Origin of the sequence: Bradyrhizobium sp. JYMT SZCCT0428 (assembly GCF_018131075.1) — a bacterium.
In the GTDB taxonomy this organism is placed as follows: Bacteria; Pseudomonadota; Alphaproteobacteria; order Rhizobiales; family Xanthobacteraceae; genus Bradyrhizobium.
The window spans coordinates 1-55,513 of the sequence record NZ_JAFCLS010000039.1; the positions used below are offsets into that span (position 1 = coordinate 1).

Here is a 55,513-nt window from a genome sequence, read left to right on the forward strand (position 1 = left end):
CCGGCCTTCCCTGCGCAATGGCTTTACGGCTTATGCCGTGATCTCCCCGGAGACGAGTTCTTGGTTGACTCCGTCGCTGCCGGTTCCGCTTGCGCTTCTCCGGCAACTTGACACCTGCAACGGGTGCCAGGACCACACGGTTTTGCCGTACGCTAATCCGCGCCATCGTCTCAGCGCAAACCAGCGTCCACCGCAACCCGTCCAACGTCCGTGACGACGGCCGACGCCCTCTGAGTAGGACGGGATGGGCAAAGATATGCACCTGATTTGCCATTCTGGTAAACAGAAATATTTTTTACTTCAGGGCTTGACACGACTTCCGTAAATCAGAACTGATTTGCCCGTCGGGTCGTTTTGTCGCGGCTTTTGTGTTCAGCGAGAAGCGAACCGCGCGAAAGGTCGGCTCCCTCCCCCCTTGCGGGGTCGAGACGAGCGAAGCTCGCTCTTAGGGCTGGGGAGAGGGGTAAGCCACGGGCGCTGCCGTTGCCGCCACCCCTCTCCCTAACCCTCCCCCGCAAGGGGGGAGGGAACGCACTTGCTGCGCGGAAGCAGAGTCGTACTCAGGAGTTACGCCACCAGCGCCGTATCCCCGCCGGCTTCCTCGCCGCGCTGCGCCTTCAGCAGGCTGACGATCTCGGCATTGGGGCGGGCGCGGCTGAACAGGAAACCCTGGCCTTCGTGGCAGCCTTCATTGCGCAGGCAGCTCAGTTCGGCTTCGGTCTCGACGCCTTCGGCGGTGATGGTGACGCCGAGGCCCTTACCGAGGCTGATGATCGAACGCACGATCGCCTGGGCGTCGCGGTTGGAGCCGACATCGCGCACGAACGACTGGTCGATCTTGATCTTGTCGAACGGAAAGCTGCGGAGATAGCTGAGGCTGGAATAGCCGGTGCCGAAATCGTCCATCGAGATGCGGACGCCAAGCGAGCGCAGCGCATGCAGCGTCGCCAGCACCTGGCTGCTCTTTTCCAGCACCAGCGTCTCGGTGATCTCGAGTTCGAGCCGCGTGGCGGCGAGACCCGTCTGCTTCAGCGTTTCCATCACGATCGACAGCAGATTGCCGACGCGGAACTGCAGCGGCGACAGGTTGACCGCGACGCGGACGTCGTCGGGCCATTGCGCCGCATCCATGCAGGCGCGGCGCAGCATCAAGCCGCCGACGGCGTTGATCAGGCCGGTCTCTTCGGCAACGGGGATGAACTCGCCGGGCGAGACCATGCCGCGTTCGGGATGCGGCCAGCGCACCAGCGCCTCGAAGCCGGTGACGCGCCCGGTCGAAAGGTCGACCAGCGGCTGATAATGCGGCCGCAGCAGATCGTTCTCGATCGCGTGGCGCAGTTCGATCTCGATCTTGCGGCGGGACTGGGCGCGGGCGTCCATTTCGGCCTCGAAGAAGCTGAACGTGCCGCGGAACTCGTTCTTGGCGCGCGCCAGCGCCATGTCGGCGTTCTTCAGCAATCTCTCGGACTCGTCGCCGTCGCCCGGCGACATCGCGATGCCGATGCTGGCGCCGATCACCACCGAATGGCCGTCGAGCAGATAGGGGTCGCCGATCGCCTCCAGCAGGCGCCTGGCCAGCAGCACGGCGTCTTCGGGGCGCGTCACCCCGCTCTGGACGATCGCGAACTCGTCGGAGTTGAGCCGCGCCAGCACGTCTTCCTCGCGCAGCGTCGATCGCAGACGCTTGGCGACGCCGCGCAGCAGCTTGTCACCGATGCCATGGCCGAGCGTGTCGTTGACCGCCTTGAAATTGTCGAGGCCGAGCACCAGCACCGCCACCTTCTCGGCGCTGCGCCGCGTATGCAACATCAGATCGTCCATCTGCTGACGCAGCAGGGTGCGGTTCGGCAATCCGGTCAGACCGTCGTGCTGGGCCATGAAGGCCAGCCGCGCTTCGGCACGTTTTCGTTCGGTGATGTCCATCAGCGCCAGCAGGATGGCTGGCTGGCCGCCGTAGACGAGCTGGCGCGAGTAGATCGCCAGATCAATCAGCGCGCCGTCGGCCCTGACATGCTTCCAGGTCCGGGCCGCCTGTTCGTCGCTGCTGCGGTCGCCCGCCCATGGCAATTCCGGATCGAACGCCTGCAGACTGCGGATCGTCAGTCGTTCGAACTCGCTGCGGCTATAGCCATAGTGCTGGAGCGCGGCGTCGTTGACGCCGAGAATGCGCTCGCCATCCAGCGAACAAACGATCATCGGCACCGGGTTGCTGTCGAACAGCAGGCGGAATGACGCCTCGCGCTGTTTCAACTCGGTAATGTCGACACGCAGACCGATGACGCCGCCGTCTTCGGTCAAACGCTCGTCGATCAGGATCACGCGGCCATCGGCCAGCGTCTGCTCGTGACGATCGCCGGGCTGGTAAAGCCTGGTCAGACGCTCGGCGAGCCATTCCTCCTCGCGGCCAATCGCTTCCGGATAATCGCCGCGCTCGACGCCGACGCGGATGGTGTCCGCCAGCCGCGCGCCCGGTTTGAACAGATCCGAGCTGCGGTCGTATATCTCCGCATATTTCTTGTTCCAGAGAATGTAGCGGCCTTCGGCGTCGAGGAACACGATGCCCTGGGGCAGGATGTCGATCGCCTCGCGCAGCCGCTCATGCGACTTGCGCGCGTCCGCAATCGCGGCCTCCGCCTCGGCGCGCGTGCGCAGGATTTCGTTCCGCTCGGCGGGACCATGGCGGCGATTACCTGAAAGCTTTGGGCTGGGTTTTACCGGTCGACCGAACAGGCGAGCAATCGAGGTCCGCTTTGGTTTCTTGATTGTCTTTGGCCTTATCTTCGGCATTGCTGCGTCTCACCCGCCTTCTGCGTGCAATGTTCTCCGATAAGTGTCTGAAAAAATGGTATCTCTTGCCGGTTCGAAGCGCCCCGCGCCCGGCTCTCCGGTGCCCGCTAAAAAGGCTGCTTCACGCTATGCGTGTGTTGCTGCAACAGGCGCGCGCCACCAAACGCAAATGCACACGCGGAATCTCATCCAGCGCACGAAGAACAAGCAACACGCATTCGGATTGTACACGGAATGCGAGAAATCTCGCGCCGGCGCATCAATATGCGCCAATGGTCGACAGGGTTATTGAAGCGTTAAGCCGGCGCTGGTCGCCGCACCGTGCAAGCCGTCCAAAAAGCTTTAGGCCGCGCGCACCGTGTCGAGGAATTTGCCGACTTCCAGCCGGAGGCGGTTGCTTTCGCCGGACAACGACTGAGCCGAGGAAAGCACCTGCGCGGAAGCGGAGCCGGTCCGGCGGGCGCCCTGGTTCACATCGACGATGTTGGTGGCGACATCGGAGGTGCCCACTGCAGCCTGCTCGACATTGCGCGCGATCTCCTGCGTGGCGCCGCCTTGCTGTTCCACGGAGGTCGAGATCGTCGCCGCGATCTGCGAGATCCGGCCGATGGTGGCGCCGATCTGCTTGATCGCCAGCACCGATTCCTGGGTCGCCACCTGCATCCCGGCAATCTGGCTGCTGATTTCCTTTGTTGCATTGGCGGTCTGCGCGGCGAGCGCTTTCACTTCCTGGGCGACCACCGCAAAGCCCCGTCCCGAATCGCCCGCGCGTGCCGCCTCGATGGTGGCGTTCAGCGCCAGGAGATTGGTCTGTTCGGCGATGGTGGTGATCAGATTGACGACGTCGCCGATCCGCAAGGCTGCCTTCGACAGCTCGTTGATGCGGGCGTCGGTCATCTCAGCCTGATTGACGGCTTCGCCGGCGATCCGGTTCGACTCCTGGACCTGCCGGCTGATTTCGGCAACCGAGGCGGTCATTTCTTCCGTCGCGGCGGCGACCGATCTGACGTTTGAGGAGGCCTCCTCGGACGCCGCCTCTACCCTGCCGGAGAGCTGCTGCGTCTCTTCGGCGGTCCGGCTCAGACTGGTCGCCGAGGCTTCCAGTTCCGTTGAGGCCGAGGATACGGTCTGCACGATCTCGCCGACCGCGGCCTCGAACTCGGCCGCGAGTTTCTGCATCTCCGCCTTGCGCTGGGCATGCGCTTGCTTTTCGGTTTCCGAACGTTCCGCGCGCAGCCGGTTCGATTCCAGCATGTTGTCCTTGAAGACCTGCAGCGCGCCCGCCATGTCGGCGATTTCGTCCGAGCCGCCGGTCGAGATGTTGGTCGCCAGATCACCCGCGGCAATCGACTTCATGCTGTTCTGCAGATGCACCAGACGGCGCACGACGCCGCGTCCGACATAGTACCAGCCGATGACCAGCGCCGTTAAGAGGCTGACGAGCGCAAGACTGATCAGGATGATGCGTCCCTGCCCGATCTCCGATTCCGATTCACGGACCGCGGTGGCTGCGCCCGCTTCGCTGCGCTTTCGCAGGCTGGCGACTTCCTTCTCGAACTCCTGGGCGAGCGTGCGGTTCTCCGTCACCACATTGGCGCCGGCCTTCGCGGCCACCAGTTCGCGTTGCTTGAGCTCGAAAATGTTGCCGGCGTCCTTGCCGGTCTTGACCAGCTCGTCGACCAGTTTCGACGCCTCGGGATTCTTGAAGGCCGCGGCTGCCTTGCCAAGGCGGCCCGCGGTCGCCGTGAAGCGGTCCTTGACCGGCGGCAGCAGGTCGGCGGATGGCAGGTCGGCGGCCTCCACCAGGATTCCCAGTATCAAATTGGATTCCGCGCGCAACTCCAGAATGGCTTGCAGCGACGCCAGTTCATTGTCGGCCAGCGCCGACAGCGTCTTCTGAACGACTTCCAGATCCTTGTTGTCGGCCGCGGTCTGCAGGCCCATCGTCAGGCTGAACCCGGCGTCATCGGCCATCGGCGACAGTTTTTCGGCAAGCTTCTGATGCGATTTGCGCAGGCTCGCGACCAGCGCGTCGCGCGAGGCGGCAATGGTCTGGCGTTCGGTGACGGATTGCACCAGCCGGTCGAGATTGACCAGGATGCGATCGGCGGTCTTGCTGACTTTGGCGACGTCATCGGGAGCGAGCGCGCCGATGCTCTGCTTGAGCTCCTGACGCGCGGCCGTCAAAATCTTGGAGGCGTGATCGCGCTCGGCCTGATCGGCCGCGGCGAGAAGGCGCGGTGCCGCGGCGGCGACATCGCCGGCGGCCCTGGCGACCTCGGAGGCCCGCGTGATCTCGGGCAGGCTCTTCTCGGAGATCGCGCCCAGCGAACGCCCGAGGCTGTCGTAGGAGATGATCGCGCTGCCGCTCGCGAGCACGGTGAGAGCGGCGACGACGCCAAAGGCCATAAACAAGCGACCGCGAAGGCCGAGGCGATACCACGACATGCCAGCGTTCATCGCAAAACTCCAAATAACAAATAACAACGGCAAAATAGCGCCGCGAGCAACGGGGCGTTACCCGGTGCTCGCGGCTTGTTGTGCTTACGATCCGGTCTTCTCAAGCCGATCGACCGCCTTGAAGCTGCCGTCCGCCTGGATCACGGTCAGGAACACTTCATTCGAACCGCGGTTGCTGGTGGGGCTGTAGGAGAGCTTGAAGCCGCCGAGATCGAGGCTGCCGGCTTTTTGCACGGCGTCGATCATGGCCTGGCGGGTGGGCTCGCCATCAACCTTCTCGAGCGCTGCGGCAATCGCACGGCCGACGAGGTAACCCTCGAGCGAAACGAAGCCGGGCTGGGCGTCGGGCGCGCTGGCCTTGAGTGAAGCATGGTAGCGCCCGACCACCGGGATCGCCGCATCCTTCGGGAACGGAACGACCTGCGTGATCACGACGCCGGTGCCGGCGGCGCCAAGTTCCTTTGCCAGCGCATCGGACCCGACAAAGGAGATGTTCACGAACGTGGCGTCGAGCTTGATCTGCTTGGCCAGCTTGATGAACTCAGCCGCGGGCTTGTAGGGGCTGATCATGATCACGGCCTGGGGCTCGGCCTTCTTGATGGCCAGCAGCGCGGCTTTCACGGCCACGGTGTTGCGCTCGAAGGTGCCTTCGCCGGCAAGCTGCATCTGCCGCTTTTCGAGCGCCTTCTTGACGCCGGCAAGGCCGGCCTGACCGAAAGCGTCGTCCTGGTACATGATCGCGATCCTGGTCGCGCCGAGGTCCTTGGTCACGCGTTCGACCATGGCTTCGGTTTCCTGGAAGTAGCTGGCGCGAATGTTCATCACCAGCGGCTTGTGCGGCTCGCGCAGGAATTCAGCGCCGGTGAAGGCACCGATGAAGGGCGCGCCTGCCGCCGTTGCGATCGGCTGGGTGGCGGCGGAGGTCGGGGTGCCAACCGCGCCGACGAGCGCGAACACCTTGTCTTCCTCCAGCAGCTTCTTGGCCGCCTCGATCGACTTGGTCGGCTCATAGCCGTCGTCGACGCTCTTGAGCTCGAGCTTGCGGCCCTTGACGCCGCCGGCCTTGTTGATCTCGGCGAAGGCTGCTTCCAGCCCGATCTTCATGCCCTGACCCAGGGCCGAGGCCGGACCGTCAAGCGCCGCGGCTTGACCGAACACGATCTTGTCAGCCGACACACCGTTTTCGGCGGATGCGGGAATGCTCGTCGCGAGGAGAACAGCCGACGCAGCAAGGAAGGCGTTGAACGGAGTAGCTCGCATATGAATTGTCCTTTGGCGGGTGTAATGGTCGAACGGATCTGCTGGCCCGCGTCATCGTTGGCATGACGACACAGCAACACTGCGTTGCGATTGTGGGCCAGATAGCTTCAGAACAGATTAATGATTTGAGCGGTGCGTATTTGTACGGTTGCTGAATCGAGGCGAGGTTCACGGCCGGGTTGCACCTGTCGCCGCATAAGGCGATCGACCAACTACCCACGAAATACCCAAGGCCGAATCGCCACTTGCGCGGATCGGCGACAAGTGTCCGAAATTCTTGCCGTGACCGGCAAGGTTATCGAAGGGTTAAGATGCCGGTGAGGCGCCAGCGATTGGCGTCAGCGCGCTTGCTGCGGCTTCCGCTTCCGGCACGACATCATGATCGTAGAGCTGCCTGCGAAACGCCGCATGCGCTGTGATCTCGGCGTCGCGTACGCCGAGATCAGCGTAGGAGGAGTTGTAGCGCATGCCGTTCTCGCGTGCGCCGCGCTGCACCGCCGCCACCCGCTCGCGCCGCAGGCGCTCATAGGCCAGCAGCGCCGCCGGGACGTTGATGGGCTCGGCACGCGCCAGAATTGTCGCCAGCGCCATGCCGTCCTCGATCGACTGGTTGGCGCCCTGCCCGAGATGCGGCAGCATCGGGTGCGCGGCGTCGCCGAGCAGCGTCAGCCGCCCCTTGGTCCAGGCCGGCAACGGCTCGCGGTCGTACAGCGCCCAGCGGAATGTCTTTTGAACCTGGCTGAGCAGCGTCCCGATCCGCGGGTCCCAGCCCTCGAACTCGCGGCGGAGCATGTCAGGGTCACCCGGCGCCGACCACGATTCCTTCATCTCCGCGTCGGCCGGCACGAAGCCGACATAGTTGATCAGTTCGCCTGATCGCACCGGAAAGGTGAGAAAGTGTTTTGCCTTGCCGAGCCACATCAACCAGCGATCGGCCGGCCAGTGCGGAATGAGGTGATGTGGAAGCACGCCGCGATAGGCGACGGATCCATGAAACACCGGGCGCGACGGCGGCGCGGCGTAGTGCCGGAGATCGGAGTGGATGCCATCCGCCGCGATGACGATGTCGCCTTCGACAGTTGCGCCGTTGGCGAACGATACACGCGCGACGTCGCCGGCTTGCTCAAGACCGACGCCGCGATGTCCGGTATGCACGATGCCTTGCGGCAGCGCGGCCGCCAGCAGTTCGACCATGTCGGCACGGTGCATGCCGAATGTCGCGTTCCATCCGGAAGAGTCGGTCACCTGAACCGGGGCGATGGGCGCTCCGTCATGACGGAAATAATGCGAACCGGAGCCGACCCTGGCGCCGAACTTCTCCACCGATGGCCCGAGGCCCACCCGTTGCAGCTGGCGCACGCTGTTTGGCGTCAGAAACACGCCTGCCCCGATTTCACCGAGCGCGGACGCCTGCTCGTAGACGGAGACATCGAAGTCGCGGGCGATCAGCGCGTTCGCCGCGAACAATCCGCCAATCCCACCGCCAGCGATGACAACCCTGAGCCGTTTCCGTTGCATCGTGTTATCCTTCGGCTCCGAAACCGAAAAAGCTTCGGAAGCCTGCACGTTCAGGCTATCCTCCCTTGCAGGAAACACCAAGCGCCATCGCCGGCAGCGCAGACCGGCGGAAGAGAAGCGACAGCGGAGCATTTTCAATGCACGGCTTTACGGCTCTCGCCCCGAACGGCCGGCATTTGGCGGTGCTGCCATTGCTGCTGGCCTTGTCCGCGCACTCTCACTCGCCGGCATCGGCTGCAGATTATCCGGATCGCGCTGTGAAGATCGTCGTGCCCTTTCCCGCCGGAGGGACCGCTGACGCCGTTCCCCGGATTGTCGGGGAATGGCTGTCACGAAAATGGGGCCAGCCGGTCGTGATCGAGAACCGAACGGGTGCGGCCGGAAACATCGGCTCCGAAACCGCCTATCGTTCGGCGCCGGATGGCTACACGCTGCTCTCGTCACCACCGCCACCGCTGGTGATCAACCAAAACCTGTACCCGAAACTCGGCTTCGATCCGACCAGGTTCGAGCCTGTCATCGTGATGGCGCAGGTGCCAAACGCACTGATTGTCAATCCGGACAAGGTCAAGGCGTCGAACGTGACCGAGTTGATCGAATATCTGCGCAACAATCCCGACAAACTCACCTGCGCCACGCAAGGCAACGGCACGACCTCGCATCTGACGTCCGAACTGTTTCAACTCATGACCAAGGTGAAATTGCGCCATATTCCCTATCGTGGTTCGGCGCCGGCATTGCAGGGCCTGCTCGCCGGCGACGTCGACGTGATGTTCGACAATCTCGGCGTCTCGCTGCCGCTGGTGCAGGCCGGCAAGCTGAAATTGCTGGCGGTCGCCTCGCCCGCCCGCTTGCCGGCGCTGCCCGACGTGCCGACGATCGCCGAAACGCTGCCCGGTTTCGAGGCGGTCGCCTGGTATGGCATCGTGGCGCCGCCGGACACCCCGAAGAACATCACCGACAAGATCAATGCCGACGTGAACGAGGTATTGCGTCAGCCCGAAGTACAGGAACAGTTGCGGAAATTGTCCGCCGATATTTTCGGCGGATCCATCGACAAGACATCCAAATACATGCGGGAGGAAGTCGATCGATGGGCCGCGGTGATCAAGTCGGCCAACATCCAGCTGCAATAAGACATCAAACGAGTGGCACGCTGGTGGCCCAGGTCACGCCGCTAGTTGATTTGAATCCGAGTATTGCGTTGGCCGTTACGCTGCACCAGCGCGAACAGCGCCGCCGCATGCGACGGGTGCAGCCTGACGCAGCCATGCGAGGCGCGGCCGCCGAGCCGCCTGATGTCCGTGGTGCCGTGAATGGCAAATCCGTGATGGAAGAAGATCGCGTGCGGCATCGGCGAATTATAGTATTTGCGCGAGAAATAACTTCGATGCATCGATTGCGGACGGAATACGCCGCTCGGCGTGCCATAGCCGCTGCGGCCGGTCGAGACCGGCCAGCTGTACCGCGTCGCGCCGTCGATGCTGACGGCCATGCGCTGCGATGATTTATCGATCTGGACCACGACCGCGGCGCGTGCCGGGCTCAGTGCCAATGCCGACATGAAAATCGCGGCCGCAAATGACAGCCGCATACCCAACCGAAATTTCATAATGACGCCCTGCCGCCAAAAACAGCTCTCTAATGGCGGCATGATGTGTTTTGGAAACGCGCCCTTGTAAAGAGCGGCGGCCCCGCCGGGCGCAAGGGGTCCGAAATTAATCTTAACCCGGGGCAACCGGGATAGCGTGGAATTGCCGCGTGCAGATGCTGGGGGAGATCAAACAATTGCGATCAGCGCGGTTGTCCCGCGCTGCCGATTCCATGTTACGTCTTGGGCAGCTAGAGTGATCCGATGACACCCCGCCTGATTCTGATCCCGCTCCTGGTCCTGATCGGTCTTGCCAATGCCACCATGGCATGGGCGCAGGACAAGGGCAGCGTTGACCCCAAGCCGCTGCCGCCGCTGGCCAACCCCAACGACCCCAACATCGCCGCCAAGGAATTGTTCGGCCGCAAGCTGCTGCCGGCGGCGACGCCGACGCGGGTGCTCGGTTTTTACGCCCATGGCTGCATCGCGGGCGCGGAGGGACTGCCGATCAACGGCGACACCTGGCAGGTGATGCGGCTGTCGCGCAACCGCTACTGGGGGCATCCCGACATAGTCGCGCTGGTGAAGCGGCTGGCCAACAAGGCGCACAGGGACGCCGGCTGGCCCGGCATTCTGGTCGGCGACATGTCGCAGCCGCGCGGCGGCCCGATGTTGACAGGCCATGCCAGCCATCAGGTAGGGCTCGATGCCGACATCTGGCTGACGCCGATGCCGAACCGACGGTTGTCGCGCAACGAACGCGAGGAAATATCGGCGGTCATGATGGTGCGCTCCGACCGGCTCGACATCGATCCCAAAGTGTTCACGCCGAGCCATCTGGTGGTGATCCGCGCTGCCGCGCAAGAGCCGACGGTGCAGCGCATCTTCGTCAATGCCGCGATCAAGAAGGCGCTGTGCCGCGAGGCCAAGGGCGATCGCAGCTGGCTGCACAAGGTGCGGCCGATGTACGGCCACGATTATCACTTCCACATCCGCATCAAATGCCCGCCCGGCGCCGGCGAATGCGAGAGCCAGCCCGATCCGACCGAGGGCGAAGGCTGCAGCGCCGGCGACCTCGCCTTCTGGTTCAAGGACTCGGTCCTCCATCCGAAACCGCCGCTCATCCCGCCGAAACCAAAACCGCCGATGACGATGGCGCAGCTCCCCCCGGCCTGCAAGGCGGTGCTGACCGCACCGGATGCAAAGCAATAGCCGGCATTTCATTCTCGTCCGCAATGCGCTAGTGTTGCAGCGCCTCGCGCCGTAAGCGCGGGCAGATTTCCTGGGACGACGGTCCTTCGCTTCACATCTCAACCGATAACTTGTGCGCGGCCTAGCTGCGCGCGGCATCATTTCGTGAGGACCGTCATGCGCATCAGTGCACGCAACCAGATCAAGGGCACCGTCGTCGAAGTCAGGAAAGGCGCGACCACCTCGCATGTCCGCGTCGATATCGGAGGTGGCCAGATCATCACCTCCTCGATCACCAACGAAGCCGTCGATGACCTCGGCATCAAGACGGGCGGCAAGGCCATCGTTGTGATCAAGGCCTCGGACGTCATGATCGCGGTGGACTGACATGCGCGCTATCCTGCTGGTGGCGCTGCTGATCGGCGCCGCGCCCGCTCTTGCCGCCGAAGAGCCGAGCGGCTGCGACAAGTTCAAATGGCCGATCGAGCGCGAACGCGCGATGCTGACCGCGCCGGATCGCGCCAGGTTTGCGTCGGGCGGTGAACTCGGGACATTGCCGTCAACGGGCCTGACACTCGCCATGGTCGCGCCCGCGGAAGCCAGGCTGCCGACGCCGCCGGAGCGCGCGCCCAAGGAAGGCACCTTTGCCGGCTTCGTCAGCGTGAAGGCGCCGCCGAAGGCGGGCCTCTACAGCATCAGCCTGTCCTCGGGCGGCTGGGTCGATGTGGTACAAAACGGCAGCTTCCTGAAACCGAAGGCGCACAGCGGCGCCACCGATTGCGACGGCATCCGCAAGACCATGAAATTCGAGCTGTCGGCGAACCCGTTCGTGGTGCAGGTCAGCGGGACCAGGGAGAACTCGATCTCGATCGCGATCCTGCCGACCGAATAGGCCGAGCTGTGAGACGAGAAGTCCCCTTGGGTCTCTTTACCCGGCCTGCCAGCCTGCTATGTTCCGGTCAGCGATATCCCGACCGACCGTAAGTCATCGGGATTGCCGGAACGGCGCTTCCGCCTGTCGCATCCCTGACCCAACCAATGCCTGATTTGCGCGCGCCAACCGCGCCGCGGACTCGCACGGAGCGCCAACATGTATCGTCCCGCCGGAATTTTTGCCGCCTTTTTCATTCTGTTCGGCGCGATCCATTCGCCCGCTGCCGCACAGGACAAGACCATCACGGTGTTCGCCGCCGCCTCGATGAAGAATGCGCTCGACGACATCGACGCCGCCTATGCTGCCAAAACCGGCGTCAAGGTCACGGTCAGCTATGCCGCGAGCTCGGCACTGGCAAAACAGATCGAACAGGGCGCGCCGGCCGACGTGTTCATCTCCGCCGACACCGACTGGATGGATTACGCGATCGGCAAGAAGACCATCAACGAGCCGACCCGGCTCAATTTGCTCGGCAATTCCATCGTGCTGATCGCGCCGAAGGATTCGAAGATCGACAATGTCAGCATCGGCGCGGGCTTCGACCTCGCCAAGCTCGCGGGTGACGGCAAGATCGCGACCGGCGACGTCAAATCCGTGCCGGTCGGCAAGTACGCCAAGGCGGCGCTGGAGAAACTCGGCTCCTGGCAGGCGGCCGAGCCGAAATTCGCGATGGCCGACAGCGTGCGCGCGGCGCTGACGCTGGTGGCGCGCGGCGAAGCCGTACTTGGCATCGTCTACTCCACCGACGCCAGGGTTGAGCCCGGCGTCAAGGTCGTCGGCACCTTCCCCGGCGATTCCCATCCAGCGATCATCTATCCCGTCGCAGCGACCACGACCGCCAAGCCGGAAACGTCGGACTATCTTGCCTTCCTGCGCTCGACCGCGGCCAAGAACATCCTCGAGAAATACGGTTTCAAGTTCCTGGTCAGCCCCTCGACCTGATGTTCGATATCTCGCCGACGGAATGGACGGCGATCCTGCTCAGCTTGCGGGTCGCCGTCATTGCAACGCTGGTGGCAACGCCGTTCGGCATCGCGCTGGCGTGGCTGCTGGCGCGGCATAATTTCTGGGGCAAGTCGATCCTCGATGCACTGGTCCATCTGCCGCTGGTGCTGCCGCCGGTCGTGACCGGCTATCTGCTGCTGCTCACCTTCGGCCGCCGCGGCATGGTCGGCGCGTGGCTGGCCGACAATCTCGGCATCGTGTTCGCGTTTCGCTGGACCGGCGCTGCGCTGGCCTGCGGCGTGATGTCGTTTCCGCTTCTGGTGCGGCCGATCCGGTTGTCGATCGAGGCGATCGACCGGCGGCTGGAACAGGCATCGAGCACGCTCGGCGCTGCGCCGTGGCAGGTATTTGCGACCGTGACCCTGCCGCTGGCGCTGCCGGGCATCCTGGCCGGCATGGTGCTCGGCTTTGCCAAGGCGATCGGCGAATTCGGCGCCACCATTACGTTCGTCTCGAACATTCCCGGCGAGACCCAGACCATTTCCTCGGCGATCTATTCGCTGATCCAGACGCCCGACGGCGACCGCGCGGCGGGGCGGCTGGTGCTGATCTCCATCGTGATCGCGATGGGCGCGCTGATCGCATCCGAGTGGTTCGCACGGCGCGCCACGCAGCGCCTGCACGGGAACTGACCATGCTGCGCGTCGAGGTCACAAAGCAGCTTGGCGAGTTCTCGCTGGAAGCCTCGTTCACCAGCGAGGGCCGCGTCACCGGCCTGTTCGGCGCGTCCGGCGCCGGCAAGACCTCGCTGATCAACATGATCGCGGGCTTGCTGCGGCCCGACCGCGGCGTCATCACCCTCGATGGCGAAACGCTCGACGACACCACGACGGGCGCGCACGTGCCGCCGCACCGCCGCCGCATCGGCTACGTGTTCCAGGATGCCCGGCTGTTTCCGCATCTCGACGTGCGGCAAAATCTCGACTACGGCCGGCGCATGAACGGCCTCGCCGAGGACCCGGCGCAGCATGCGCGCATCACCGGTCTGCTCGACATCGGCGGCCTGCTGGATCGCCGGCCCGGAAAACTCTCGGGCGGCGAGCGTCAGCGCGTCGCGCTCGGCCGCGCGCTGTTGTCGAAACCGCGATTGCTGCTGCTCGATGAGCCGCTGGGATCGCTCGATGAGGGACGCAAGGTCGAAATCCTGCCCTATCTGATCCGGCTGCGCGACGAAGGCATCCCGATGGTCTATGTCAGCCACGATGCAGCCGAGCTGCGCCAGCTCGCAACGCAGATCGTGATGCTGCGCAATGGACGCGTCACCGCGCTCGGTGGAGTGAAGGTACTGACGGGCAGCACGCCTGCTTGATGTCGTCCGTGATCCAGATCACATCTGAACGGCGAAAAACTCAAAAAAGTCAGTGTTTATAGTCACTTCCTGAACACCCGTTCAGAAAAATCTTTCGAACTATTTTCGCGGGCGGCACGTCTCATAAGCGCATCAGGCAATCACGCCTAGCACAATGGAGACTACAAATATGTTTCGTAAACTCGCTCTTGCAGCCGCTGCCGCGATCGCTCTGACCGCTGCTGCTGTTGCCCCGGCTTCGGCCGGTGGTCACGGTGGCCACGGTCATGGCGGACACGGCCACGGCCATGGTGGCCATCACGGCCATCATCATGGTCATCATCATCACGGTCATGGCCATCATCACCACCACCACGGTCATCATCACCACGGTCACTTCGGATCGTTCTACATCGGCGGAAGCTGCTGGCGGACGGTGTGGACCGACTTCGGACCGCGTCGCGTCTACGTTTGCGGCCGCTATCTGTAAGCTGACGGCCGTCGCAAGAAGGCCTCAGCCGAAGGCTGGGGCCTTCTCCCTTTTGCAGCGTTCGCCGTGACGAAGTCTGGCGAAGCGACGTTTTAGCTCATGCGCTTGCCTGCACGGTGGGTACCCAGCACGTCACGCAACGCCTGGATCTTCGGCGAGCCCGCGCCCTTGCGCCAGATCAGGTAGGTATCCGCCCTGTTCTCGCCCGGCGGCAACCGATGAACCCGCAGGCGCTTGCTCTCTGGAAACGTGGTGAGAACGCTTTTCGGCAACAGCGCAACGCCCATTCCCGCCGCCACACATCCAAGCATCGCATGGTAGGAGCCGAGTTCGATCGTGCGCTCCGGCATCTGGTCGCGAAGCGCGTACCAGTCCTCCAGCCGCTTGCGATGCGGGCAACCGTGCTCGAAGGCAATGATGGTTCTCGGAAAGTATTCTGTCTTGCCTTTGTTCTTGCCTTGACCGATTGCCGGCGTGCCGGCCGCGGAAACGATCACCGGCTCCTCCTCGAACACCGCGACCTTTTCGAACAAAGCGTCCGCTATCGGCAACGTCACCAGCGCAGCATCGAGCTCGCCGGCCAGGATTGCCTTTGACAGCGTCGGCGGATTGCCGGTGCGCAGTTCGAACTCCACCTCCGGATAGAGACGATGATACTCGCTGACCGGTCCCGGCAAGCGAACGGCCGCGGTGCTCTCCATCGCGCCCAGGCGAAAGATTCCCCTCGGCCGCGGATCCTGCACCGCGTTGCGCGCTTCATCGGCCAGCGCGAGCAGACGGTCCGCGTAATCGAGCAGCACCTGACCGGCCGGGGCAAGATGCAGGCGCTTGCCCTCGCGAATAAAGAGCGCAACGCCGATGTCGTCCTCGAGCTGGCGGATCCGCGTCGTGACGTTGGATTGGACGCGATGCAAATGCTCCGCGGCGCGCGTCACGCCGCCCTCGCGTACGACCGCACTAAAGATCTTCAGATCGGACAAATCCATACATCTCTCCACGGTATCATAATCATCATAATTATTCATTTTATGTGATGAATGCTCGGCCGTAAAGAGGTCCCATCGCAGCGCCCCGGAAGACCCGGCGGCGCAAGCCGCGATCGATGGAGGTCACGATGGCAACAGCACATGGAATGCAAGGCGACCCGTCCGACATCCGCCGGGCCTCGCCGGTGAAGCTTCTTTTACTGACGGAGCGGATGGTCCGACAGGCACGAACCGCCAGAGCTGCGGCTATCGGTGACACCGTCGTCCGGGGGTTTGCGGCTGCCGCGCGCGGCGTGCGCCTGCTGTCATCGGTCGCCTGTGACGCGTTCGCCTTGCGCGACACCCTCCTGCCCGCGCGCTGGCGCAGCCGAACGCACCATCTCAATCACCGTCAGTAACAACGAAACGACGGCGTCACCGGCATCACCTTTGAAAGAGAAACGATCATGCTGATCACCATTATGAAACTGGTTCGACTCGACACCGGCTCTCTCGCCCTGAACGCCTTTCGTGCCCTGCGAACGGCCGGCGCGGCACTTTGGCGCTGGCGGCGGCAGCGGCTGGCGGCGGCGGAGCTGCACAGCCTGAGCGACCACTCGCTGAGGGATATCGGCATCGCGCGAAGCTACATCGACGAACAGGTGCGCCTTGCCGCCAAACGCTACGCGCGGCCGCGCAACTCAACCAGATTGACCTGATCTCACATCACCAGACCTGAAACGGAGAAACCATCATGGCCAAAGCATACTGGATCGTACGCGTCAGCGTTCATCAGCCGGCGCAATACCCGGACTACCTCGCCGCGGCGCGCCCGGCCTTCGAAAAGTTCGACGCCAAATTCATCGTGCGCGGCGGCGCGTACGAGCTGATGGAGGGACAGGCACGGGAACGCAACGTCGTGGTCGAGTTCGCGGATTTCGCAACGGCGACCGCCTGCTACCGCAGCGACGAATATCAGAAGGCAAAGGTGATCCGCCAGGCGAACGCGGATGCCGACTTCATCATCATCGAAGGCGCATGACGATGAGATCTGGATACTCATGCCGGTGGTGTTGGCGTCCGCCTCAGGGGTGACTCGCTAAACGACTTCGCGCGCGCGCAAATCCGCGATCGCGCCCGCATCGTAGCCGAGCGAGGCCAGCACCTCGTCGGTATGGGCGCCGAGTTCGGGCGCCATGCGGTCGAGCTTGCCGCCGCCATGGGCGAGCTGAAACCCGCTGCCGGCAAAACGCAGCCGGCCATAGGGCGTGTCGATCTCCTGAATCGCGCCGCGCGCTGCGATCTGCGGATGATCGATCACTTCCTCGACCTTCCAGATGCTGGCGCAGGGCGCGCCGGCCGCTTCCAGGACCGTCTCCCACTCGCGCGGGTCTTTCTTCGACAGCGCGTCCTCGATGATGGCGCGCAAGGCCGGCTCGTTTTCCTGCCTCGCGAACCAGTCGACGAAGCGCGGATCTTCCAGTGCGTCAGTGCGGCCGAGCGCCTTCATCAGCGACTGATACTGCTTCTCGCTGTTGACGGCGAGCAGGAGATAGCCGTCGCCGGCCTTGAACAAATTGGCGGTCGGCCGGCGGCTGACGGCCTGATTGCCGGAGAGTTGCTGGCGATGACCGGCAACCGCGTAATCCGCCACCTGTCCTGAAAGAAACGCCAGCGTCGCCTCCAGCATGGAGACGTCGACCATCTGTCCCTTGCCGGTATGGGTACGTTGGAACAGCGCGCTCGATACGCCAAACGCCGCGGTCGAACCGGACAAGACGTCGCAGACCGCAAAGCCGGCGCGGGTCGGCCCGGTCTCGGCATGGCCCGTAATGGACATGATGCCTGACAGGGCCTGGATCTTGCCGTCATAGCCGGCGCCGAGCCGCGCCGGACCGGTCTGGCCGAAACCCGAGATCGCGCAATAGATCAGCCGCGGGTTGATCGCGGACAGCGCAGCATAACCGATGCCGAGCTTGTCCATCACGCCGGGACGGAAATTCTCCATCACCACGTCGGCCTGCGCCGCGAGCTGCTTGACGATCGCGATCGCTTCCGGCTTTTGCAGGTCGAGCGTCAGGCTGCGCTTGTTGCCATTGATCGCCTGCCAGCCGGGAGCGAGACCGCGCTCGGCCCATTCGCGGGAGAGCGGCGTCCGGCGCATGTCCTCGCCCTCGCGCCGCTCCACCTTGATGACGTCGGCGCCGAGCAGCGCGAGCTGGTAGCTCGCATAGGGGCCGGCCAGCACCTGCGTGAAGTCGAGAATCTTCACGCCTTCGAACGGTCGGGTCAATGGAGGTCCTCCTGAGCGTCTCAGCGCAAGACTATATTTGGCGTCATTGCGAGGAGCTAAGCGACGAAGCAATCCATTCTTTCTTTGTGCGGAGAGACGGATTGCTTCGCTGCGCTCGCAATGACGGCAAAGCGGCCGCGTCACGCCGCGCGGTTGCCGCGCGCGATTTCTTTTTGCTTGTCGAACTCGGCGCGGCGCCGGGCCAGTTCTTCCGGGCTCATCTGCGCGATGTTGTTGTAGTCGAGCTTCCAGGAGGCATCGTCGCTCCAGCGCAGCGGCGATTGCATCGTGGTGCGCGCGCCGGACGCGGTTTCCAACAGGCGCAGCGCCAGTTCGAGCGTCTCTGCCTGCGAGGCCACATCCTGCGGCTTGCCGGCGGAGTTGCCGAGCGGAAAGTCCGAGAACAGGAAACGCGGCACGGCGGCGTGCTCGACGATATCCTTGGCGCAGCCCATCACCACGGTGGCGATGCCATTGGCTTCGAGATGGCGCGCGACCAAAGCCGAGGTCTGGTGGCACACCGGGCAGTTCGGCACCAGCACCGCGACATCGACGTTGTCGGCGAGGCAACGCTCAAGGATTTCCGGCGCGTCGGTATCGATGGTGACGCGATGACTGCGATTGGTCGGCGCGCCGAAGAAGCGCGGCGCCACCTCGCCGATCCGCCCCGCGGCTTGCGCCTTCAGAAGCTGCGGTAGCGGAAACCAGGTGCCGCTGTCGGTTGCCGTCGTGTGCTTGCGGTCATAGCCGATATGCGAGATCCGCAGATCGTGCGCTTTCGAAGTATCGCCGTCATACACCGTGTAGAATTTCGCGCCGCCATTATACGCCGCACCCGGACCCTGATCGCCCTTGGTGGGGTCATATTGCGCGGCGGTCGTAACGATGGTCACCCGCGATTGCGCCAGCGGCTTCTTCAGCGGCTGGAACGGCGCATCGACGTAATGCGCCCAGCGGTAGGGCGTGGTGTAGCCGATCGCGGCATAATAATCGCGGGTCCGCTGCATATAGGGGACCGGAGCATCGTAGTCGGGCGCAAAGCCCAGTTGATCGTCGGACGGACCGGACATTGTTGTGTCTCCTGCGTTTCCCTAAGTTGGACCCAAGCTAATGATAGTCTGCCCGTTCCTCAACAGCGCATATTCGATGCCGCTCCGGCAAAAACGAGGCCTAGACCCCCGCGACCTGCGACCATGTCTCGGCAAGCTTGCGCCTGAGCCGCTGCATGCGCGTCAGGGGCACGGCCATTTCCTCATCCTCGGGCAGCCGCAGGCCGATGACACTGACCCGGCCGCCACTGATGCTGCGCGCGACCAGGACGATGGGATCCAGCACCAGTTCCGCGCCTTCCTTTGGCGCGTGGTCAAGGTGGATGTCGAAATAATCCGCCAGCGTCAGCTTGGCCTGGTCTTCACCGACCGCAACGCCGTAGATCTCGGCAAGTTCACCCAGCGTGTGCTCGCCCGACACCGTGAAATCGCCGAGCAGATGCGGATCGGGCGCCGAACTCGGCGCCATGTCGACAAAGAATCGATCCAGCGCTTCGGCCTTTTCCGGCGGCGCCAGCAGGTAGATGTAATCGCCGGGTGCGATCGGATCGGCCTCGACGGGCGAGAGGATCCGCTCGTCGCGGATCACCAGCGTCGGCTTCGACCACGACGGAATCAGCCCGCGCCGGAAATAAAGGCTCTTTGAACGCACGGGGTAGCCGACCAGTTGCTGCTCCAGCTGGCCGGGCAGATCGAGCTCGACACGGCGCGGGCCACGGTCCGCGCGTGGTAGCGCCACATGCAGCAGCCGCGCCGCCGGCGCCAGCGTCCAGCCCTGCAGCAGCAGCGAGATGAAGACGACGACAAAGGCGACGTCGAAATAGAGATAGGCTTTCGACAGCCCCACCAGCATCGGGATCGACGCCAGGAAGATCGCGACCGCGCCACGCAGGCCGGTCCAGGCGATGAAGAGCTTTTCCCGCCAGTTGAAGCGAAACGGCGCGAGACATAGAAACACCGCCAGCGGCCGCGCCAGCAGCATCAGCACCAGCGCCACCAGCACGGCCGGACCGATGCTGCTCACCAGCCGCTGCGGCGACACCAGCAGGCCGAGCATCACGAACATCACGATCTGCGCCAGCCAGGTCGCGGCGTCGAGGAACGTCACCACCGAATTATGCGCGCGCGTCGGCCGGTTGCCGATGATGATGCCGGCGAGATAGACCGCGAGAAAGCCGCTGGCGTGCGCGATCTGCGCCGCCCCGAAAATCACCAGCGCCGCGGTGGCGACAAAGGGCGCATGCAGGCCTTGCGGCAGCGCCACGCGATTGAGCCCCACCACCACCAGACGGCCGCCGATCACGCCGACGACGGCGCCGAGCCCGGCTTCACGGATGAATTCCAGCGCGATATGCGCGGCCGAGCTTTGACCGAGCGAAATGTACTGGACCAGCATCAGCGTGAGGAACACCGCGAAGGGGTCGTTGGTGCCGGATTCGGCTTCCAGCGTCGCACCCACCCGGGGGCGCAGCCGCAGGCCCTGCGCATGCACCAGCAGGAACACCGCCGCCGCATCGGTCGAGGCGACCACGGCGCCGACCAGCAGCGACTCGCTCCAGTTCAGATCGAGCACGTATTTGGCGAACGGCGCCGTGACCAGGGCGGTGAGCAACACGCCGACCGTCGCCAGCACGGTGGACGGCGCCAGCACAGCCCGGATGCTTTGAAACCGCGTTTTCAGACCGCCATCGAACAGGATCAGCGCCAGCGCCACCGACCCCACCAGATAGGTCGAGCGCACGTCGTCGAAGCTGAGCTGGCCGGGCCCGGAATCGCCCGCCAGCATGCCGATCAGCAGGAAGACCAGCAACAACGGCGCGCCAAAGCGCAGCGCCAGCAGGCTCGAGAGAATTCCGGCCATTATCAGGACGGCCCCGAGCAAAATCGCCAGACTTACTGAATCGAGAGAAGCCATAAATTTAGGGAAGCCTCGAATCTAGAGAAGATTTGCAGCTCTGCAACGTTGGGCAAATACTTGCAAATGCATCCTTATCGTCGCCACAGTTGAACGCCAACTCATTTTCTCCAGATAGCGGCAATGTGCCCGGTTTATCGGCCTAACTTGCCCTTGCGGACGCCTGGTATCGATGGCATCCGCAGCGGGCTTGTGGGAATCTGCCAGCGCTTCGAATCAATTTTGCATGATGGGGCGGCTTGATAAGCAAGCTGGCCCCGAACGAGATTTTGCCGATGGATCCGAAAGAGATTATCGAGTTGCTGCACACCACCGCGCGGTCGCTCGGCGCGGAGGTCACCTCGCCCTGGTTCTATCTGCAGTTTGGCCTGATCCTCGCCGGCGCAGGCATCGCCTATGCGAGCGACGCGGCCATTCGTTCGCGCGTCGACATGACCTCGTTCGCGATGGGCTTGCCGCTGCCGCTCAGGCACTTCGCCCGCGTGCTGGTCTTCAGCGCCTCCACCGCGGTGTTCGCCGTCCTGATGATCGCCGCCCGCATCACGATGTACCACTCGACCTGGCCGAGCCGCAGCTATCTGCTGGCGGTCTGCGCCAAGCTGGCGCTGGCCTGGCTGGTCATTCGCCTGGTGACGTCAGTCATTCGCAACGAGTTCATCGTCCGCCTGGTATCGCTGTCGGCTTGGCTGGTCGCGGCGCTCAGCGTCGTCGGCCAGCTGCAACCGACCCTGGACTTGCTGGATTCGGATGCGGCCTCGATCGTGCTCGGTGGATTGCGGCTGACGCCGCTGGTCCTGATCAAGCTCGGCGCCCTCCTGATCGTGGCGCTGTGGCTGACCAACATCGCCAGCAACTTCGTCGAAAGCCGCATCACCCGCTCCGCGGACCTGACGCCGTCGATCCAGGTGCTGCTGGTGAAGATGATCCGCATGGGCCTGATGGTGCTGGCGATCATCATCGCGCTCAGCGCCGTCGGCATCAATTTGTCCGCGCTCGCGGTATTCTCCGGTGCGGTCGGCGTCGGTATCGGTATCGGCCTGCAGAAGATCGTCGCCAATTTCATCTCGGGCATCATCCTGCTGGCGGACAAGTCGGTAAAGCCCGGCGATCTCGTCACCATCGGCGACAGTTCGGGGCGGATCAGCGCGATGAAGACGCGCTACATTTCGGTCGCCGCCGGCGACGGCCGCGAATTCCTGATCCCGAACGAGGATCTGGTGACCCAGAAGGTCGTGAACTGGACCTATACCGACAAGAACACGCTGGTGAAGGTGCTGTTCGGCACCAATTACGACGCCGATCCGCGGCTGGTCTGCAAGCTGGCCATCGAGATCGCCGCGGCCGCGCCCCGCGCCATCAAGAACAAGCCGCCGAACTGCATCCTGACCGAATTCGCCGAGGCCGGGATGAAATTCTCCCTGACCTTCTGGATATCAGACCCCGACGGCATGGACACCGTGAAGAGCGACGTGATGCTGGCGCTGTGGGACGCCTTCAAACGCGAGGGCATCCGGGTTCCCTATCCGGTGCGTGAAATCCGGGTCCGGGGCGGGGCGCTGCCGGTCGAATCCGTGGTGGAGGTTTCCAGCTGAAATCAAGCGTTTAGATGCCCCCCAGCCCGCTTGCACTGCTGGCCGCGATCATTAAATTAGGCGGCAAATCAACCTTTGACGCCCTCAATTCCCGAAGCATGACCCGCCCATGAGCTATATCGAAGCAACAGATACCTCCTTGCGAAAGACCGGACAGATCAAGCTGCATGGTGCGAGCGGTTTCGCCGGCATGCGCAAGGCGGGCGCCCTGGTCGCCAAATGCCTCGACGAGCTCACCGACATCATCAAGGAAGGTATTCCCACCTCGCGGATCGACGAATTCGTCCGCGACTTTGCTTTCAGCCACGGCGCCTACCCGGCGACGCTGATGTATCGCGGCTACCGCTATTCGACCTGCACCTCGATCAATCACGTGGTCTGCCACGGCATGCCCGGCGATCGCGCGCTGAAGGAAGGCGACATCGTCAATATCGACGTCACCTTCATCGTCGACGGCTGGTACGGCGATTCCAGCCGCATGTATGTGATCGGCCCGATCGCCCGCAAGGCCGAGCGGCTGATCGAGGTCACCTATGAGGCGATGATGCGCGGCATTGCCGCCGTAAAACCCGGCGCCACCACCGGCGACATCGGCCACGCCATCCAGAGTTTCGTCGAGCCGCAAGGCATGAGCGTAGTGCGCGATTTTTGCGGCCATGGTTTGGGGCGCATGTTCCACGACGAGCCCAACATCATCCATATCGGCCGGCCCGGCGAAGGCGTGGCGCTGAAGCCCGGCATGTTCTTCACCATCGAGCCGATGATCAATCTCGGCAAGCCGCATGTGAAGATCCTGTCCGACGGCTGGACCGCTGTCACGCGCGACCGCTCGCTGTCGGCGCAGTTCGAGCATTCAGTCGGCGTAACCGCTGATGGCGTCGAAATCTTCACGCTGTCGCAGCGCCACGCCGAGAAGCCGCTGGCCAAGGCGTAGTTGGGGTTACGGATTAAATTCCGATCGAGCCCAACTTTCTGCACCATACCGTTGATCCCTGTGCACGACGCGATGCCGTGAGGACGACGGCCAAAGGCCCTAGTTGCAAATCGTTCTCAATACAAATCCCGCCGCCTGCTCTCCTGCGGCAAGATGCCGGTCCCTTAACTTGAATCCCTGCGGAATACGCCGCGCGCGACGGGGTAGAACTCGACGCGGACGCTCTCGGTCGGGGCCTCCGACGGGCGATCAACCAAGGGAGCAAGAACAATGTTCGAGATTTCACGCAGAGATCTGATTCTCGGGAGCACGGGGGCCGCGCTCGTTTTCGGCCTCAAGGGACCGGTTTCGTTCATCGATGCGGCGCACGCGCAGCGCGCCGCGGACAGCCTCAAATACAAGGTCGGGGATATCGAGGTCTTCAGCCTGCATGAGGGATCCGTCGAGCGCACCGTCACTGAAGCGATGGTCAAGAATGCCTCGCTCGACGACGTCAAGAAGGCGCTGAGCGCGGCGGGCATCGGGCCTGACAAGATCGACAATCCCTTTACCGTCACGGCGATCCGGACCGGCGGCAAGGTCGTGCTGTTCGATACCGGCTTTGGCGGCAACGGTCCGGCCACGGTCGGCAAGCTCGCGGACAACATGAAGGCCGCCGGCCTCGATCCCGCGACCGTCTCCACGGTGGTGATCTCGCATTTCCATGGCGACCACATCTCCGGCCTGTGGGTGAAGGAGACGAGCGCGCCGGTGTTCCCGAACGCGGAAATCATGATGCCCGAGGTCGAGTTCAAGTACTGGACCGATCCGGCGCTGGTGGAGAAGGTGCCGGAAGCCAACCGTCCGATGGTCAAGCGCATCCAGGCGACGTTCCCGACCTGGAAGAACGTCAAGCAATACAGCGACGGCGCCGACCTCGCGCCCGGCGTGAAAGCGATCGCCACGCCTGGTCATACGGTCGGACACATGTCCTTCCTGGTGGCCTCGGGCGGACAGCAGCTCTTCATCCAGAGCGACGTCACCGGCATGCACCAGCTGTTCGTCAGGAACCCCGGCTGGTTCTCCAGCTTCGATGCCGATGGGCCGAAAGCGGAAGCCACGCGCCGCGCTTTCTTCGATCGCGTCATTGCCGAGAAGGGCATGATCGCCGGCTATCATTTCGGCTTCCCGAATGTCGGCACGCTGTCGAAGGATGGCAACGGCTATGCATTCGCGGCCGTGAAAGCTTGAGGCGAGGGCTGGTTCGAAACAAGGGGGCGCCGCATTTAGTGCGGCGCCTTTTCTCTACCCGAAATCCACCGCCGCCCCGCACTTCAGAGTTGCAAAAGCTGGCCGGCACGGCATGCTTGATATCGATGCCCGCCAAGAAGAGCGACCCCAATAGCGAACCCGCCGAGACGCCGCATTACCACGGCCATCGCGAGCGGCTGCGCGAGCGCTTCTACAGCGCCGGGCCGGACGCGCTCAGCGATTATGAGCTGCTGGAGATGGCGCTATTCCCGGCCCTGCCCCGGCGCGACACCAAGCCGCTGGCCAAACTGCTGCTGAAGAAGTTCGGCTCCTTTGCCGAAGTCGTCCACGCGCCGGAAGTGCGCCTACGCGAAGTCGACGGGATCGGCGATGCGTCCGTCCACCAGATCAAGCTGCTCGCGGCGGCCGCGAGCCGGGTGGCAAAAGGCGAGATCAAGCGCAGCATCGCGCTGTCGTCCTGGAACGACGTGATCGGCTATTGCCGCAGCGGCATGGCGTTCGCCGACAAGGAACAATTTCGCCTGCTGTTCCTCGACAAGCGCAACCAGCTGATTGCGGACGAGGTGCAGCAGACCGGCACCGTCGACCACACCCCGGTCTATCCGCGCGAGGTGATCAAGCGCGCGCTGGAATTATCCGCGACCGCGCTGATCCTGGTGCACAACCACCCGTCCGGCGATCCGACGCCCTCGCAGGCGGACATCCTGATGACCAAGGCAATCGTCGACATCGCCGCCCCGCTCGGCATCTCCGTCCACGACCACATCATCGTCGGCAAGAACGGGCATGCGAGCTTGAAGGGGCTGCGACTGATCTAGCTCTAGCAATTCGACCTTCAGCCGCGAAGCCAATCAGCTACCTGCTGGCCGGCCTCTGCAGAGAGCCCACGATCTCGCGTGCTGCATTCTGCAGATCGGCAAGGTGCCGGGCTGCAAAATCCTCCACCGTGAATGCCGTCCTGATCCAGCGAAAATTGATCGAGCCATGAACGCGCCTGCCATCGAATAGCGCGACGGCTATCGCGGCTGCTCCATCATCGACCGGCATTTCTCCGTATCGGCCGGCCACGTAGCTTGGGTCGCGTGTTGCGTAACCCCGGTGCCGCACCTCACCGAGAATTCGCTCGAGCTTCCTCGGCTCGCGCGCGAGCCAATCCTCCGGGTTGCCGGATTTCCGGAGTGTGCGCAAAGTCGCCTCCCGTTCCTTTTCCGGACACCAGGCGAGATAGGCGCGCCCGACGCCCGTCATCAGCCACCCCACCCGGTTGCCAATCCGGCCGTCATGCCCCGGGAGCACGAATGGACTGTGCGGCATTGTCGTCTCGCGTCTTTCCAAGCAGTTGCCGGCGGGCACGAACAGATCGGACGGCCATTTCACTTTCTTGCACAGCTGCGCCAGAACGGGCGCCGCAGCCTCGGCAACCCGGTCGTACCGGTCCCGCTTTCGCACCACGTCCGTGAAAACGCTGAGCCGATAGCGGCCGTCGGCCAGACGCCGCGCGACCATGCCCGCCCGCTCCAGCGTGTTGAGAATGCGCAGCAGGCTGGGCTTGGATATCGCCGTTGCGCGATGGATGTCGTGCAGTGACGAAATCGGTTCCGAGTGAAGAAACTTGAGGACCTGCAGTCCTCGCTCCAATCCCCGGATTGTTTCGACCTTCGGCATTGCCGATTCCTCATCGCCCGTCGAGCCCGGCCATTTTTCCCGTTCCGCCCCGCCGAGTCCAGCGTTCCGCAGTCCGGAATCCAGCGTTCCGCTTACCGGAATCCGCTCCGATTTTTGTGGTGTCTTGCACATCTCGGCCCGATCCTTCGCGAGCGAGACATCCGAGGCAGCACGATGCTGCGCATCCCGAGGAGGGTGAGAATGGCAACGCAAACATTCCGGGGAATCCGTTGGCTCTGGCGCCTCCTGCTGGCAGTGAGCCTGGGAGCAATGGCCCAGCCGGCGCTCGCGCAATCCTACCCGTCGGGCATGATCCGCATCTTCGTCGGAAGCAACGCGGGCTCGCCGCCGGACATCATCACGCGCATTGTCGCGAACGAGCTCGGGCGGAGCGAAGGCTGGCGGATTATCGTCGAGAACAAACCCGGGGCCGCCGCGACGCTTGCAGCCGGCGAGGTCCTCAAGCAGCCGGCGGACGGATATTCGATCCTGGCCTTCACGCTGAGCGCCTCGGCGGCTCCCGCACTGCTGCCGAACATAGCCTTTCGGCACGACACTGACTTCGCACCGGTCATCAAGGTCATGACCGCGCATCACGTTCTGGTTGCCAATCCGTCGGTATCTGCCAAGTCGATGGCGGAGCTTGTCGCCTTGCTGAAGAGCCAGCCCGACAAGCTCACATTCTCATCAGGCGGGATGGGCACGCCAGCCCATCTCGCAGGCGAACAGTTCAGGCTTCAGACCGGGGTGCGCGTGACGCACGTCCCCTACCGGGCCCTGCCGCAGGCGATCGGGGATCTCATCAACGGCACCAACCACTATCAGTTCATCACGCCTCTGCCTGTTCTCGAATTGATTGCCTCCGGCAAACTCCGGGCGCTCGCCGTCACGGCACCAACGCGCATGGCGGCCCTGAAGGACGTTCCCACCGTCGTCGAGGCGGGATTCCCCGAGCTCATTATCGCGGACTGGTTTGGTTTCGTCGTCAAGAGCGGCACACCGGACGCCATCATCGGCACACTGAACGAGGCGATCAACAAGGCCTTGTCGCAGGCGAGCGTGCGCGAGGCGTTCTCGAAGATCGCAGCCGAGCCCGCCGGCGGCACGCCCGAAGAGTTCGGTGCGCATATCAAGTCGCAGATCGCGCACTGGGGCACGGTCGTGAAGGACGCCGGGATCAAGATCCGCGAGTGACCTATTGGGCGAGCGCGCCGCGTTGCTCCCAGGGTCCCGGATTGAGCACCGCGCCGCTGACTTTGCCGGCGGCGTCTCTGACGAAGGCGATCCGCGTATGGTCACCGCTCTCGACCTGGAATTCATCCTTCGAGCGGACCGCGACCGGCGTCGTCTTGCCCTTGTCGAAATCAAGGATCGACCAGGCGCCGGTTGCTTCAACCACAAGCCTGCCGTCGGCTGTGCGGACCTGGAGCTCGACACTGTGCGACGGCACCGCTTCCCGGGCAAAGGTGATGACGAGTGGATCGGCCTGGTTCTGTCTGATGATCCTGAGCTTGATCGGCGCGTTGAACGGACCCGAAATCCGTCGAAAGATCGCTTCCAGGCCGAGGCCCTTGATCGACCGGTCGTCGATTGCAGTGATGAGATCTTGGGCCATCACGCCGGCTCTCGCGGCCGGCCCTCCGTTGGTCGGCTTGAGCACCCTCAGGCCATCTGTCTCCGCGACAACGGACTCAAGACCGGTCCAACCGTTACTGTCGACGAGAAGCGCGGTCTGCCTGTCCAGTGAACTGACGGATCCGCCAAAATCGTAGCGTCCGGCAAATTCCGTAAGCTCGCGCGGGTTCAATTGCGTTGACGCGGCGGGCGTCGAAACTTCCGGAACCTTCAACGCCGCATAAGGCAGACGGCGGATTGCGTTGAAATAGAATCCGTTCGCACGGTGCTCCGGTCGCTGCATCATCATGACAAGGATCAGCTTCTGGGCCGGGTCGACCGAGAAGAACGTGCCCCAACTTCCCTGCCAGTTGTAGCTCCCGACCGCGCCCGGAATCCAACTGAAATCCGGATTGGTGCGAACCGCGAAGCCGAGCCCCCACCCCGTCCCAAACGCGGGACCGGCTTCGTGTCCCGCCATGTGCATTTCTGATGGCAGCGAATTTGTCGTCATCAGCCGGACCGTTTCCGGTTTCAGGATGCGCGCACCGTCGAGCTCGCCGCCGTTGAGCAGCATCTGGCAGAAGCGCAGGAAGTCCGGCGCCGTCGAAACGATCCCGCCACCACCCGAAAAGAACGTTTGTGGCTTGGCGACGTCGCCAACCGTCAGCGGTGCGGGCTGCGCGCCCGGCACGGCGACGAGACGGGCGAGCTTGTCCTCCGGCACGTGGAAACCGGTATCGATCATCCGCAGTGGCGCGAACAGGCGGCTTTGCAGAAATTTGTCGAAGGTCTGGCCCGAGACGACTTCAATGACGCGGCCGAGCACGTCGTAACCGACCGAATATTCCCAGACTTCGCCGGGCTGGTGCAGAAGCGGGAGCGTACCAAGACCAGTGATCAGGGAAGCTATGGTCTTGTCGCGCCGGAACGGCGCCCTGACGCCATAAAGCGCATGGATCGCCGCATTGCCAAATCCGGGATCGGCATAGTCGGGGCTTGCATAGACAAGGCCGGACGTGTTGCGCAGGAGATCGCGGATCGTCATCGCACGCCTGGCAGGCTCGAGCTCGATCAGTGTTGCATCCCCGGTCGCCGGATCCTTCTTGACGACCTGCATGTCCCTCAACTCCGGCAGATATTGTGCGACGGGGGCATCGAGTTCGAGCTTGCCGTCATCGACCAGGATCATGGTGGCGACGCTGGTGATCTGCTTGGTCATCGAGCCGATGCGGAAGATCGAATCCGGCCGCATCGGAATCTTCCTGTCCGGGTCCGCAAAGCCGGTCGGCTGCAAATAAGCGAGCTTTCCGCCCCGGGCGATCGCCACGACGAAACCGGAGGGGTCGCCCTTCTTGGTCTGCGCCTCGAACCAGGCGGTCATGCGCGCCAGGCGCCGCGCCGAAAAGCCTGTAATGTCGGGATCACCGACGGCCTGCAAATCGTCGGCAAGCGCCGTACCCACCAGACAGAGTGCGAGCGCGGCCACGCATGATGCCTGGATGATTTTCATTGGGGAGCCTTTCAGACGATCCCAAACCGGGATTCCCATACTTCGCCCGGAGAGCCTGCCCGATCGTTTTGGTTCCATCTCGCCAAATCCTGAAATGCGGTTAGCCGATTCCTCAGTCCGGCTTGCCGATTGCTGAACTGGCGCCCGCTTTCAACGGGATCAATGCATTCCTCGCCATGGCAAGCTGCCGGAATTCGGTTGGGGTCAGATCGGTGGCGGCCTTGAAGGCGCGGTTGAACGGCCCGATCGACTGGAAGCCGGTGTCCATCGCGATCGTCAGGACCGGTACGTCCTTTTGTCCGGGGTCGGCCAGCGCCGCCTTGGCTTCCTCGATCCGGTAGCGGTTGAGAAAGGCATTGAAATTGCGGCGACCCAGGCCTTCGTTGATGAGCTGCCGCAGCCGGTATTCCGGCACATCAAGCTCGGCGGACAGCACGCCGATGGTCAGCCCCTCGCGCCGATAGGCGCGATCGACGATCATCAGGTGCTGCAGCCGGCGCAACAAGGCCGGCTCGATGACGGGAGGCTTGTCCTCCGCTTCCGATGCGACCGCGCTGATATCGCCGAGGATGTCTGTCGCCGGGAGAGGCCGGGGGCCTTCGGGCATTCCGACCGCCTGCAACAGACTCCAGCCATAGAGGCCCATCAGCACGCAGAGGCCGAAAGCCTTGGCGGCGCTCGCGATCGACGCCCCGGAAGGCGATAGCGGCGGAAAAAAGTTCAGCAATGTCACAATGGCGGTGTAGACCGACGCTCCGATCAGAATGACCAGCCGCTGCCGCCGTCGTCCCTCCACCATGTCCGCTCGCCATGTCACGAGCACCTGCACCACGGCCAAGAGAGTCAGGCCAAGAGATGCGATCTGCACCGCACGGTCGAGCACCTGTCCGGGCATCGGCCAATCGATGGCCCCGCCGGCGATGAGCACTTCGGTGCCGGCCAACACGACCCACAGGGCGCCATGCCAGCGCTGCAGCACGAAGTCGTCATCGAAGGCCGCACGCGCCCAAAGCCAGAACAGGACCCCGCCGCCGGCCGCCAATGCCAGCAGAATCAGACCCCACCATTGCCAGGGCCGCGGAAAATTCGGCGCCGAACAGATTGCGGAAGCGGCTGCGCTGATCGCGACCGCCGCGCCGAGGCGTGCGACCGTGCTGTCACGGAGATCCCGCAGCCCCACAGCCGCGATCAGCAACGCTAACCCTGCCGCCGCGCCACGAAGACCGAGGTCGATCGACAAGAGACCGCTGCTGCCCACGACCGAAAACGCTCCGGATGATTTTCTCGATGCAACGCCTTATGCGTCTCGCCCGCTACTCAAGCTGCGCTGACGGAACATTTGCACATCATCGTTCAATCCGCCAAGCGGGCGCCAAACGCAGAATCGTGATCGAACATGAGTCTCGAACGGCCACCATCTCATTTCCAGCATCCAGCCAAATTGTGACGTGGTCCCTTGCCAGCTGTCTTGCAGGCTCTAAGCTTTGGTCCGATTGCGACCGCCGGCATGGCGGCACGGGGGGCCGATGAACCAGGACGAGTTGCTCGCCCTGATCGACCAGATCTATGGCGCGGCGGCGGATATCGACCGCTGGCCCGTGGTGCTGCAGACCATCGCCGATGCGTTTGGCGCCGGCGATGCCTCGCTGAGTGCGGTCTCGCAGCGGGACGTCCCGTGGCTGGTGGCGCCCCGCACCGACCCGGCGTTCCTGCAAAGCTATGGCGCGTACTACCACCCGCTCAATCTGTTCTGGCAGCGGGCGGCGAGCCTGCCGGTCGGGACGGTCGTGACCGACCGCATGGTGCTGCCCAAGGAGACGCTGCATTCCAGCCCGTTCTTCAACGAATGGTCGCGGCCGCAAGGGTATCTCTCGGTGATGGGAGCAACGCTGCTGGCCGACGACGACTGGCGCGTCGAGTTCGTCGTTCCCGGCAAACACGAGTTCGGGCCGGAGCACCTGAAGCTTTATGAGGCGATTGCGCCGCATTTGAAACGGGCGGTGCAGCTCAACCATCGCCTGCAAACCCTTGCGCTCGATCGCCATTATTCCTTCGCCGCGCTCGACAGCATCGGTCAGGGCGTGCTCGTCGTCGATTTCAGGGCGCGCGTCCTGTTTGCCAACCGGGCCTGCGACAGCGCGTTCGCCGATGGCCTGCGGCTCGACGACGGCGTGCTTTGCGGCGCCTCTGCGGCAGAGACGGCCCGTTTACATCTGGCGATTGCGGCCAGCGCGCAGGCGGACGAAAGCGACATGCGCGACTCGGTTGGCATCTCGCGCGGTGCGTTCAAGAGTGCGCTTTCGCTGCTCGCGCGTCAGGCCGAGCTCATGCGCCTGATGTTGACAAGGGAGCATTGGGCCCGGCCCGGCAGGAACTAATTCACCAGCAGAACGTCGCCGACGCGGTCGATGTCGTAGCCGGCTAGTTCTGTCGCATGCTCGCGGAACGCCGCCGATCGCAGGAAGCCGAACAGGCGCTGCGGCCCGGGCAGGAAGTAATCGCGCTGCCGCAGCACCAGATCGAAATTTTCCCACGTCAGTGGCAGGAATTCGAGCGCGGCGGCGAGCGCGACCGACCGTGTCGCGATCCCGCAATCGGCGCGGCCGGAACGCACCGCCTGCGCGATGTCGGTTCCGGTCGGGCAAGCCGGCTTCAACAAAGTGAGATCATGCGCTGCGAGGCCGGCGCGGGCCAGCAGCGCGAACAGCAGCAGTTGCGCGCCGGCGCCAAGCGGCCGCTGCGCCATGCGCGCGCCGGTCCGCGCGACCGAGGCGATATCGCTCAGCCCGAGTGGATTGCCCGGCGCGACCAGGATGCCTTGCTCGCGGCGCGCAAACGAGATCACGACGGCATCGTGCAACCCCGGTGCGCCAGCAACGGTTGCGATATTGACCTGCGCGTCATCTCCATCACCTCCTTGGGCGTGCAAATGGATCGCCGTGGCCATTACCTCGCCGCGCGTCAGCCGCCGCAATCCCTCTTCGCTTCCTTCCGGCAGGCTCGCCAGGCCGCAGCCGCTCTCGCGCAGCGCCCATTCCAGCAGGGGATCATGACTGCCGCCGACGATCGGGGGCGCAGCGACATGGGTCAGCGCCGCCGGCGCGATCAGGCCGGCCGTCACCCAGCGGTCAAGCGCCGAGCGCGGAAACAGCCACCGTCCCGTCACCTTGGTGCACGGCACCGCGCCTTGCGCGACCAGCTCATAGAGCTTGCGCTCGGACAGACGCAGGTAGGTCGCGGCCTCGTCGGTGGTGAGCAGATCGGCCATGGCAAACAAGCACAGACATGCATGAATATGAATATGTTACGATGTTTGACCATAACCGCGGCTTCTGCACAAGATGCGCAAAGGAATGGATTTCGATGCCGGGCGATGTTTCTGCACTTCAGCTGGTGCTGACTGGTGACCCAGCGCTGCTGGCCATCGTGCGGCTGTCGCTGATCGTCAGCCTTTCCGCCGTCGTCCTTGCCGCGCTGATCGGGATCCCGTTCGGCGCCGCGCTGGCACTGATCCAGTTTCCCGGCCGTCAGGCCGTCATCGTCGTGCTCAACGCACTGATGGGCCTGCCGCCGGTGGTGGTCGGGCTGGCGGTTTTCCTGGCGCTGTCGCGTGCGGGTCCGCTCGGTTCATGGGGCCTGCTGTTCACGCCGAAGGCGATGATCATCGCGCAAACGGTGCTGGTGGCCCCGATCATCGCGGCCCTCACGCGCCAGACCATCGAAGATCTGTGGCTCGAATACCGCGACGAACTCAACGCGATGAATGTCGGCCCGGTCGGCCGGGTGGCGACGCTGATCTGGGATGCGCGCTTCAGCCTCGTCACCGCATTGCTTGCCGGCTTTGGCCGGGCAGCGGCCGAGGTCGGCGCCATCATCATTGTCGGCGGCAATATCGACGGCTTCACCCGCACCATGACGACCGCGATCGCACTGGAAACGTCCAAGGGCGACCTGCCGCTGGCCGTCGGACTCGGCATGGTGCTGATCGCGATCGTGATCGCGGTCAACGCGCTCGCCTGGACCGCCCGCCGCGCAGGCGAGCGAATGGCGGGGTGACCATGCGCGCGCCAGTTTCCGATCTGCCGATCAGGTTCGAGAACGTCACCGTCGCCGCCGGCGCGGTAACGATCCTCGACGGCATCAGCCTCACGCTGAACCCGGGAACGCCGACCATCCTGATCGGGCCAAACGGTTCGGGAAAAAGCACGTTCTTGCGCACGGCGATGGGACTGGTGAGGCCATCACAGGGGCGCGTGACGTGGGGAGGACGGGAGGATGTCCCGCCGACGCGGCGCGCCATCGTGTTGCAACGCCCGGCGATGCTGCGGCGGAGCGCAGGCGGCAATATCCGCTACGCCTTGCGCGCATCGGGCGTCGGACGGACGGAACAGCAAAGCCGGATCGATGAGCTGCTGGCACTGGTCGGTCTCGGGCAACTGGCGGATCGTCCCGCGCGCCGGCTGTCGGGCGGCGAGCAGCAGCGGCTTGCGCTGGCGCGCGCGCTCGCCCGCGACCCCGCCATCCTTTTTCTGGACGAGCCGACCGCGAGCCTCGATCCCGCTGCCACCAAGGCGATCGAGGACGTCGTCCATGCGGTGAGCCAGCGCGGCATCAAAATCGTCATGGCGACCCATGACCTCGGCGAAGCCCGGCGGCTGGCGGGCGACATCGTCATGCTTCACCGCGGCCGCGTGATCGAAACCGGTCCGGCGGCAGCATTCTTCAACACACCACAAACCGGCGAAGCGAAAACGTTCATCGCCGGCGAACTGCTCGTTTGACTGATCTTTTGGAGGACATGAAATGTTTACTCGCCGCTTGCTGATGGCGATCGCCGCCAGCGTCGTTTTCGCTGGCTCCGCTTTCGCGCAGGACAAATCGATCCTGGTGGCGTCGACCACCTCGACGCAGGATTCCGGCCTGTTCGGCCATCTGCTGCCGATGTTCAAGGCCAAGACCGGAATCGACGTGAAGGTCGTTGCGCAGGGCACCGGCCAGGCGATCGATACCGGCCGCCGCGGCGACGCCGACGTGCTGTTCGTCCACGCCAAGGCGGCGGAAGAAAAATTCCTCAGCGAAGGCTTTGGCGTCAAGCGTTACCCTGTCATGTACAACGACTTCGTCCTGGTCGGCCCGAAAAGCGATCCTGCTGGCATCAAAGGATCAAAGGACATCGTCGCCGCGTTCAAGACGCTCAAGGACAAAGGCATCGACTTCATTTCGCGCGGCGACAAGTCCGGCACGCACCAGGCCGAGCTCAATCTCTGGAAGGTCGCCGGCATCGACATCGCGACGGACAAGGGCCCCTGGTACAAGGAGATCGGCCAGGGCATGGGTGCCGCGCTCAACACTGCGGCGGCGTCAAACGCCTATGTGCTGACCGATCGCGCCACCTGGCTTTCGTTCAAGAACAAGGGCGAACTCGTCATCGAGGTCGAAGGCGACAAGCGGCTGTTCAACCAGTATGGCGTCATGCTGGTGAATCCGGCGAAGCATCCGAACGTCAAGCAGGATTTCGGCCAGCAATTCATCGACTGGCTGGTCTCAACCGAGGGCCAGAAGGCGATCGCCGATTTCAAGATCAACGGCGAGCAGCTGTTCTATCCCAATGCCAGCGATCCGGGCGCCTGATGCGCATTCGCCTTTTTGCAAGCCTTGCGGTTCTCGCGTTGATGTCAGCACCAGCCATTGCGGAAGATCAGGTGCTGCTTCATGCCGCCGGCAGCCTGCGCGGCGCGCTAAGCGACGTTGCGGCAAGTTTCGAGGCCGCAACCGGGACCAGGGTAAAGTCAAAGTTCGGCGCATCGGGTTTATTGAAGGACGAGATCGCCGGCGGCGCCAAGGCCGAAGTGTTCGCCTCCGCCAACATGGAGCACCCGCGGGCATTGGCGCTCGCCAAACGCAGCGGCCCGGCGGTGCTGTTCGCGCGTAACAAGCTGTGCGCGCTGGTGAGGCCGGGACTCGCAATCGAGCCCGCGACGCTGCTCGACCGGATGCTCGACGCTGGGATCAAGCTCGGCACCTCGACGCCGCGCGCCGACCCGTCAGGCGACTATGCCTGGGAAGTGTTTCGCAAGGCCGACAAGATCAAACCCGGCGCCTACGCCCTGCTCGACAAGAAAGCGCTGCAGCTCACCGGTGGGCCGACCAGCCCCCCGGCACCTCCAGACCGCTCGATCTATGGCAATTTGCTCGCACAGGGCGCCGCCGACATCTTCCTGACCTATTGCACCGGCGCGCTGGCGGCGCAAAAGGAAAATCCGGCGCAGCAGATCGTCGGCCTTCCCGACACGCTGGCGGTCGGCGCCGACTACGGACTGACCGTGATTAACGACGCGTCGGCGCCCGCCTACAAATTCGCGCTGTTCATTCTTTCGACCGAGGGCCAGCAGCTGCTCGCCAAGCACGGTTTTGCCGCGCCGGGCGCAGCGCCATAGGGGATGGATTGAAGATGCGCCGCATCGACCTGCTCGGCATCACGCTCCTTGCGATGCTCACACAAGCGAGCGCGGCCGACGACGGCTGCGATAAATTCGCGTGGTCGCTGGCGCGTGAACGCGCATGGTTTGCGGCATCCGACAAAACGAGCGTCGCGTCCGGCGCAACGCTCGCAGCATTTCCGAAGGCCGCCATTGCGATTAGGCTGCAGCCGGGTGGTCAGGCGGCATTCGAAATGCCGCCGGAGCGAAAGCCGCGGATCGAACGATGGTTTGGCGGCTCCGTTCGATTTCCGGCGACCGAGCGGCCAGGCATCTATCAGGTGACCCTCTCGGAGGACGCGTGGATCGATATCGTCCAGGACGGACGCTATGCACGCTCCGTCGGCAGCACCGGGCGAAGCGATTGCCCGAGATTGCGGAAGAGCCTGCGCCTGGAGCTTGGTGCCACCCCGTTCACGCTGCAGGTCAGCGGCGTCCCGTCGGATGCGATCATCATCGCAATCAGCCCGAGCGAATAGTTTTCTGCGCGGCGATATCGAGGCCTGGACGAAACGCCTGCCGCACAACCGGTTTTTTTCCCGATTAGCCGCCGGCTTCGCCATCGGCCGAAATTTCGCGGCCGGTCCTGTCTCTGCCGCGAAGGTGAAGCTTGTCGCCGTCAAACGACAGGGTCCACTTCTGTAGCTCGTCCATTCCCACCGCCTGCCGCTCAATCTCAAACGTGGAGCCGTTCAACCACTTCCCCTTGGTCGCAAATACGCCGCCGACGATCGAGTCTGCCTTGCGATACAGACCATCAAGTCCAATCGGACCGATAAACCGGCGTGACGGCTGGCTCGGATCGGATGCGTATAACTCGAGGTCGTAGTGCGGGCTCGGATGAGCGAGGATCAGCGATATCGATTTCACGTTCAGCGCATTGGCCGAAAACTTGTAGGCACGTCCCGAGACCGCGGCTGCGGTCCCCGGCGTTTCGCCAATTTCCGTCGCCTTCTCGGTCAATATCTCGCGAATCTTGTCCGCGAGCCGATTCGAGGCGGCGGTGTCAGGGGGCAATGCCGTTTCGGATTTGACGGCGCCAGAAATCAGATCAGCCAGCCTGCCTAACGGACAAAAATCCCTGGCGGTGGTCACCGCGACGATATCAAGCCGGGGCAAAACCATGATGAGCTGGCAATGGTATCCGTTCGCCATGTAGACGTGCTTGTCGGGAAGCGCCCAGAACAAATTGGAATACCGCAGATCCGGCGCTCTCGGCATATTCATGTTCACGGTGGCGTGGCTCACCTTGTCGATCCAGCCGGGTGGAAGCAGCGATTTGTCCTCCCATTGGCCGTTGCGCAAATACAGATAGCCAATCTTCGCCATGTCGCGCGGCAGCAAGGCCAGACCGTATCCGCCGGTCGAGTTACCCTGGGGATCACGCCACCAGTTCGAGACGGTGATCCCGAGCGGCCCGAACAGCTTGGCCTTCGCATAGTCCGCCGCGCTCATGCCGGTGAGCTTGGTGATGATGCCGGACAGCAGGTGCGTGCCGCCGCTGTTGTAGTTGAAGGCCTCTCCCGGCGCGCCCGACATCGGACGATCAAGAATGAATTTGATCCAGTCCTTCTGGCGGCTCATTTCGATGACCGAATCCGGACGCCCGTCCAGCGGCTCCTTCCAGTCGATTCCCGATGTCATATCCAACAGGTGCTGAACCGTGATGGCTTTCTTTCTGTCGTCGGCATCTGCGACGCTGCGATCGCCAAAGAAATCCAGCACCGGATGATCGAAGCTATCAAGCAGGCCATCCTTGTGGGCAATCGCCGCCAACGTTCCGACCACCGCCTTGGTCGAAGAGTTTATCCGGTGCGGAATGTCGGCCGTATATGGCGCGTAATAGGCGTCCAGCACGATGCGTCCACGCCGAACCAGCAACAGGCTGTCGAGGCTGCGGGTTTTCCCGAAATCGAGCAGGTCGGCGAGCGCCATCGAATCCATGCCCTGCTCTTCCGGCGAGGAAGTTTGCCATTGCCGGGTGGGCCAGACGCCTTCTGCTGCCGCTTGAGCAAATGCTGCGGGGCCGCAGATCAGGGCCGCCAGAGCGAAGATGCCGAGCGCGGTCCTTGAGACGGCAGATCGTATGTTTGGCATGAGCGCTTCGCCGCTTGATTGTGGGCTCAATCATTTGCGACCTGGGATCGGAATGTCAATCGCCGCTGCGCACCGCAACCGAGCTCGACACCGGAGCTACATTCGTCAGCCGCTTACCCACCTTGCCGATCCGCGGAAGAATGCCTATGACCGGACGGCCAGTGTTTCCCCAGGCGGAAGACCAAATGGACCGCATCGACGCGATGAAAGTCTTTGTCTCCGCCGTCGACGAGGGCAGCCTCGCCGGTGCCGGCCGGCGCCTGCGCCGATCACCGGCCGCCGTGAGCCGCGCGATCGCCTTCCTCGAGATCCATGTCGGGGCTGAACTGCTTCATCGCACCACGCGGTCGCTGAAGCTGAGCGAGGCCGGCGAGCGCTATGTCGTGGCGTGCCGCCGCGTCCTCGTCGAACTCGAGGAGGCCGATCTCGTCGCCGGCAGCGAGCGCTCGGCGCCACGCGGCACGCTGACCCTGACCGCGCCCATCATCACCGGTGAAGATATTCTGCGGTCGATCCTCGAGGCCTTCATGAACGAACATCAGGCCGTGTCGGCGCGGCTCGTTCTGCTCGACCGGCCGGTGAACCTGATCGACGAGGGCATCGACGTCGCGCTCCGCATCGCGCATCTCGCTGATTCGAATTTCGTCGCAGTCCGTGTCGGCGAAGTTCGCCGCGTGATCGCGGCGTCACCGGGATATCTGGCGCGGCATCCTGTCATCCGCGAACCGGCCGATCTGGCAAAGCACCGGATTGTCGCCATGACCCATTTCGGGCTGGATTCCTGGAGCTTCCCGCCGCTGAAGGGATCCTCCGTTCCACGGGTGGTCCAGTTCGCGCCGCGGCTGGTCGTCAACACGGTTCGCGCGGCGATCGCCTCCGTGACCGAAGGGCACGGGGTCACGCGGCTGTTTTCCTATCACATCGCCGACGAAATCCGCGACGGCCGGCTGCAACTGCTGCTCGGCAAGGACAAACACCCGCCGCTGCCGGTTCATTTGCTGGCGCCGCAGGGGCGTCTGTCGGTGCCGAAGGTGCGCGCCTTTGTCGATTTCGCCGCGCCGCGCCTCAAGCGGTATTTCACCCGGCTTTCGAACGAGGCCGACAAGAATGCCAGCGCCATTCGTTCGCGTAGCGGAAGAGTGCCTTCCGAGTAGCAGGCATTCGCGCGATCCCTGCAAGAGCCTAGCCTGATCTGCATCGGCGCCACACGGCCCGGCGGCAAACCTGCCGCTTCACAGAGATCAGGAGGCTACCATGGGTAAGGAACAGAAAGTCGTCATCATCACCGGTGCATCGCAGGGCATCGGCGCGGATCTGGTGAAGGGATATCGCGACCGCAATTACCGCGTCGTCGCCAATTCCCGTTCGATCAAGCCGTCCAGCGATCCGGATGTTCTGACCGTCGCAGGCGACGTTTCCCACCTCGCGACCGCGCAGAAAATCGTGTCGCAGGCGCTGGAGCGTTTCGGCCGCATCGATTCCCTGGTCAACAATGCCGGCATCTTCATCGCCAAGCCGTTCACCGAGTACAGCGCGGAAGATTACGCATCGGTGATTGCAATCAATCTCGGCAGCTTTTTCCACCTCAGCAAGCTCGCCGCGGCCGAGATGCTGAAGCAGGGTTCGGGTCACATCGTGCAGATCACGACCAGCCTGGTCGATCATGCCAACAGCAACGTTCCCTCGGTGCTGGCTTCGCTGACCAAGGGTGGCTTGAACGCCGCCACCAAATCGCTCGCGATCGAGTACGCAAAGCGAGGCATCCGCGTCAACGCTGTCTCCCCGGGTGTCATCAAGACCCCGATGCACAAACCTGAAACGCACGAATTCCTGGCCAATCTGCATCCGGTCGGGCGCATGGGCGAAGCCAAGGACATCGTCGACGCCGTGCTGTTCCTGGAAGGCGCCGCCTTCGTCACCGGCGAAATCCTGCATGTCGATGGCGGCCAGAGCGCCGGTCACTGACAGCCATTCGGAACAACTCCAGCAAGGACAATGAACATGCCCATCGTCACCATCCAGATCACCCGCGAAGGCACCGAAGGCGGTGCCGACGCAGCCACTAGGGAAGAAAAGGCCGCACTGATCAAGGGCGTCAGCCAGCTGCTGCTCGACGTGCTCAAGAAGCCGCTGGAATCGACCTTCGTCGTCATCGACGAAGTCGAGACCGACAACTGGGGTTGGGGCGGGCTTCCCGTGCTCGACTACCGAAAGAAGCGTGCGAGCGAGCGCGCGGGCTCCGCAGGGTAGACGACGAGTGTCCCGAGATCGCAAGTCATCGCCAACAGCGATGGCTTCGATCTCAACTCATCATTTTCCATGAGGCGTCCAGGATTCTAAGCCATGTCCATGACGAGGACGAATCTCGGTCACCCCGCCCACGCGGCAACGGCCGAACATCGCAATGAGGGCGGTCCGGTGTGGCTGTCCGCAATGGCGGGTCTTTGCGCATCGCTGGTCGGGCTTGGACTGGCCCGCTTTGCCTATACGCCGCTGATCCCGGCCTTGATATCGGCGAAATGGTTCAGCCCGGCGGAAGCGGTTTATCTCGGAGCAGCCAATCTCGCGGGCTATCTGGCCGGCGCGCTGATCGCACGCGAACTCGGAAGCCGCGCAGGCTCCGTTCGCGCATTGCGCGCGATGATGGTGCTGGCCTCGCTCTCGGCCTTTGCCTGTGCCATGCCGATCTCGTTCATCTGGTTCTTTGGCTGGCGGTTTCTGGCCGGCCTGAGCGGTGGCGTGATCATGGTTCTGGCGGCGTCAACCATCCTGCCGCACGTCGCACCGGGCAAGAGAGGTCTTGTCGGCGGGGTCATCTTCGCCGGTGTGGGCCTTGGTGTGGCGGCTTCCGGCACGCTCGTTCCGCTGTTGCTGCAGCAAGGCGTCAAGCAGAGCTGGTATGGCCTCGGCGTTTTGTCGGCGCTGCTGACGCTGGTGAGCTGGAAGGCCTGGCCATCAGATAATTCGGCGGCCGACCGCGCTTCGAGCGGCCATGTCCCGGTACGCGGCAAGAAGCTGGCCGTCGTCCGCGTGCTGAGCGCAGAATATGGCCTCAACGCTTTGGCGCTTGTGCCCCACATGGTCTTTCTGGTCGACTTCGTCGCGCGCGGGCTCGGCCAGGGAATTTCAACCGGCTCGCATTACTGGGTGCTGTACGGTATCGGCGCCACCATCGGTCCGCTGCTGACGGGCCATCTTGCTGACCGCACCGGGTTTGGCCCAGCGCTACGCGTGGCATTCGTGATCGAGGCGATCGCTATCCTGCTGCCGGCGCTGAGTTCGGCTCCGGCAGCCCTGATCGTTTCGAGCGTCATCGTCGGAGGTTTTACGCCCGGCATCGTGCCGCTCGTGCTCGGCCGCATTCACGAGCTCATTCCTCACGACCCGAACGGCCAGCGCGCGGTCTGGGCGCAAGCCACCACGACATTCGCGGTGTTTCAGGCGATCGCGGCCTATGGGCTTTCGTATCTGTTCGAACATACCGCGGACATTACACGACCCTGTTCGTGATCGGTGCGGGCGCGGTCACCGTCTCGCTGGCGATCGATCTCGTTACCGCGTTGACGGTCGGGCGGGAACGGTGACCGACCGAAAGCTTCCATTCACAACCTGATCCAGCGCTGCACCGCCTCGGCCGTATCGGCCGGCGTGGTGTTGAAGCAGATCCGGACATGCGGCACGTGGATCAGGATGAGATTGATGATCTTCTCGAACGGCAGCAGGCGTTCCGCGGGCTCGCGCAGGCCGGCGCCGATCACGACGCAGTCCAGATGTCTCGATTTGAGCGCGGCAACGGTCATCGCCTCGGCGGTCTCATTGGGATCGATCAGACAGCTCTCCGCGTCGTAGCCGAGCGCGCGCAGTATTTCGATCTGCGCCTCGATGAAATTCCTGACGAGTTCGGGTGTCAGCCCCGGAAAGGCGCTGAAATCCACAAAGGAAGGCTCGATGCCGATCGCGAGCACGGTCTTTTCCGCCATGCGTTGGTTCCATATCGGGTGAAGCGCTCGCTGACCAAACGCATGGATCCTCGCGCCGGTTCCAAATCCCGCTTTGATATGACACTTCGACTGACGCCGAAGCATTGATGTCGTGGTCCGAACTAGGATGAATGTCAGTCGCCGGTAGCGGCGCTGGATGCTTCACAGGAGAACAACATGGCAGCAATCGACAACGCCAACCAAAGCCTGGTCGTCACCGCGTTCTGGGCGGTCAGTCCGGGCGAGGAAGCGGCGGTCGCGAATCTACTGAAAGATTTCCTGCCGCAGGGGCAGGCCTGGCCAGGGCCCGCTATCCATGCGTGGAACGGACCTGCCGCGGGCCGCAGGGCTATTTATTCAGGTGCCAGTCTTGCATGATCAGGGTCTGGTCAATCTTAAATGCTTTGGTGGTGATCGAGGAACCCACGAGAGCGTCCAAACTGTTGTCCCCATACGCCGGTCCCCCGCGCTGCCGCAGCACATAGGTCGCACCGTCCTCTGCTTTCAGAACGACGGTCTCGCGCTCGCTCTTCGATCCGGCGTCGACACGCTCCCGCACCACCTGGCCAGAGAGTTCGACCTGTTTAGGCTCCATACTACCGGCTTTCGCATTCTTCGACGGCGATGATGCCGCTCCCCAATATATGACCGACAATGATCTCATACGAGGGGAATTGTTCGCCCGAAACAGCCTTCGGGCCGTCCTTTTTCTTCGTGGCAATCACCACGCGCCGCTCGTTCTCCATCGTCTTGCCGGTGCTCCTGAACTGTGCGCCTCCGGTCACGGACAGGACATCGGGCGGATCGTTATAGCCTTTGCCGGCAGCGATATCACGAAATCTGTCGAGCACCTCCAATCCTTCCTTTGGATCGATCTTCTTCCCTGGCATCGAGGCCGACGACGCGATTGTCTTTCCCTCGGTTGCGAGCGCGATCCGCCGGAATTTGCGCTGGCTCGCCGCGTCCACGGCCAGCTCTGCCGGGGCTGCTGCAACAAGGCCCGATACCGACTTCCGTGCAGGCTCTGCATCGAGCACGGGATGCAAGGAAGGATCCCCATAAAGCACGAACTGCGCCAGGGTTTTGAGATTGACGGGGCTGGCCATGGTCTGGGTCTGCACAAAGCGTTGCCGGGCCTGCAACATCGCGCGGCCGGTCGAGGCGCCCGCCAGGATCTCCTCGAGAAAATATTGCGTCATCAGGTCCGCTTGCGCGTTCGATTTGGGCGGACCGTAGGAAATGTTGGTCGAACCCAGGAAGGCCGCGGCTCCCTTTCCGAGATAGGTCATGCAAATTGGCGGATGATGCCCGAACGTTCGATAGTTATAGAGCTGCGCTCCATAACAGCACTCCGCAGCCACCACCGTCCCGGCCGTCACACCCTGAGCTTGGAGAAGCTGGCTCTCCATGGCGGTCGATAACGCGCCGGCGCTCTCGCCGTAGAATCGTGAATCCGTGGTCGCCCCATGACAATTGATGAAATGAACCAGATGGGCGAGCGATGGATCGATCGCGGGATGACCATGCGCCGGCGCCAGAAACAGCGACGTGTGATCGCCAAAAAGGGACGACAGGCTGAGTTGGGTCGATTGCTGCCAGACTTCGGTGCTGATCGAGAAATAGCGGGAGTAATCGGCGCCCGACCGGCCGGTGTGCCGGATGCTGTGATCGATCAGTTCGATCAGTCGCTGAGGATCGGTCTCGCTCAATGCTGCGGGCAGACGGCCCACCACACGCATCACGCCGAGATAGGCCTGCGCCTTCTTGCCGAAGGCGGCGGCGCATGCGTACGGCAAATCGCTTGCGATCGATGGATCGGCGTCGGTGATGCCGGCGACTGGATTCAGCGTGATATGCGGAACCACGTCCGGACCATCCAGCAGCAGGATATAATCCGGGGTCTCGCGGACGTAGATCGCGTCGACCGCTTGCTTGGCGCCGCGCTCGTCGCTGGCGTTGATGACTGCATTTCCGTTCACCGCCGCCATTTGAGCCGCATCGTCGATCTCAAAGACCACGGAGGTCAGACCTCGCGCCGCGTCAGCCGCAATCAGGCGCTCAATGGTCTGTCGGACCGAAGCGGCGCCGGCGACGCCATACTTGGCAACGACGGCGGCGCGGTTGGTAATGATCGCCTTGTCAATTTCCGGCATTCGTATCGCCCCTTGCTCTCAACAGGCGCGGCTGCAGCCGAGCAGCCGCGCGCATCAACACCTCCACCGCTCAGAGCGACGGCGGCCTGCTACTGTGCAAGCGGAGCCATCATGGGATCCTGGCCGATCTTGATAAGGCCTTTGAGCGTGAACTCGCCGGTCGCCAACTCTTCCTTGGTCGGCGGGGAAGCGATCACGCTGTCGGTCGCAAACTTAGCGAGATTAAAAAGGGTCTCGGCCACAATACGGCTGCCAACAGGGCCCAGATGCTGGCCGTCAGGTCCGCCTGGTTTCGGGGCGCCTGCCTCAGCGAGGATATAGAACCATAACGGGGTCCTCTCGAAGAGGCCCGCCGCTTCGATCGTCGCGCTCAGTCCGGACGGAGTTGCGCTCTTGATCACGTCGCGCGAGAGCGGCGGAACGCCCATGCGGTTGGCGACCGCCTGCCCGGTCGGCAGCCCCAGCAGATAGCCGCGAAGCAGGTTCCGCGCCGCGAGTTTTCCCATCAGGGTAGCAATCGGGTTGCCCTGGACGTCGCGCAAACTGCCGAGTTCTGGGGTCAGGTTGGCGTCGATCCGGCGCGCCGGATTGATCGATGCCTTGTTGGCGTCGGTGCCGAAGAAGCGCGGCCACTCGATGATCCAATTATCCGGCAATGTCGGAAACTCCCCGTCCTGCCCGGGACCCGGTTGCAGATCGCCGGACAGCGCCGTGAAGGTGAAGAGGAAGTTGAAGGTTGCCGGGATTCCATCGGGATTGAAGGTCGAGTTGTGCGAGTAATCGGCCCGGATCATCGAATGCCCAAACCGATATGCAGCGGTGGAGAATTCAAGCGGCATGAACAGGTCTTTGGCGCTTGCCACTTTCCAGAGCTTTGGTCCGTTGTCGAGGACGTCCTTGACGACGGTTGGGTCGCAGACGCGTGGCAGGAAATCTTGCAGTACCGCCCATTGATAACGACGCCGGATCATGGTTTTTGCCGACGCGCCGTCCGCGCCCCGCTGCATCAGTTCGTTGTGTGAGCGCAATATCCCGACATGCAATTGGGCGACCAGCAGGTTCTCGTCGTTGCGCGGATCGCCGATCAGCGCCTGGCGATCCAGATCCTTTTCGTCATCCGTGACCGGATTTGGGATAAGTGGCCGCCGCGGCAGGTCGTGCTTCTTGCTCGCGGTGCGGATCGTGCCAAACGGCGCCGGCGATACGTCGCCAAGCTCCATCTCGCCGTTCTCTTGCGTGGCATCCTGCGCCAACCCGCCGTAAACACTGTCGAGGTCGAGGATCGCCGTGCGGGCGTTGCTAACCCTGGCGATCGCGTCGCCCTGCGAAAGAGGGATGAAGGTCGATGCCTCGATGATGTCGGACACGCCCGGCGCCTGGATCGCCGGATCGAAAACTGTCTTGGTGATGTCGTGATCGATGAACTGCCCGAAATAGGTATAGGCGGCGGGAATCTGGCTCTGCTCGTTCGACGGGTCCTCCGCCATCGCGAATCCCAGCTTGGACAGTGCATCGATGGTGATCGGACCTTCCGGCAGTCGGTTGGCAGGATCGCCGGCGAGATCACCGAACATAAATCCAACGGTGGGTTTCACCGGCGCACCTGGCAGCGCCTTGGGCAGGGACTTCGCTTCTAAGGATGAGATTGGTTCGCCATGATAACGCGCGCGCATTCGTGCTCTCCCTGAAAGTCATTAGGTAATAATAACAATTAATAGTTGCGACTTCCAGAGGTTGCGTCAAGCAGATTATGCCCGCAGCGGCTAAATACCGCCTCTCCGGATGGAATTCCATTCCGGACCTTCGGAGATGCGATTTGCGCGCCCGTTTCGGAGTCAGGACGCCGCTGTTACGCCCGCTTTCGCGGCGCGCCGCTTCAACAATTCCTGCTCGCGCTTGTTGCCGGCGAGACTGGCAGCCGCCTCGAACGCGGCGCGCGCTTCCTCGAAGCGGCCGAGCTTGTGCAGGAGATCGCCGCGAACGCTTCCCAGCAGATGATAGGCCTTCAGCGCGGGCTCGTGCGCGAGACGGTCCACGATCACGAGCGCTGCCGCCGGTCCCTCGGCCATGCCGACCGCAACGGCGCGGTTGAGTTCGATGATGGGCGAGCGCACCAGAGCCGCCAGTTCAGCGTAAAGCTCCGCAATGCGCGGCCAGGGTGTCTCATCGGGCGTCGATGCCTGAACGTGGCAGGCGATAATCGCCGCCTGCAGGGCATAGAAACCGGCGGCGCCGCCGAGTTCGTGCGCCCGCGCCAGTGCCGACATGCCGCGGCGGATCTGGAGCTGGTCCCACAGTCCGCGGTTCTGGTCCATCAGCAGGATCGGATCGCCGGCTTGATCGGTGCGCGCGGCGATGCGCGAGGCATTCAATTCCATCAGCGCCAGCAGGCCGTGCGCCTCGGACTCCTGCGGTGCGATCGAGGTCAGCACACGGCCCATGCGCAGCGCATCGTTGCAGAGCTGCGGCCGCAGCCATTCGTCGCCGCGGGCTGCCGTATAGCCCTCGTTGAAGATGAGGTAGACGACCTCAAGCACGGAAGCGAGCCTTTCGGAAAGCTCCTCGCCGCGCGGGGTCTCGTAAGCGAGACCTGATTCCGAAAGCGTCCGCTTTGCCCGCACGATCCTTTGAGCAATGGTCGCCTCCGGCAGCAGGAAGGCGCGTGCGATCTCGTCGGTGGTCAGGCCGCAGATCATCCGCAGCGCCAGCGCGGCGCGGGCTTCGCGCGACAGACGCGGATGGCAGGCGGTGAAGATCAGCCGCAGCAATTCGTCGCCGATATCGTCGTCGAGCGCGCTGTCGAAATCGGGCATGGCCTGCTGTTCCTGCTCCATGTCCCGCGCCACGATCTCGTGCTTGCGGGTGAGCATCTGGCGGCGGCGCAGCTGATCCAGCGCCCGCCTTTTGGCGATCGCCATCAGCCAGGCGCCGGGCTTTTCCGGAACGCCCGTCACCGGCCAATGCTCGATCGCCGCCAGCAGCGCTTCCTGCGTCAGGTCTTCGGCCAGCGGCACGTCGCGCAGCATCCGCGACAGGCTGGTGAGCAGCCGCGGCTGCTCGATGCGCCAGACGGCGACGACGGTGCGATGGATGTCGGCGGCGGTCATCGCCGCCGACGGTGCTTGCATGGTGTGGGATTCAAGAGGCGGCCCGCGCGCTGACCGAGCAGGCCGCCTCCCAATCCGCCGTCACAAAAGCGCGGACTTCGCACGTGCCCTCCCAACCCGGCATGTAATCGCGGTGAACCTGCATGAACTCGACCGCCTTCTCGATCGCCTCCTGCTTGTCGCGGAGTTCGAAGATCGCATAGCCGCCGATCACTTCCTTGGCTTCGACGAACGGCCCGTCGACGACACCAAGCCTGCCATCCGTGATCCGTACCTGCGCGCCCAACGTCCTAGGTTGTAGCGCACCGCTGGTGACCATGCGGCCGGCCTTGATTTCGCGTTCGGCAAGCTTGTGCACGGCCGCCATCAATTCGGGCGTCGGCGGTGTGGGGTGGACAACGATATACATGAAGCGCATGTGAAGAGCTCCCTTGTGAGTTAGCCACCGCTATCGCTGGTTAGCGGCGGCCGGGATGGCGAACGGCGATGATCAGGAACACTCGCCCGGCGCGCCGTCGAAGAACGCGCGAATCTCGCACGTCCCTTCCCAGCCCGGCATGTGATCGACGTGGAGCTGCATGAATTCCTTCGCCAGCGCCACCGCCTCTTCCTTGCTGCGCAGTTCTGATATCGCGTAGCCGCCGATCACTTCCTTGGCCTCCACAAACGGGCCATCGACGACGCTGAGCTTGCCGTCGGTGATGCGCACCTGCGCGCCCATCGCCAGCGGCATCAACCCGCCGGTGTCCAGCATGCGGCCGGCCTTGATTTCCCTGTCGGCGAGCTTGTTCATCGCCTCCATCATTGCTGCCGGCGGCTCTGCGGGCGGATGGGACGACATGACGATCGACATGAAGCGCATGAAAAACTCCTGTTTGAGGCGAGCCGCAGGCACCCAGCCCGCGGAACTGTCCCGCTATTCAAGACGACGAACGGGATTGCCGGGAATCGACAGGGGTTTTGAGAATTTTTCGAGAGGGCCAATGGACGCGGCGATCCCAGATCAGCGCGGACTCGGCAGTAATATCGGCCTCATCCAGCGCAAAACAGGCGGTTTCGATCCGCGCCGCCGCGCAAATAGGTCGTCAACGCCAATATTTCCGGTTCGGCCAGATCCTGGCGCAATGGGACGCCGGGGAATTCCCGCGCCATCATGGCCTTTGCCGCCTCGGGCTGCTCGCCCTTGACCACCACGGTGAGATATCTTGCAACCGCCTTGACCTCGCGCCGCTCCTGAACGGTCCTGGGCTGCGGCAGCTTTGCCAGCGATCCGGTCATCAGGTCCTCAAGCGCGACCCCGGCAAGCCGACGCTGGGCGGGATCGGGATCATCGGCCATTGGGCGGTTCGCGTAGGTCAGTGCGGTCAAGTAGTAGTGCGCAGCCGCGATGTAGTCGCGGACCGCGGGCAGCATCGGCTTGTCATTGCGCAGCGGCATCAACCTGACGTCTCCGCCGGTGGCGGAAGCGAGATAGCAGCGCCAATGCTGCAGGGCGGAGAGGTTGGACACCATGATGCCCGCGCGCAGCCGGCGCAATTTCTCGGGCGCTATCTTGACGAAGGCGCGTGGCTCCTCGCCTGCGGCCCGACGCAACAAAAGCATGCCGTCGTCCACATCCACCCGACCCTCGACCATCCAGGCACTTGTTGCGCTCACGCTGCGCGCGCGGATGATCGGATCGCCACGCGGCGAGTCAATTCGGTTCGCCGCTGTACTGATTTCGCTGAGCAGGAGTTTGTTGCCGGGCTCAAAAGTCTGTCCGTTGCTGGTGGCGCGGGTCGAACCTGAAAGCGTGAGCCGTCCGGTGGCAATCAGCGGAGCATCGCTGCAGAGATTTTCCTTGGCGCAATAGCCGGGATCGATACCGTAAAATCCCATCATGCGGTTCTCGAACCGCCCGTCGCCCTCAATGATGACAAGCTCCTCCATCGGCACGATGGTGCCGTCCCGCCACAGCGGCGGAAAGGCGATGTTGTCGACCGCGATCCACCAGCCTGCTAGCTGGGGCGGAACCGATGACTGCGCCGAAGCCGATCCAGCGGCCATCAAAACCAGCAGCGTAGTGGGCGCCATCAACATGCGCCTGACATAGCCAAAGAGCGACATGACTGATCCCTACGGTTCCCGGCCCGCCGCGGTTCAGCTTCCACACGATCGAACCGCGTGCGCGGGACCTGGCGACACCAATTGGTGATCGCTGTGGCATAGTGGTTCGAAGAAAGGCGGCGACAGCGAAAAGGTTCCGCCGGACCCTCCTGTCGTCGGGGTCGGCGCCGATGGTGCCTACTGTCCCCGGATCATGATCAGGGGATCGGCGCTGTCGGGCACCCGTCGCCATTGCGCATTGTCGTCGGCCTCGAACTGCCAGGTCTGGCCGCTGGCCGACAGCAATATCATCCGGCCGTGATCAAGCCGCCACTGGTTGGGCGCGAACGCCGCCACCGCAGGATCGCAGCGCGGCTTCAAAAATACCTGGAAATTATCGCCTGTCGCCTCGGTGTTGGTGAGCGTCAGGCCGCAGATCGCCTTGCCATTGCCGCGCACCATCGACCAGTCGCCGATCATCTGGTCCATCGATTTGGCGAGCGAGCGGGCGGCCGCGAGATTCTGCAGGATGTAGACACCTTCGCCGGTCCGCAGCCCTTCGAAAATGCCGCTCTCGACTTCGGTGAAATCGATCACCGGCTGGCCGGCGGCATCCTGCATCCGCACGATGTCGCCGAGGCCCTTGATACTCCAGGCGGTGATATCCTTGGTGAAGGGCAGCGCCGCCGCGCAGCTCGGCTCAAGTTCGAGCTTCAGGCCCTGCGGTGTCGCATCGCTCTTGAGCGTAACGACGCAGGTCTTGCTGCGCTCGGTGGTCGCAAGCTCCCACTGGCCGACCATGTCTTTCTGCAGGCTCGGAGCCGCCTGCGACCACGCAGGCGACCCTGGGGCAAGCAGAACGGCGAGCAGCGCTGATAGCACCGCAACCGCGACACCTGGGCGGCCAGCTTGCATCAGCGCCCCTTCACCGGCGTTTCCGGCACGGGCGTCAGTGGCGCCTTGCCGGCAAACCAGTTCTTGATGTTATCGACCACGAGCTGATCCATGGCATTGCGCGTTACCACCGAGGCTGAGCCGATATGTGGCAGCAACACGACATTTTGCATCGCCTTCAGTTCATCCGGCACGCTCGGCTCTTTGGCGAACACGTCGAGCCCCGCCGCCAGGATCGTTCCCGACTTCAGCGCCGCGACCAGCGCCTCTTCGTCGACCACCGAGCCGCGCGCCACGTTGATCAATACACCGCGCGGCCCAAGCGCCTTGAGGACGTCGGCATTGATCATCTTCGCGGTAGCGGCGCCGCCGGGCACGATCACGATCAGCGTGTCGACCGCCTTCGCCATCTCCATCAGGTCGCCATAGTGCTTGTAGGAGACGGCCGATGACGGATTGCGCGAATGATAGGAGACCGGCACCAGCGAAGCCTCCAGCCGGCGGCCGATCGCCTGGCCGATGCGACCCATGCCGACGATGCCAACCTTGCGGTCGCGCAGCGACCCGACGCTGAGCGGATAATTCTGCGTCTGCCACAGGCCCGAGCGCAGATAGCGATCGGCCTTGACGAATTCGCGCAAGGTCGAGATCAACAGCCCCATCGCGACGTCAGCGACCTCTTCGGTCAGCACGTCGGGCGTGTTGGTGACGACCACATTGTGTTCGCGCGAATAGTTGCAATCGACATGGTCGTAGCCGACGCCGAAGCTGGCGATAATCTCGAGCTTGGGAAAATGCGACAACGCCTTGGCGTCGGCCGGCACCGAATGATAGGTCACCGCCATGCCGCGGGTCTTGGCCAGCACGTCGGGCGTCAACCGTTCGAGATCCGCCCGGCTCTCCGCCTTGTGCAGTACATATTGGTCGGAAAAGCCGTTTTCGAGGATCGGCCTGATTGGCCCATAGACCAGCAAATCGATCTTTTCGGACGAAATATTCCCGGCAGCCATCAGTTTTCCTTTCGAAGCGCGCTTTCATGCCAGCGCCGCAGTACCAGATGCGAAATTAGCGCCAGCAGGCCATAGATGACAATCCCGGCGACGGAGAGCAACAGCAGAGCGGCGAACATTCGGGGAATGTTGAGACGGTAGCCGGACTCGGCAATACGGAACGCAAGGCCCGAGCCTGCGCCCGCCGTCCCGGCCGCGATTTCGGCGACCACTGCGCCAATCAGAGATAATCCGCCTGCGATCCGCAATCCACCGAGAATATAGGGTAATGCTGCCGGCAATTTCAAATACCGCAGCGTCTGCAGCCGTGACGCGCCATAGAGGCTGAACAGGCCGGCCAGATTGCGGTCCACCGAATTGAGCCCGAGCGTGGTGTTGGACAGCACCGGAAAGAAGGCGACGATCCATGCGCAAACGATCACCGCGGTTTGTTGCTGCAAATAGATCAGCAGCAATGGCGCGATCGCGATCACAGGCGTGACCTGCAGGATCACCGCATAGGGAAACAGCGAATATTCCAGCCATTTCGATTGATTGAACAACAGCGCCAGCGCGACGCCGCCGATGGCGGCGGCGATGAAGCCTTCCAGCGTGGTCAGCAAGGTGACGCCGAGGGATTCCGACAGCACCGGCCAGTCCGCGACCAGCGTCTGGAACACGGCTGACGGCCCCGGCAGCACATAGGGCTGGATATCGTTGACGCGCACCACCAGTTCCCACAACGCGATGCCGGCGGCGAGCACCACGACGGGTAGCAAAAAGCGAACAAAATCCCGTGAAGAACTCATGCGCTTGTTAGCTCCGAATAGGAGGGCACCAGCGCTTGTGAGACCTCGCGGCAATAGGCGGCATAGGAAGCCGACATCCGGAAGTCCTCGACCCGCGGCTCCGGCGTGTCGATGCGAAATTCGGCGCTGACGCGCCCCGGCCGTGACGACATCACGACCACGCGCTGCGACAGATACACCGACTCGAACACCGAATGGGTGACGAAGATGACCGTCATATTCAGCTTGCGCCACAGCTCCAGGAGATCGTTGTTGAGACGAAAGCGCGTGATCTCGTCGAGTGCGGCGAACGGCTCGTCCATCAGCAGGATATCCGGACGGGTGACCAGCGCTCGCGCCAGCGACACCCGCATCTTCATGCCGCCGGACAATTCGCGCGGGTATGCAGTGGCGAACTCCGACAGGGCCACCTGCGCCAGCGCCTCGCTGATCCGCCTGTCCGCTTCCGTCGCCGGCATGCCCGCGAGCTTCAGCGGCAGCCGGACATTGTCCTGCACGCTGGCCCACGGCATCAGGGTCGGCTCCTGAAACACAAAGCCGATGGCATGACCCGCGCGGGTTTCGTTCGCGCGGCGAGAAACGCCGACCACACCTGAACTCGGCGTGGTCAGTCCCGCAATCAGCCGCAAGGCGGTGGATTTGCCGCAGCCGGAGGGGCCGAGCAAGGAGACGAATTCGCCACGCCTGACGTCGAGGTCGAGCGGTCCAAGCGCGGCCACGCCATTGTCATAGACCTTGGTAACGGCACCAAGGCGCACCGCCATCGCATCGGCTTCAGACAAAGCGGGACCGGCCATCACGCCTAGTTCTTCGGCCGCAGATTGAGGCCGACGCCCTTGTTGATGAACCGCAGCGTATAGGCCTGGCGATAGTCGATATCGCGGCGAACCACGCCGGCGCGCACCATCTTGTCGAAGAAGCTGGCGACGCGCGCGTCGGTCATGGCGCCGATGCCGTCCTTCAGCGTTTCGCCGGAATCGACGATGCCGTATTCCTTCATCTTGGCCGTGGAATATTTCAAGAGTTCATCGGTCATTTCCGGATTGAGCTTCTTGATCATGGCATTGCCCGGCGTGTTGTCGCCGTACAGATAATTGTACCAGCCGATCATGGACGCATCGACGAAGCGCTGCACCAGGTCGGGCTTCTTGTCGACGATCTCGGTGCGGGTCTCGATCAGGGTCGAATAGGCGTTGAAGCCGTAATCGGCCAGCAGCACGACGTTCGGCTTGAAGCCGGCGGCCTTTTCGACCGCGTACGGCTCGGAGGTGACATATCCCTGCATCGCGCTTTGCTTGTTCACGATGAAAGGCTGCGAATTGAAGGTGTAGGGTTTGACCTTGCTCTCGCTAAACCCATACTCGGACTTCAACCACTGGAAATAGCTCGCGACGCCTTCCTTCGACACCAGCAGCGTCAGCGGTTTGAGATCCTCCAGTTTGCCGATCTTGAATTCCGGATGGGTCAGGAAGACCTGCGGATCCTTCTGGAAGATGGCGGCGACCGCCACCAGCGGCACCTTGTTGGTCACAGCATCGAAGGATTGCAGCGTGTTCGCGCTCATGAAGAAGTCGAGCTTGCCGGCGATCAGCAGCATGCGGTTGTTGCTGTTGGGGCCGCCCGGCACGATGGTGACATCAAGCCCATAATTCTTGTAGGTGCCGTCGGCGACCGCCTGGAAGAAGCCGCCATGCTCGGCTTCGGCGACCCAGTTGGTTCCAAACGAGACCTTATCGAGGGTCTGCCCGCGCGCGGGCACCAGCGCGGCCACCAGCGCCAATAGGGCTGCGGTTAACGTTCGCGGCAAAAAGGCCGGGTTCATGGTTGGACTCCGTCGATCATTCTGGCCCATGATAAGGAGGTAATGGACGTGGATCACGCCCCGGGAACGGGAGATGGTCCCCAGGGACGAAGATCGTCCCGGGAATGACTAACAAACTACTCTGCAAATTCATTCAAAGAAACGCTTGGCTCGATGACTTCGTCTGTTCCGCCCCGCAACTGGACCGACATCCACTGGCCCGAGATCGCAGCCAGCGGCCCCGAGCGCTGGATCGCGGTGCTGCCGCTGGCGGCAACCGAACAGCACGGCCCGCATTTGCCTGTCGGTACCGACGTCATGATCGGCGAGGCCTATCTGGCGCGGGTCCGCGAGTTGCTGCCGGCGAGCGTTCCGGTCACGTTCCTGCCCGTGCAGCCGGTCGGGATTTCCACCGAACATATCGACTATCCGGGCACGCTGACGCTGCCCACTGAAGTCGCGCTGAAGAGCTGGATGGCGCTCGGCGAAAGCGTCGCGCGCGCCGGTGTCAGGAAGCTCGTGATGGTGACGAGCCATGGCGGCAACAGCGCGGCGATGACGCTGGTCGCGCAGGATTTGCGCGCACAACATGGACTGCTCGTGGTCACCACCAGCTGGTCGCGGTTCGGCGTCCCGGACGGACTTTTCTCGGCGGAAGAACTGCGCCACGGCATCCATGGCGGCGCGATCGAAACCTCGATCATGCTGGCGCGATATCCGCAAGCCGTGCGCCAGGATGCGATTATCGATTTTCACCCCAGCAGCATCGCGATGGAAAAGGATCACCGCTGGCTGTCGGCACATCGGCCCGTGCCATTCGCCTGGCAGGCGCAGGACCTGCACGGCAGCGGCGCCGTCGGGGACGCTACCCAGGCCTCCGCGGAGAAGGGCGAAAAGCTACTCGATCACGGCGCCCGCGCGTTCTGCGAATTGCTTGACGAGGTCGATAAATTCGACGTGAAGCGGCTGGCGAGTGGGCCCGATTACATCCTCTAAGCAACTGTTTTGACTGCCGAATAATCTCCAAACCGGATTCACCAATCTTCGTTCGAACCGGAATCGGGATGGCCCCGTCCAACTGGGTGCGGACCACGATGACCGCCTCACGGTTGCTCTCGTGGTTCCCTGTCCGGCATGGCGCCTCATCCACCCTGTGCCGAACCGACCCGCCCGGTTGTCCCCCCCGGGCGGGTCATTTTTTTGGACCAACCATCCCTGCGCCATCGCTGTTGCAAAACCGTCATGTAGCAATGCCATCCAAAGACGGACTCGATCGCTATATTGTTGCAAATTAATTGCAACTGGGATTGGGGCGTATAGTGCGTTTTCCCGATCTGGCCTTGAGGGGGCGAATCGGGAAGAAGCCGACCGGGGGCGGCGGGGTTGATGACTTCATTTCTTGGGTGGCGGCAGGCGTTCAAATCTGCAGTGATGGTGCGAGACCGCAGCCCGCTTCGCGCGGGAACAGGCCGCATCATGGGTTCGTACCGCCATTCCCTGCAGCATGTTTTGGCTGGCGCCGCCGTCGGTGCCATGACGCTCGCCAGTCCCGTCCTGGCGGCCGATATGTCTCTCAAGGCGCCCGCGCTCAAGGCTGTCTACAGCTGGACCGGTTTCTATGTGGGCGGCCATGTCGGTTACGGCGCCGGCAGCCTTGGCCCGGGCACCAACACCGAGCCCTTGCAGGGCGTGTTCCTACCCCACAGCGTGACTGGACTGACCGGCGGCTACCAGGCCGGCTACAACCGCCAGCTGGCCAACAAGGTCGTGCTCGGTATCGAGGCTGACGTTTCGTTCGGCAGCC

Annotated in this window: 56 protein-coding genes (1 of these 56 cut by a window edge); 28 read left to right on the plus strand and 28 right to left on the minus strand. The window is 63.3% G+C overall.

The features are described from left to right. Positions 1–567: 567 nt before the first annotated feature. The 4 genes from JQ575_RS31485 to JQ575_RS31500 all read right to left on the minus strand — a co-directional run bounded on the left by JQ575_RS31485 (position 568) and on the right by JQ575_RS31500 (position 8,025). Entirely contained in the window at positions 568–2,787 is a 2,220-nt protein-coding gene (locus JQ575_RS31485) for a bifunctional diguanylate cyclase/phosphodiesterase (RefSeq protein ID WP_212037071.1), read from the minus strand. A gap of 342 nt (positions 2,788–3,129) precedes the next feature. Next, positions 3,130–5,247 (minus strand): methyl-accepting chemotaxis protein, encoded by a 2,118-nt coding sequence (locus JQ575_RS31490; protein WP_249167023.1) that lies wholly within the window; start codon positions 5,245–5,247, stop codon positions 3,130–3,132. A gap of 84 nt (positions 5,248–5,331) precedes the next feature. Further along, a complete protein-coding gene (locus tag JQ575_RS31495) occupies positions 5,332–6,507 on the minus strand; it encodes an ABC transporter substrate-binding protein (RefSeq protein ID WP_212037072.1) in 1,176 nt (391 codons plus the stop codon). A 306-nt stretch (positions 6,508–6,813) separates the two neighbouring features. Continuing rightward, a complete protein-coding gene (locus tag JQ575_RS31500) occupies positions 6,814–8,025 on the minus strand; it encodes an FAD-dependent monooxygenase (RefSeq protein WP_212037073.1) in 1,212 nt (403 codons plus the stop codon). A 137-nt stretch (positions 8,026–8,162) separates the two neighbouring features. On the opposite strand from JQ575_RS31500, the gene JQ575_RS31505 reads away from it, so the two are divergent. Continuing rightward, positions 8,163–9,161: a tripartite tricarboxylate transporter substrate binding protein gene (locus tag JQ575_RS31505; RefSeq protein ID WP_212037074.1), complete on the plus strand. Its 999-nt coding sequence runs from the start codon at positions 8,163–8,165 to the stop codon at positions 9,159–9,161. Positions 9,162–9,202: 41 nt separating this feature from the next. On the opposite strand, the gene JQ575_RS31510 is transcribed toward JQ575_RS31505, so the two are convergent. Next, complete coding sequence (locus JQ575_RS31510; protein ID WP_212037075.1) at positions 9,203–9,637, minus strand: L,D-transpeptidase; 435 nt, start codon at positions 9,635–9,637, stop codon at positions 9,203–9,205. 243 nt (positions 9,638–9,880) lie between these two features. On the opposite strand from JQ575_RS31510, the gene mepA reads away from it, so the two are divergent. From mepA to modC, 6 genes are all read left to right on the plus strand, one after another. Then, on the plus strand, positions 9,881–10,828 hold the full coding sequence (gene mepA, locus JQ575_RS31515; protein WP_212037076.1) for a penicillin-insensitive murein endopeptidase: 948 nt from the start codon (positions 9,881–9,883) through the stop codon (positions 10,826–10,828). 156 nt (positions 10,829–10,984) lie between these two features. Next, positions 10,985–11,194 (plus strand): molybdopterin-binding protein, encoded by a 210-nt coding sequence (locus JQ575_RS31520; RefSeq protein WP_212037077.1) that lies wholly within the window; start codon positions 10,985–10,987, stop codon positions 11,192–11,194. Position 11,195: 1 nt separating this feature from the next. Then, positions 11,196–11,699 carry a hypothetical protein gene (locus JQ575_RS31525; protein WP_212037078.1) on the plus strand — a complete coding sequence of 168 codons (504 nt, stop codon included), beginning with the start codon at positions 11,196–11,198 and terminating at the stop codon, positions 11,697–11,699. A gap of 198 nt (positions 11,700–11,897) precedes the next feature. Beyond that, complete coding sequence (gene modA, locus JQ575_RS31530) at positions 11,898–12,683, plus strand: molybdate ABC transporter substrate-binding protein (RefSeq protein ID WP_212037079.1); 786 nt, start codon at positions 11,898–11,900, stop codon at positions 12,681–12,683. After that, a complete protein-coding gene (modB, locus tag JQ575_RS31535; RefSeq protein WP_212037080.1) occupies positions 12,683–13,378 on the plus strand; it encodes a molybdate ABC transporter permease subunit in 696 nt (231 codons plus the stop codon). Before modA ends, modB begins: the two co-directional genes overlap by 1 nt. Before the next feature lie 2 nt (positions 13,379–13,380). After that, positions 13,381–14,055, plus strand: a complete 675-nt coding sequence (modC, locus tag JQ575_RS31540; protein WP_212037081.1) for a molybdenum ABC transporter ATP-binding protein — start codon at positions 13,381–13,383, stop codon at positions 14,053–14,055. A gap of 121 nt (positions 14,056–14,176) precedes the next feature. On the opposite strand, the gene JQ575_RS31545 is transcribed toward modC, so the two are convergent. Beyond that, complete coding sequence (locus tag JQ575_RS31545; protein ID WP_212037082.1) at positions 14,177–14,431, minus strand: hypothetical protein; 255 nt, start codon at positions 14,429–14,431, stop codon at positions 14,177–14,179. Positions 14,432–14,616: 185 nt separating this feature from the next. After that, positions 14,617–15,510 carry a LysR family transcriptional regulator gene (locus tag JQ575_RS31550; protein ID WP_212037083.1) on the minus strand — a complete coding sequence of 298 codons (894 nt, stop codon included), beginning with the start codon at positions 15,508–15,510 and terminating at the stop codon, positions 14,617–14,619. A 128-nt stretch (positions 15,511–15,638) separates the two neighbouring features. On the opposite strand from JQ575_RS31550, the gene JQ575_RS31555 reads away from it, so the two are divergent. The 3 genes from JQ575_RS31555 to JQ575_RS31565 are packed head-to-tail and all read left to right on the plus strand — an operon-like array spanning position 15,639 to position 16,531. Beyond that, complete coding sequence (locus JQ575_RS31555) at positions 15,639–15,908, plus strand: hypothetical protein (RefSeq protein WP_212037084.1); 270 nt, start codon at positions 15,639–15,641, stop codon at positions 15,906–15,908. Positions 15,909–15,956: 48 nt separating this feature from the next. Then, positions 15,957–16,208 carry a DUF1127 domain-containing protein gene (locus JQ575_RS31560; protein WP_212037085.1) on the plus strand — a complete coding sequence of 84 codons (252 nt, stop codon included), beginning with the start codon at positions 15,957–15,959 and terminating at the stop codon, positions 16,206–16,208. 35 nt (positions 16,209–16,243) lie between these two features. Continuing rightward, positions 16,244–16,531, plus strand: coding sequence for a DUF1330 domain-containing protein (locus JQ575_RS31565; RefSeq protein WP_212037086.1), 288 nt, complete (start codon positions 16,244–16,246; stop codon positions 16,529–16,531). A 57-nt stretch (positions 16,532–16,588) separates the two neighbouring features. On the opposite strand, the gene JQ575_RS31570 is transcribed toward JQ575_RS31565, so the two are convergent. From JQ575_RS31570 to JQ575_RS31580, 3 genes are all read right to left on the minus strand, one after another. Next, positions 16,589–17,782 (minus strand): CaiB/BaiF CoA-transferase family protein, encoded by a 1,194-nt coding sequence (locus JQ575_RS31570; protein ID WP_212037087.1) that lies wholly within the window; start codon positions 17,780–17,782, stop codon positions 16,589–16,591. 140 nt (positions 17,783–17,922) lie between these two features. Continuing rightward, positions 17,923–18,852, minus strand: a complete 930-nt coding sequence (locus JQ575_RS31575; RefSeq protein ID WP_212037088.1) for a glycine/sarcosine/betaine reductase selenoprotein B family protein — start codon at positions 18,850–18,852, stop codon at positions 17,923–17,925. A 100-nt stretch (positions 18,853–18,952) separates the two neighbouring features. Next, complete coding sequence (locus JQ575_RS31580) at positions 18,953–20,746, minus strand: potassium/proton antiporter (protein ID WP_212037089.1); 1,794 nt, start codon at positions 20,744–20,746, stop codon at positions 18,953–18,955. Between the two features lie 275 nt (positions 20,747–21,021). Between JQ575_RS31580 and JQ575_RS31585 the strand changes: the two genes are divergently transcribed. The 4 genes from JQ575_RS31585 (at position 21,022) to radC (ending at position 25,341) form a co-directional block, all read left to right on the plus strand. Next, positions 21,022–22,338: a mechanosensitive ion channel domain-containing protein gene (locus JQ575_RS31585; RefSeq protein WP_212037090.1), complete on the plus strand. Its 1,317-nt coding sequence runs from the start codon at positions 21,022–21,024 to the stop codon at positions 22,336–22,338. Positions 22,339–22,447: 109 nt separating this feature from the next. Next, positions 22,448–23,272, plus strand: coding sequence for a type I methionyl aminopeptidase (gene map, locus JQ575_RS31590; RefSeq protein WP_212037091.1), 825 nt, complete (start codon positions 22,448–22,450; stop codon positions 23,270–23,272). A gap of 270 nt (positions 23,273–23,542) precedes the next feature. After that, positions 23,543–24,502: an MBL fold metallo-hydrolase gene (locus JQ575_RS31595; RefSeq protein ID WP_212037092.1), complete on the plus strand. Its 960-nt coding sequence runs from the start codon at positions 23,543–23,545 to the stop codon at positions 24,500–24,502. 125 nt (positions 24,503–24,627) lie between these two features. Then, entirely contained in the window at positions 24,628–25,341 is a 714-nt protein-coding gene (gene radC / locus JQ575_RS31600) for a RadC family protein (protein WP_212037093.1), read from the plus strand. A 37-nt stretch (positions 25,342–25,378) separates the two neighbouring features. Here the strand turns inward: radC and JQ575_RS31605 are convergent, their stop codons facing one another. Beyond that, positions 25,379–26,188 (minus strand): helix-turn-helix domain-containing protein, encoded by an 810-nt coding sequence (locus tag JQ575_RS31605; protein WP_212037094.1) that lies wholly within the window; start codon positions 26,186–26,188, stop codon positions 25,379–25,381. Positions 26,189–26,362: 174 nt separating this feature from the next. On the opposite strand from JQ575_RS31605, the gene JQ575_RS31610 reads away from it, so the two are divergent. Then, a complete protein-coding gene (locus JQ575_RS31610) occupies positions 26,363–27,382 on the plus strand; it encodes a tripartite tricarboxylate transporter substrate binding protein (protein WP_212037095.1) in 1,020 nt (339 codons plus the stop codon). Between the two features lies 1 nt (position 27,383). Here JQ575_RS31610 and JQ575_RS31615 read toward each other — a convergent pair whose 3' ends face one another. Both JQ575_RS31615 and JQ575_RS31620 read right to left on the minus strand, forming a co-directional pair. After that, positions 27,384–29,315, minus strand: a complete 1,932-nt coding sequence (locus JQ575_RS31615; protein WP_212037096.1) for a serine hydrolase domain-containing protein — start codon at positions 29,313–29,315, stop codon at positions 27,384–27,386. A 112-nt stretch (positions 29,316–29,427) separates the two neighbouring features. Next, entirely contained in the window at positions 29,428–30,573 is a 1,146-nt protein-coding gene (locus tag JQ575_RS31620) for a helix-turn-helix domain-containing protein (protein ID WP_212037097.1), read from the minus strand. A 268-nt stretch (positions 30,574–30,841) separates the two neighbouring features. Here JQ575_RS31620 and JQ575_RS31625 point away from each other — a divergent pair, with 268 nt between their 5' ends. Continuing rightward, on the plus strand, positions 30,842–31,693 hold the full coding sequence (locus JQ575_RS31625) for a hypothetical protein (protein WP_212037098.1): 852 nt from the start codon (positions 30,842–30,844) through the stop codon (positions 31,691–31,693). On the opposite strand, the gene JQ575_RS31630 is transcribed toward JQ575_RS31625, so the two are convergent. Beyond that, positions 31,690–32,583 carry a helix-turn-helix transcriptional regulator gene (locus JQ575_RS31630; protein WP_212037099.1) on the minus strand — a complete coding sequence of 298 codons (894 nt, stop codon included), beginning with the start codon at positions 32,581–32,583 and terminating at the stop codon, positions 31,690–31,692. The genes JQ575_RS31625 and JQ575_RS31630 overlap by 4 nt on opposite strands. Positions 32,584–32,678: 95 nt before the next feature. Here JQ575_RS31630 and JQ575_RS31635 point away from each other — a divergent pair, with 95 nt between their 5' ends. The 5 genes from JQ575_RS31635 to JQ575_RS31655 are packed head-to-tail and all read left to right on the plus strand — an operon-like array spanning position 32,679 to position 36,273. Beyond that, positions 32,679–33,371 (plus strand): ABC transporter permease, encoded by a 693-nt coding sequence (locus JQ575_RS31635; RefSeq protein ID WP_212037100.1) that lies wholly within the window; start codon positions 32,679–32,681, stop codon positions 33,369–33,371. 2 nt (positions 33,372–33,373) lie between these two features. Next, positions 33,374–34,096, plus strand: a complete 723-nt coding sequence (locus JQ575_RS31640; RefSeq protein ID WP_212037101.1) for an ABC transporter ATP-binding protein — start codon at positions 33,374–33,376, stop codon at positions 34,094–34,096. Between the two features lie 22 nt (positions 34,097–34,118). Further along, a complete protein-coding gene (locus JQ575_RS31645; protein ID WP_212037102.1) occupies positions 34,119–34,946 on the plus strand; it encodes an extracellular solute-binding protein in 828 nt (275 codons plus the stop codon). After that, on the plus strand, positions 34,946–35,752 hold the full coding sequence (locus JQ575_RS31650; protein WP_212037103.1) for a molybdate ABC transporter substrate-binding protein: 807 nt from the start codon (positions 34,946–34,948) through the stop codon (positions 35,750–35,752). The genes JQ575_RS31645 and JQ575_RS31650 overlap by 1 nt, the downstream gene beginning before the upstream one ends. A 14-nt stretch (positions 35,753–35,766) precedes the next feature. Next, positions 35,767–36,273 (plus strand): hypothetical protein, encoded by a 507-nt coding sequence (locus tag JQ575_RS31655; RefSeq protein WP_212037104.1) that lies wholly within the window; start codon positions 35,767–35,769, stop codon positions 36,271–36,273. Between the two features lie 64 nt (positions 36,274–36,337). Here JQ575_RS31655 and JQ575_RS31660 read toward each other — a convergent pair whose 3' ends face one another. Continuing rightward, positions 36,338–37,891, minus strand: a complete 1,554-nt coding sequence (locus JQ575_RS31660; protein ID WP_212037105.1) for a serine hydrolase — start codon at positions 37,889–37,891, stop codon at positions 36,338–36,340. 185 nt (positions 37,892–38,076) lie between these two features. On the opposite strand from JQ575_RS31660, the gene JQ575_RS31665 reads away from it, so the two are divergent. The 4 genes from JQ575_RS31665 to JQ575_RS31680 all read left to right on the plus strand — a co-directional run bounded on the left by JQ575_RS31665 (position 38,077) and on the right by JQ575_RS31680 (position 41,401). Beyond that, on the plus strand, positions 38,077–39,045 hold the full coding sequence (locus tag JQ575_RS31665; protein WP_212037106.1) for a LysR family transcriptional regulator: 969 nt from the start codon (positions 38,077–38,079) through the stop codon (positions 39,043–39,045). Positions 39,046–39,145: 100 nt separating this feature from the next. Beyond that, positions 39,146–39,856, plus strand: a complete 711-nt coding sequence (locus JQ575_RS31670; protein ID WP_212037107.1) for an SDR family NAD(P)-dependent oxidoreductase — start codon at positions 39,146–39,148, stop codon at positions 39,854–39,856. 36 nt (positions 39,857–39,892) lie between these two features. Beyond that, positions 39,893–40,141: a 4-oxalocrotonate tautomerase family protein gene (locus JQ575_RS31675; RefSeq protein ID WP_212037108.1), complete on the plus strand. Its 249-nt coding sequence runs from the start codon at positions 39,893–39,895 to the stop codon at positions 40,139–40,141. A 93-nt stretch (positions 40,142–40,234) separates the two neighbouring features. After that, complete coding sequence (locus JQ575_RS31680; protein WP_312016057.1) at positions 40,235–41,401, plus strand: YbfB/YjiJ family MFS transporter; 1,167 nt, start codon at positions 40,235–40,237, stop codon at positions 41,399–41,401. Positions 41,402–41,493: 92 nt separating this feature from the next. Here the strand turns inward: JQ575_RS31680 and JQ575_RS31685 are convergent, their stop codons facing one another. Then, on the minus strand, positions 41,494–41,871 hold the full coding sequence (locus tag JQ575_RS31685) for a hypothetical protein (protein ID WP_212037109.1): 378 nt from the start codon (positions 41,869–41,871) through the stop codon (positions 41,494–41,496). Between the two features lie 177 nt (positions 41,872–42,048). Between JQ575_RS31685 and JQ575_RS31690 the strand changes: the two genes are divergently transcribed. After that, positions 42,049–42,249, plus strand: a complete 201-nt coding sequence (locus tag JQ575_RS31690; RefSeq protein ID WP_212037110.1) for a hypothetical protein — start codon at positions 42,049–42,051, stop codon at positions 42,247–42,249. Here the strand turns inward: JQ575_RS31690 and JQ575_RS31695 are convergent. The 12 genes from JQ575_RS31695 to JQ575_RS31750 all read right to left on the minus strand — a co-directional run bounded on the left by JQ575_RS31695 (position 42,221) and on the right by JQ575_RS31750 (position 53,730). Next, complete coding sequence (locus tag JQ575_RS31695; RefSeq protein WP_212037111.1) at positions 42,221–42,466, minus strand: hypothetical protein; 246 nt, start codon at positions 42,464–42,466, stop codon at positions 42,221–42,223. The two genes, JQ575_RS31690 and JQ575_RS31695, sit on opposite strands and share 29 nt — an antisense overlap. Position 42,467: 1 nt before the next feature. Then, a complete protein-coding gene (locus JQ575_RS31700; RefSeq protein ID WP_212037112.1) occupies positions 42,468–44,024 on the minus strand; it encodes a C25 family cysteine peptidase in 1,557 nt (518 codons plus the stop codon). An 89-nt stretch (positions 44,025–44,113) separates the two neighbouring features. Further along, positions 44,114–45,697: a peroxidase family protein gene (locus tag JQ575_RS31705; RefSeq protein ID WP_212037113.1), complete on the minus strand. Its 1,584-nt coding sequence runs from the start codon at positions 45,695–45,697 to the stop codon at positions 44,114–44,116. Positions 45,698–45,859: 162 nt separating this feature from the next. After that, positions 45,860–47,131 carry an RNA polymerase sigma factor gene (locus JQ575_RS31710; protein ID WP_212037141.1) on the minus strand — a complete coding sequence of 424 codons (1,272 nt, stop codon included), beginning with the start codon at positions 47,129–47,131 and terminating at the stop codon, positions 45,860–45,862. Between the two features lie 31 nt (positions 47,132–47,162). Next, positions 47,163–47,549, minus strand: coding sequence for a YciI family protein (locus tag JQ575_RS31715; protein WP_212037114.1), 387 nt, complete (start codon positions 47,547–47,549; stop codon positions 47,163–47,165). Between the two features lie 72 nt (positions 47,550–47,621). After that, positions 47,622–47,993: a YciI family protein gene (locus tag JQ575_RS31720; RefSeq protein ID WP_192739251.1), complete on the minus strand. Its 372-nt coding sequence runs from the start codon at positions 47,991–47,993 to the stop codon at positions 47,622–47,624. Between the two features lie 170 nt (positions 47,994–48,163). Continuing rightward, positions 48,164–49,237 (minus strand): hypothetical protein, encoded by a 1,074-nt coding sequence (locus JQ575_RS31725; protein WP_212037115.1) that lies wholly within the window; start codon positions 49,235–49,237, stop codon positions 48,164–48,166. Between the two features lie 177 nt (positions 49,238–49,414). Next, the gene (locus JQ575_RS31730; protein WP_212037116.1) at positions 49,415–50,131 is read right to left on the minus strand and encodes an AprI/Inh family metalloprotease inhibitor; all 717 of its coding nucleotides are present in this window, start codon (positions 50,129–50,131) and stop codon (positions 49,415–49,417) included. After that, positions 50,131–51,120, minus strand: coding sequence for a 2-hydroxyacid dehydrogenase (locus JQ575_RS31735; protein ID WP_212037117.1), 990 nt, complete (start codon positions 51,118–51,120; stop codon positions 50,131–50,133). The genes JQ575_RS31730 and JQ575_RS31735 overlap by 1 nt, the downstream gene beginning before the upstream one ends. Further along, the gene (locus JQ575_RS31740) at positions 51,120–51,908 is read right to left on the minus strand and encodes an ABC transporter permease (protein ID WP_192739255.1); all 789 of its coding nucleotides are present in this window, start codon (positions 51,906–51,908) and stop codon (positions 51,120–51,122) included. Before JQ575_RS31740 ends, JQ575_RS31735 begins: the two co-directional genes overlap by 1 nt. After that, positions 51,905–52,705 (minus strand): ABC transporter ATP-binding protein, encoded by an 801-nt coding sequence (locus tag JQ575_RS31745; RefSeq protein WP_212037118.1) that lies wholly within the window; start codon positions 52,703–52,705, stop codon positions 51,905–51,907. Before JQ575_RS31745 ends, JQ575_RS31740 begins: the two co-directional genes overlap by 4 nt. 5 nt (positions 52,706–52,710) lie before the next feature. Then, on the minus strand, positions 52,711–53,730 hold the full coding sequence (locus tag JQ575_RS31750; RefSeq protein WP_212037119.1) for an ABC transporter substrate-binding protein: 1,020 nt from the start codon (positions 53,728–53,730) through the stop codon (positions 52,711–52,713). 153 nt (positions 53,731–53,883) lie between these two features. Between JQ575_RS31750 and JQ575_RS31755 the strand changes: the two genes are divergently transcribed. Continuing rightward, positions 53,884–54,705, plus strand: a complete 822-nt coding sequence (locus JQ575_RS31755; RefSeq protein WP_212037120.1) for a creatininase family protein — start codon at positions 53,884–53,886, stop codon at positions 54,703–54,705. A gap of 480 nt (positions 54,706–55,185) precedes the next feature. After that, positions 55,186–55,513, plus strand: the beginning of a protein-coding gene (locus tag JQ575_RS31760; protein ID WP_212037142.1) for a carbohydrate porin. 1,673 nt of this gene lie beyond the right edge of the window; only the first 328 of its 2,001 coding nucleotides appear in the window; the start codon lies at positions 55,186–55,188; its stop codon lies beyond the right edge, outside the window.

What these genes read in the sequence shown, in the direction of transcription:
- JQ575_RS31485 (WP_212037071.1), bottom strand. Translation starts at nt 2,787, where the DNA reads ATGCCGAAGATAAGGCCAAAGACAATCAAGAAACCAAAGCGGACCTCG.
- JQ575_RS31490 (WP_249167023.1), bottom strand. Translation starts at nt 5,247, where the DNA reads ATGAACGCTGGCATGTCGTGGTATCGCCTCGGCCTTCGCGGTCGCTTG.
- JQ575_RS31495 (WP_212037072.1), bottom strand. Translation starts at nt 6,507, where the DNA reads ATGCGAGCTACTCCGTTCAACGCCTTCCTTGCTGCGTCGGCTGTTCTC.
- JQ575_RS31500 (WP_212037073.1), bottom strand. Translation starts at nt 8,025, where the DNA reads ATGCAACGGAAACGGCTCAGGGTTGTCATCGCTGGCGGTGGGATTGGC.
- JQ575_RS31505 (WP_212037074.1), top strand. Translation starts at nt 8,163, where the DNA reads ATGCACGGCTTTACGGCTCTCGCCCCGAACGGCCGGCATTTGGCGGTG.
- JQ575_RS31510 (WP_212037075.1), bottom strand. Translation starts at nt 9,637, where the DNA reads ATGAAATTTCGGTTGGGTATGCGGCTGTCATTTGCGGCCGCGATTTTC.
- mepA (WP_212037076.1), top strand. Translation starts at nt 9,881, where the DNA reads ATGACACCCCGCCTGATTCTGATCCCGCTCCTGGTCCTGATCGGTCTT.
- JQ575_RS31520 (WP_212037077.1), top strand. Translation starts at nt 10,985, where the DNA reads ATGCGCATCAGTGCACGCAACCAGATCAAGGGCACCGTCGTCGAAGTC.
- JQ575_RS31525 (WP_212037078.1), top strand. Translation starts at nt 11,196, where the DNA reads ATGCGCGCTATCCTGCTGGTGGCGCTGCTGATCGGCGCCGCGCCCGCT.
- modA (WP_212037079.1), top strand. Translation starts at nt 11,898, where the DNA reads ATGTATCGTCCCGCCGGAATTTTTGCCGCCTTTTTCATTCTGTTCGGC.
- modB (WP_212037080.1), top strand. Translation starts at nt 12,683, where the DNA reads ATGTTCGATATCTCGCCGACGGAATGGACGGCGATCCTGCTCAGCTTG.
- modC (WP_212037081.1), top strand. Translation starts at nt 13,381, where the DNA reads ATGCTGCGCGTCGAGGTCACAAAGCAGCTTGGCGAGTTCTCGCTGGAA.
- JQ575_RS31550 (WP_212037083.1), bottom strand. Translation starts at nt 15,510, where the DNA reads ATGGATTTGTCCGATCTGAAGATCTTTAGTGCGGTCGTACGCGAGGGC.
- JQ575_RS31555 (WP_212037084.1), top strand. Translation starts at nt 15,639, where the DNA reads ATGGCAACAGCACATGGAATGCAAGGCGACCCGTCCGACATCCGCCGG.
- JQ575_RS31560 (WP_212037085.1), top strand. Translation starts at nt 15,957, where the DNA reads ATGCTGATCACCATTATGAAACTGGTTCGACTCGACACCGGCTCTCTC.
- JQ575_RS31565 (WP_212037086.1), top strand. Translation starts at nt 16,244, where the DNA reads ATGGCCAAAGCATACTGGATCGTACGCGTCAGCGTTCATCAGCCGGCG.
- JQ575_RS31575 (WP_212037088.1), bottom strand. Translation starts at nt 18,852, where the DNA reads ATGTCCGGTCCGTCCGACGATCAACTGGGCTTTGCGCCCGACTACGAT.
- JQ575_RS31580 (WP_212037089.1), bottom strand. Translation starts at nt 20,746, where the DNA reads ATGGCTTCTCTCGATTCAGTAAGTCTGGCGATTTTGCTCGGGGCCGTC.
- JQ575_RS31585 (WP_212037090.1), top strand. Translation starts at nt 21,022, where the DNA reads ATGGATCCGAAAGAGATTATCGAGTTGCTGCACACCACCGCGCGGTCG.
- map (WP_212037091.1), top strand. Translation starts at nt 22,448, where the DNA reads ATGAGCTATATCGAAGCAACAGATACCTCCTTGCGAAAGACCGGACAG.
- JQ575_RS31595 (WP_212037092.1), top strand. Translation starts at nt 23,543, where the DNA reads ATGTTCGAGATTTCACGCAGAGATCTGATTCTCGGGAGCACGGGGGCC.
- radC (WP_212037093.1), top strand. Translation starts at nt 24,628, where the DNA reads ATGCCCGCCAAGAAGAGCGACCCCAATAGCGAACCCGCCGAGACGCCG.
- JQ575_RS31605 (WP_212037094.1), bottom strand. Translation starts at nt 26,188, where the DNA reads ATGCCGAAGGTCGAAACAATCCGGGGATTGGAGCGAGGACTGCAGGTC.
- JQ575_RS31610 (WP_212037095.1), top strand. Translation starts at nt 26,363, where the DNA reads ATGCTGCGCATCCCGAGGAGGGTGAGAATGGCAACGCAAACATTCCGG.
- JQ575_RS31615 (WP_212037096.1), bottom strand. Translation starts at nt 29,315, where the DNA reads ATGAAAATCATCCAGGCATCATGCGTGGCCGCGCTCGCACTCTGTCTG.
- JQ575_RS31625 (WP_212037098.1), top strand. Translation starts at nt 30,842, where the DNA reads ATGAACCAGGACGAGTTGCTCGCCCTGATCGACCAGATCTATGGCGCG.
- JQ575_RS31630 (WP_212037099.1), bottom strand. Translation starts at nt 32,583, where the DNA reads ATGGCCGATCTGCTCACCACCGACGAGGCCGCGACCTACCTGCGTCTG.
- JQ575_RS31635 (WP_212037100.1), top strand. Translation starts at nt 32,679, where the DNA reads ATGCCGGGCGATGTTTCTGCACTTCAGCTGGTGCTGACTGGTGACCCA.
- JQ575_RS31640 (WP_212037101.1), top strand. Translation starts at nt 33,374, where the DNA reads ATGCGCGCGCCAGTTTCCGATCTGCCGATCAGGTTCGAGAACGTCACC.
- JQ575_RS31645 (WP_212037102.1), top strand. Translation starts at nt 34,119, where the DNA reads ATGTTTACTCGCCGCTTGCTGATGGCGATCGCCGCCAGCGTCGTTTTC.
- JQ575_RS31650 (WP_212037103.1), top strand. Translation starts at nt 34,946, where the DNA reads ATGCGCATTCGCCTTTTTGCAAGCCTTGCGGTTCTCGCGTTGATGTCA.
- JQ575_RS31655 (WP_212037104.1), top strand. Translation starts at nt 35,767, where the DNA reads ATGCGCCGCATCGACCTGCTCGGCATCACGCTCCTTGCGATGCTCACA.
- JQ575_RS31660 (WP_212037105.1), bottom strand. Translation starts at nt 37,891, where the DNA reads ATGCCAAACATACGATCTGCCGTCTCAAGGACCGCGCTCGGCATCTTC.
- JQ575_RS31665 (WP_212037106.1), top strand. Translation starts at nt 38,077, where the DNA reads ATGGACCGCATCGACGCGATGAAAGTCTTTGTCTCCGCCGTCGACGAG.
- JQ575_RS31670 (WP_212037107.1), top strand. Translation starts at nt 39,146, where the DNA reads ATGGGTAAGGAACAGAAAGTCGTCATCATCACCGGTGCATCGCAGGGC.
- JQ575_RS31675 (WP_212037108.1), top strand. Translation starts at nt 39,893, where the DNA reads ATGCCCATCGTCACCATCCAGATCACCCGCGAAGGCACCGAAGGCGGT.
- JQ575_RS31680 (WP_312016057.1), top strand. Translation starts at nt 40,235, where the DNA reads ATGTCCATGACGAGGACGAATCTCGGTCACCCCGCCCACGCGGCAACG.
- JQ575_RS31685 (WP_212037109.1), bottom strand. Translation starts at nt 41,871, where the DNA reads ATGGCGGAAAAGACCGTGCTCGCGATCGGCATCGAGCCTTCCTTTGTG.
- JQ575_RS31690 (WP_212037110.1), top strand. Translation starts at nt 42,049, where the DNA reads ATGGCAGCAATCGACAACGCCAACCAAAGCCTGGTCGTCACCGCGTTC.
- JQ575_RS31695 (WP_212037111.1), bottom strand. Translation starts at nt 42,466, where the DNA reads ATGGAGCCTAAACAGGTCGAACTCTCTGGCCAGGTGGTGCGGGAGCGT.
- JQ575_RS31700 (WP_212037112.1), bottom strand. Translation starts at nt 44,024, where the DNA reads ATGCCGGAAATTGACAAGGCGATCATTACCAACCGCGCCGCCGTCGTT.
- JQ575_RS31705 (WP_212037113.1), bottom strand. Translation starts at nt 45,697, where the DNA reads ATGCGCGCGCGTTATCATGGCGAACCAATCTCATCCTTAGAAGCGAAG.
- JQ575_RS31710 (WP_212037141.1), bottom strand. Translation starts at nt 47,131, where the DNA reads ATGACCGCCGCCGACATCCATCGCACCGTCGTCGCCGTCTGGCGCATC.
- JQ575_RS31715 (WP_212037114.1), bottom strand. Translation starts at nt 47,549, where the DNA reads ATGCGCTTCATGTATATCGTTGTCCACCCCACACCGCCGACGCCCGAA.
- JQ575_RS31720 (WP_192739251.1), bottom strand. Translation starts at nt 47,993, where the DNA reads ATGCGCTTCATGTCGATCGTCATGTCGTCCCATCCGCCCGCAGAGCCG.
- JQ575_RS31725 (WP_212037115.1), bottom strand. Translation starts at nt 49,237, where the DNA reads ATGTCGCTCTTTGGCTATGTCAGGCGCATGTTGATGGCGCCCACTACG.
- JQ575_RS31730 (WP_212037116.1), bottom strand. Translation starts at nt 50,131, where the DNA reads ATGCAAGCTGGCCGCCCAGGTGTCGCGGTTGCGGTGCTATCAGCGCTG.
- JQ575_RS31735 (WP_212037117.1), bottom strand. Translation starts at nt 51,120, where the DNA reads ATGGCTGCCGGGAATATTTCGTCCGAAAAGATCGATTTGCTGGTCTAT.
- JQ575_RS31740 (WP_192739255.1), bottom strand. Translation starts at nt 51,908, where the DNA reads ATGAGTTCTTCACGGGATTTTGTTCGCTTTTTGCTACCCGTCGTGGTG.
- JQ575_RS31745 (WP_212037118.1), bottom strand. Translation starts at nt 52,705, where the DNA reads ATGGCCGGTCCCGCTTTGTCTGAAGCCGATGCGATGGCGGTGCGCCTT.
- JQ575_RS31750 (WP_212037119.1), bottom strand. Translation starts at nt 53,730, where the DNA reads ATGAACCCGGCCTTTTTGCCGCGAACGTTAACCGCAGCCCTATTGGCG.
- JQ575_RS31755 (WP_212037120.1), top strand. Translation starts at nt 53,884, where the DNA reads ATGACTTCGTCTGTTCCGCCCCGCAACTGGACCGACATCCACTGGCCC.